This is a genomic window from Desulfosporosinus burensis (assembly GCF_054657535.1).
In genome coordinates, this window is the sequence record NZ_BAAHYN010000001.1 from 517,166 (window position 1) to 570,468 (window position 53,303).

A 53,303-nucleotide genomic window follows, 5' to 3' on the forward strand; every position below is an offset into this window, starting at 1 on the left:
TATCCGTAGGTACCTGAGGTGGGCAGCTAACAACACAAGCACGACAGCCCAGACATAAATCCAGATAATCCCTCATTTTCGGAGTTAGGTCTAGATTCCCGGCTAAGTGTTCGCGCACTAACCGTAACCTACCCCTAGCTACGGACATTTCCCGCTTTTCTACACTAAAGATCGGGCAAACCGCAGTACATGAACCACAGCGAATACAACGATATAATTCTTCGGTTAATTCATGTAAAGGTTTCATTCTACCGCCTCCGCAGGTAAGACCTTGTTGGAATTCATGATGTTTTGAGGATCCAAGGCATGCTTTATTTTGCGCATGACATCTATTCCTGTTTCACCCAGTTCCCACTCCATGTATTTGACCTTATCCAGCCCAATCCCATGTTCCCCACTCAAAGTACCACCCAAATCTAATGCAGCTTTAAACATTTCATCGATCGCTAGTTTAACACGCTTAATTTCAGCGTGATTGTTCTCATCTGTGAGAATTATAGGATGCATGTTACCATCACCGGCATGCCCTAAAATGGGAATTTTAAGTTGATACTTTGCCGCTAAATCTGTAATAGTCTTGACTATGTCCGGAATCTTACTGCGTGGTACAGTGACATCTTCCACGTAAAGAGTTGGGGCACTTTTAGCCATCGAGGAAAAAGCAGCTTTACGACCCGCCCAGATTTGATTGGACTCTGCCTCCGTGGTTGCTATTCTGATTTCACGTGCACCAAACTGTCGGCACACTTCTTCTACTTGTTTAATTTGTTCCGGAACATCTCTTTCGCTGCCATCGACTTCAATCAAGATGGCGGCTGCAGCGTTTACCGGCAAGCCGCACGGTACATAGGCTTCAATCAAACGCATTGCTTCTCGGTCCATGAACTCTAAGGTGGTGGGAATAATTTTGGCGGCAATGACCCCTGAAACTGTCCGTGCTGCATCTAACAAATCATCGAATACAGCAAGCATTGTTCGTTTACTCTCCGGCAATGGTATGAGACGTAAAATAAGTTCGGTAAAAATCCCCAAAGTGCCCTCCGAACCGACAAACAGTTTAGTCAAGTCATACCCGGTGACATTTTTTACGGTTTTGCCGCCCATTTTTAAGATTCTGCCATCCGCCAGGACCATTTTAAAACCTAACACATAGTCGCGAGTTACCCCATATTTAAATCCACGAGGACCACCGGCATTTGTCGCTACATTTCCACCCAACATCGACATACTCGAGGCCTGAGGATCAGGTGGATAGAATAAACCTAAAGCTTCTACCTGACGCTGGAAATCAGCAGTAATAACCCCAGCTTGGACTACTGCGCAAAGGTTTGCTGTATCTATTTCAATAATCCTATCAAAACGGTGCATTGCCAAGACAATACCACCTTTGACAGGTATCGAGTTCCCACAAATATTAGACCCACCGCCTCTAGGAGTTATCGGTATACCAGCTTGGTTTGCCAGGATTACAACTTGAGAAATCTCCTCAATAGTGCCGGGTATGACCACGGCTTCAGGAATCTGATGGTTAGGCGTCGGATCATAAGAATAGCAAATAATATCTTCTTTGTCTGTTAACACGTTTTCTCGACCTACACATTGCTGTAAAGAATTAACAAAACTTTTTTCTAACAACGATAATCCTCCTACCTTTTACTGTTCTATAAAACCAGTAAATAATTTTGGCTGAATTAGTAAAACTCTCCTAAAATAGTTGTTTGGTTGGACCATTTGTTCATCTAACCTCTGAACAAAATTCTTAGCGGTCCAACCCTGTTATTAGTTATTCGCGATTTTCGACAAAACTCCTTCTCCTATTTTACAAAACAGATAAAAAAATATCATTGTTATACATCACTTTAGCCCTTTTTTGTTGTCATAACGTTTAAATCATGATAAAATTTCATTAGGAGGATGGGTATATGGGAATTATTGATCATTCCGAAGCATTGGTTGGACCGGAATCAAGACTGCTCATGTCCATAAATGAAAACGGACTTGGCTTAGTGGTTGAACCAATCAAGACACAAAAAATCTATCAAGTTGTTTTTGAAAGTATCAGAGATTCTATTATTAACGGTGAATTGAAGGCCGGCCAAAAACTCCCTCCCGAGCGAGTCTTAGCAAAACGCTTTCAAGTTAGCCGTACTTCCATTCGCGAAGCCCTAATGGCCTTGGAAATAAGCGGAATCATTGAAATTAAATCTTCTGAAGGAAGCTTTATCCGGCAGATTGAAACAAAAACCCTGATTAACGATTTATCTGCAGCGATTATTAAAGCCGAAGATAGTATGGTTTATGAAATGCTGGAAGTGCGCAGGCTTATTGAATCTGAATGCGCAGCACTGGCAGCCGTTCGCGCTTCATCCTTTAATCTTACCCGAATCCGTCAACATTTGGATGACATGGCAAAATCAGAATTTGACGAAGAATCCGGTCTATCTGCCGACGTTAATTTCCATTATTCTGTAGCTCAAGCAGCAAATAGTCCTATCCTTTTTGATTTAATGAAGGTTCTAGTAAATCGCATGAAAGGTACGATCAGAGCAACACGCTGCTACAGATTCTCTCAACCTAATCGTTTTGAAGAAACACTGAATGAACATAAAGATATTTATATTGCCATTTCTTCTAACAACCCAGATAGAGCTAGAAGTCTTATGGCTAAACACCTCATTGATATCCGAGAGGAAATTGCTATTATTTCTTTAGTCAGAAATAAATTGACATTCATAACTGACGAAAAGCAAAGCCAAGCTGATCTCTGAAAATCAACTTGGCTTGATGTTTAACTAAGTTTATCTTAACTAGTCGTTTATCCCTTTCGTATCTTGAGATAAACTATGGATGGATTTATAAAAGAATCTTATTGAAAAGTTGGGAGAAAAGATGAGTAAATATCGAGCTTGGCTGTTACTTGTGGCAACCAATTTATTTTGGGCAGGGAACTATGTGTTTGGAAAGTATGTAATTGCGGACATAACACCGCTCTGGACTACCTTCTCTCGTTGGCTGTTAGCCTTATTTTTCTTGTTTCCGATCGCTTACTTTCTGGAAAAGCCGAAATGGCAGATCGTAAAACAGGCCTGGCTTTCGTTAGTTAGTATGGGATTACTGGGAGTCATCGGTTACAACATGTTTCTATATTCGGCACTAGAGTATACCTCATCAACGAATGCCGCGTTGGTTAGCGCCATAAACCCTGCAGTCATCGTCCTGTTTTCTGTCTTTTTGCTTCGAGAGAAAATCTCACGGATTCAAACGTCAGGAATTGTTCTTTCTCTGATAGGAACTTTCGTGATCATAACACAAGGGAATATTGGCCAAATATTCCAAAGGGAGTATAACAAGGGAGATATACTCATGTTAGCGGCTGTTGTGATCTGGACCCTATACTCCATCGTTGGAAGGCGACTTACGACTGTTCCCCCTATCACCGCTACAGCTGTATCAGCTTTGTTTGCGACGTTAATAATTGCCCCTTTTGCTATTGCGCAGGGGATCAATGTGAAAGAAATTGGCCCCTTAGCTGTGACGGGGATTCTATATATGGCAATATTTCCTTCAGTTTTTTCGTTTGTTTTCTGGAATATGTCCGTTAGAGCAATTGGAATCAGCCAGGCAGGAATCTTTCTAAATTTGATCCCCGTTTTTACCGCAATTATTAGCGGGATTCTGGGAGAACAAATTACAGGAACACAAGTCATGGGTGGATCACTCGTCTTCATGGGGGTTTATTTAACAACAGGAATGCTAGATCGTAAATTTGCAGTCCTATTCGCTAACCACAATTGACCATAGTTGATCTTTAGTTGATCTTGGGATCTTGGGGTCAGGCTTGAGTTATTCCCTTTCCCTTTCCCTTTCCCTTTCTCCTTCAAAAACTCTTCGCGTTCCAATCTATCCAACTATTCTCGTATCTTATAATTATTATTTTCCCTATCCATTAACAAATAACTATAGTTTTTTTCGTTTCTCTCATCAATAGTAATTAGATCAAGCGCAAATTCCTTAGCTTCTTTCAAGGTATCAAATTCATATTCTCCAATATGATCTTTAGCAATCTCATCATGAACTATTAAAATGAAAGTCATTTTTAATCTCCCTTTTTCTCTTTAAAATAAAAAATATATTAACTAACCTTACTATAAACATTGTCTGACAAATTCAATTGGGTGCTGAGTACGCATTGCTGTTTCTTCAACCGTTAAGCCTTGACTTAAAAATCGTTTTACTACACTTTCCATACTTTCCCCAACTTCTATGATGTGCATATCCGGGTCATAAAATCTAATAACCTTTTGGCCCCATGGGTGTTCTAGCAATTCATGAATATATTGTATTTCAATAGTATTCTTTAGTCTCTCTATCAAACTGTAAATGTCTTCTTCTTCAAAATACAACTCGAAATTATTTGATTTTGCAGCAATATTCTCTGAATTAATGGTAATCATATTTGCAAAATGTGATTTTAGTTGTATAGAAAAACCCCCTTCGTACATCACATTTTCACCAAAGTCATATTTTACTTTCTGATTAAGTACCTGCTCGTAAAAACGTCTTGCAACATGCATATTGTTAACAACGATCAGAGCGCAAATAAATTTCATATGTAAAATTCTCCTGTAAAGATAAATGATCTTACTCCGGCAGTAGATACCGCGTATTACCATATTCCTCAATTTCCTGTTTCCTTGCCTCATATCCCTTGCGTCCCATTAAGGCATACGTCCCAATTTTCCCTTCCTCAACTCCTGGCTGATCAAAAGCGTTTATATTCAAAAGCTCTCCCATATAAGCGGTCTCCCACTCCAGCATAAGCAACAATTGTCCGACATGAAAGGCATCCAAGCTGGGAAGTACTATCTTCTGATGTTGTCGCCCCGCAATGGTTAGAGCGTACTCCGTAGCTTTCTGTTCTGCAATCAACAACTCTGCTAAAGTACGACCCCCTAAAAATTGAATATCCTCGGGCAACTCTCCAATGTCTGATGGGATCTTTTGGTCTTCCCTGAATTTCTCAACTGTCACAAACGCGATAGTCTTATCATCAGGACCCTCGACATATAACTGAACTTGAGAATGTTGATCGGTGGCTCCCAGGGCCTTAACGGGTGTTTGTCCGAGCTGAACTACGCTTCCCTGTCGATCCAGACGTTTTCCTAAGCTTTCTGCCCATAATTGAGCATACCAATCTGCTATGTTTTTAAGGCCGTCAGCATAGGGCATCAAGACAGTGATGTTTTTGCCTTTTCGCCATGACAAAAGAGCAAGTGCTGAACGCAATTGAGCAGGATTGGAAAATACCCCCTTCGTTTCTCGAATCCTCTGATCCATTTCTAAAGCGCCTTCGAGAAGCTGGTTAACATCAATTCCACAGATAGCAGCCGCAAGTAATCCTACGGGCGTCAGTTCTGAGAAACGCCCTCCAATAGCAGAGGGAATCACAAAACGCTGAAATCCTTCTTTGAGGGCAATCGGCAAAAGATTTCCTTTTTCTTTATCTGTGGTTACGACAATATGTTTGGCATAGTGATCTCCACATTCCCGACGCAAAATGTCCCGAATGATCATGAATTGAGCCATAGTTTCTGAGGTGTTGCCTGATTTACTAATGACATTAAAAAGAGTTTTACTTGGATCGAGTATATGTAACAATTCATGAAAACGCACTGGGTCAATGTTGTCCACCACATAAAGGCGTGGACGGTGACCACGGCCTTCTGGAGGAAGTTCGTTATAATAATAATGGTTAAGGGCTTGGTGAACAGCCATCGGCCCGAGTGCAGATCCACCAATTCCCAAGACAACAAAATTTTCAAATTTCAAGGCTGCCTGGTTTGCATACTCTATGATCTCAGTAAGTTGGCTTTTCATGGAGGGTAAAAGCCTCGAAAAATCAAGTTCCCCAGCTTCTCTCCGTTTGTCAAGTGAGGTCTGGGCGGCATCTAAAACAGCTTGGAGGTCCTTCAGTTCTGAATTTGAAAACCCCTTCAAATTTTGTGAACTTTGCATCATCCCCGTATAATCGAGCACAATTCCAGGTCGTACTTGATCTACCATGATTCAACCCCATTCTCTTATTTGATTGACCATAATTGCTAAATCGAAAGCTCATTGGCCAAGTCATATAGGTCTCTGTTAAAGGGGCTCCGTGTTCCATAAGCGGCATCAATGGGACTAGAGACCACCCTCTGATTGACATATGCAGTCATCCGATTAGACTCTCCGGCCACAATAATCTCAATCGCTTTTCCGCCCATGGCTGCTGCAATCACTGCATCTAGAGCGCTTGGATTTCCACCGCGTTGTAAATGGCCTAAAACAGTAATTCTCGTCTCAAATCCAGAACGTTCCCGTAATTCTTCTCCAATTTTGTAGGCACTTCCCACTCCTTCAGACACTAAAATAATACTATGATTTTTCCCACGTTGATGACCACGCTTTAATTTTTCACTAATCTCATCCAAATCGTAGGGGATTTCAGGCACAAGAATTGATTCTGCTCCACAGGCGATACCGGCCTGCAGGGCAATATTTCCGCAATCCCGACCCATAACCTCTACTATGAAGGTGCGCTCGTGGGAGGACGCTGTATCCCTGATCTTGCTAACTGCGTCGACTACCGTGTTAATGGCGGTATCAAATCCTATCGTCAAATCCGTTCCAGCGATATCATTATCGATAGTCCCTGGAATCCCCACGACCTGAAATCCCTTAGCCGCTAACGTCTGTGCTCCACGAAACGACCCATCTCCGCCAATCACTACCAAAGCGTCAATCTGTAACTTATGTAACTGGTCGATGGCCTTTTGTTGCCCTTCAACTGTCCGCATTTCTTCGGATCGTGCCGTTTTCAAGATAGTTCCGCCGCGAAGCACAATATCCGCTACTGAACCTATGGTCATTTCTTGAATTTCTCCATGGATAAGTCCCTCATAACCACGGTTTATCCCGAAAACATTTAAACCGTGGTAAATTCCTTTCCGAACCACTGCGCGTAGGGCTGCGTTCATTCCGGGAGCATCTCCACCACTGGTCAGCACTGCTATCCGTTGTATATTACCTGCCATCGGATCACCCCTTATCATTATCTTGCAATCTATGACTTTTTACTCTGTTTATACTCATCTTATTCGTAGGAAAATAGACCGGTTTCATGCTTTAATCACTAATTAATTTTGCTTTAAAAGTGTTGATAATAGATTGATATTTTTTGTTTAATTCTTCGTCTTTAGCCAGCTTTTCATGCATTTTATTAAAGGAGGTTATCATGGTATTATGATTACGGTTAAAATAACTCCCTAAGGCAGGATAAGAAAGCTTACAGAGTGTCCGAATGGCGTAAATTGCCATTTGTCTAGCCTCATTCACCTGTTGTTTCCGATCTGGACTCTGCAACTCTTCCAAGGAAATACCCATGGTCTTACTTACAACGCGCATAATATTGATTGGATCAGCGACTGAATTTCGGTCGCTAATTTGCTTTTCCCAATAAGCCTGAAAACAAGAGAGGCTCAGCTCATCCTGACAGACTTCAGCGAATTGAATAAATTGGGTTATTGTGCTGATTGCATCCGCTAAATTATCTGTACACTCAGAGATTACACTCACCACTGAATTATCCAGATAAAGGCGCTTAGCGTGAATATAATCCATCAGGAAAAGCTCTAATTCATGGTTTAAAGGTCGATGCACGGGGATAACGACTCCACTTAAAAACCGCGAGGCCAGCCTCTCCCCCAGAAACTCTAGATTTAGTAATTCCGCTTCAACTGAGACCACCATCTTTCCTCCATTACCAATGACGTGTTCATAGGTATAGTGGAGTTCCTCGATCGACTTGGACTTCCCTGTTAAAGATTGAAGATCGTCTATTAAAAGGAGCTCTGCTGTACGGTAGCGTTGACGAAATAGGTTGAACTTATTCTCATGAGCTGCATACGCATACTGGCGTGCAAAAGATAAGGCATCCGTCATTTGGCTTTCATGCTTCAACTCAATTTTTTGATACAGATAGCGTAACAAAGCCGATTTACCGATCCCTCGTGGCCCATAAATCAGCGTAACCCCTGGAGCGTTTTCTAGCTGGTAACCTTTGATCATACGCCATGCCCGACAATTAAAGTCACTTATAAACCATTTCAAGAATGCCTCTCCTTTATTAACTAGTTACCAAACTTTACTGTCAACGTCATTATGCCATAAGACAGTCGAGGAATTTAGTCTTAACTGTCGAAGGGGTCTGACCTCTGACTACTGGCCTCCGACCTCCGACTTCTGGCTAGTCAGATACCGATAAAACTCTTCTGCAATAACCGTTAACTGTTTAGTACGACGGGTTAAAAGGTAGAAACCGCGCTCTAGGTTAAAATTATGAACGTTCATCCAGACTAGACCTTGTTTCTCACCAGACTCTAAAGCATGCTTTGACAAAAACGAGAAGCCAATGCCAGAACGAACAGCATTTTTTACAGCTTCTGTACTTCCAACTTCTAACACGATATTAAAATCATTCAAATCAAAACCACTTCTCATAAGTGCTTCCTCGAAAGCTCTCCGATGTCCGGACCCGGACTCACGTATGATCATGGGATAGTTTTTAAGTTGGCTAAGTTCAATGCTTTGAGATAAATTTAAGACATGGTCATAAGAAAATACACAAGCTAGTTCATCCTTAAGCCAAAAATCAGAGGTTAGTTTTTCAGTATCAAAAACCGCTCCCACAACGGCAAAATCCACCTCATGAGTTAGAACTTTTTCGGCCATCTCCAGACTGTCCCCTATGGATAATTTAAATTTAATCTCTGGATACAAGTTCCGAAAAGAGGCTAAGTATGCAGGAAGTAAGTATTCACCAGGGATGTGCGAAGCGCCAATATGAACTTTCCCATTCATGACTCTTTCTGATCCCCCGATTTCTCCCATTAGTTCTGACCATTCATCCAGCATTTGCAAAGTATGCCGATAAACAGTCTCACCCTCCGAGGTTAAGGCAAAACCCTTTCCTTTACGATATAGCAATTTCACCCCTAATTTCTCCTCAAATGCGCGGATTTGATTCGAGACTGCAGGTTGACTGATTCCCAATTTCCGCGCAACTACTGTAAAACTCTGTTCCTCTACTACTTGACTGAATAAACGCATTAAATCTAACATGCTACCCCCTCCAACCAAAGAAGCCTTAGTATATTTACTAAATAAGTGTAAAGAAGAAGAGGGCATAGCCCTCCTCTTCAAAGATAGATAATTTTAAATGTCAGTTAAATCGGACACCTATAGTTGAAGAGTTACTTTCTTCATTCTTTGATCTTCTAACGGTTTATCTCCACGATCTTTCGGTACACTGACAATTCGATCGACTTCCTCCATACCTTCGATGACCTTTCCAAAGGATGCATACTGCCCATCTAAGTGGGTTGAGGCCTTGACCACAATAAAAAATTGAGAACTGGCAGAATTAGGGGCTGATGTCCGAGCCATAGAGATAACTCCACGGTCATGTTTTAAATCATTTTTAAACCCATTACCAGAAAACTCGCCACGGACTGTTTGTTTACTTCCACCCATGCCTGTCCCATCAGGATCCCCGCCTTGAATCATGAAGCCTGGAATAATTCTGTGGAAAATTAGACCATCGTAAAAGCCTTGAGAAACAAGCGTAACAAAATTCTGAACAGTTTCAGGCGCTATCGAAGGATAAAGTTCAAGTTTAATAAGGTTACTGTTTTCCATTTCGATGGTTACGATTGGGTTTTGCTTAAGTTCATGATCTTGAGAAGTTTCATTTGTCACCTAAGTGGCCTCCTTTATGATTGGGTTTTTTCTTATGTATTATACCACTGTGGATAAATTTTCCCTAATTTCATTCATCCTTACTTATTCGACCTCGCCTCATATTATAGAGATAGATCAAGAAAACAATAATGGCAAGCACAATTGCGCCCCGGGCCAAGTAACCATGCATGACGAACGTAATTTTCCGCCAATGCTCACCAAGAATTCTACCAAGGGTAATGAATGTTAACGACCAAAGAAAGGCGCCTGTCCCAGCTAATGCAGCATATCGTCCATAATGAAGTTCACTCATACCAGAAAAGTAGGCTGTAAAATGACGAAATCCAGGAAAAAAATATCCTATCACAATCAAGCTATCACCATACCGCTGAAACCAATGTTCAGCTTGGGCAATCCTTTTTTCATTGAGATGAAGATAAGGGGCAATCTTATGCAAGAACGGGATTCCTAAACGCCTGCCAATCCAATAGCTAAGATTCATACCTAAGAAACTGCCAAGAGTGGCAATTACAAGGGTTTTTCCAAAAGCCATATGACCCACTGAGGTTTGAAAACCACTGAAGGTCATTAGAAATTCATCGGGGACAGGAACCCCTATCATACCAAACGTTAGCAAGATGAATAAGCCAACATAGCGATAGTGATAGATTATGTCTATAAAATTCAGATCAAGCCCGTGCATGGTCTACCTGCTTTCCCCATTATCTTTGTCGTATTTACATTTGTCATTTTAAGCTTTGCGTCGACTTATTTATATATATTCTACCTTCTAATGTGATATTCCTTTAATTATATGCAAAGCAGATGCAATTTTCTAGCATCTGCTTTGCATAAAGCGTATTAATCAACTGAGGGGTTATTTCTCAACCGTTCGTTGTCTGTCGTCGGCTTACAAGCCCATTAGCACATTCAAAAAGAACCTTTTTAGTATCGACCACCGTTTCAAGAACGACTGGCTTCCCCCAAAGAAATTGTACAAGAGCTAGGGTTTTTTCTAAATAGACGATATCAAGATCTAATCCTTCGTGACGATGTTTAAGCGATAGTCCTCCTTTACCATCATGATCCCCTCCGAGCACCACAATCCGTGGATTACCCCCATTAACCAATTGTTGCACAAGGTTGTCTCGCACTTTCTCCCATTTATTGTCTGTAACCTGCCAATGCGCTCCGATTTTGCGGAAATTGAAAAGATTTAGCTCCTCTACTAACTCGAGAGTAAGGTGATTGCGGATAAACGAAAGGTCATTTTCAGTTTCACGAAGCTCCCATAAATAATCAAGGGGTTTAACCTTAGCAAGATATTCCCATATTTTCACGCCCAGATAATATGGATTTAGCCCTAAGCGTGAAGGCTGGACGACTTGACTATGCATTATTGCAAAGTCAAGCGACTCCGCATCGCTAAGATCTAGTTCGCGCATAATTCTGGCATGCCAAAAGGTCGCCCAGCCTTCATTGATAATCTTCGTCTCAATTTGGGGATAGAAATATAATGACTCCTCACGAACGATACTGACAATATCTCTTTGCCATTCATTAAGTCCAGGTGCAAATCGAATTAAATAGAGTAAAAGATCCTCAAACTCTGGTGGAGTCACTAATTCTAAATTGTCCTTTTGTTTGTCTTCCCAAAGATCTTCATACGGTTGAGATCTCCTGTTGACAGCTTTCTTTCGACAATTGTCCTGCTGATTTCCTGATTTATTTTCGATTTTATGGCTTTTGGGACTAATATGCGATCGAAAATCCACATGTTCTTGAATAGCAAGCACTGCATCTAAGATTTTTTCAACCCGGTCTCTCCCATATCGAATTTCATAATCTCGAATTTTTTCTGCATGAGCCCCCATCCGTTCAACCATATCCTTTGGAGTCCGCGAAAAATAACGATTGTTATTAAAAAAATCAACATGGGCATAAACATGCCCAATCACAAGTTTATTTTGAATTAATCGATTTCCTTCTAACAAAAATGCATAGGCAGGATTTGTGTTAATCACAAGTTCATAAATCCTGCTCAAATTCAAATCATATTGTAACTTCATACGGTGGAAAGCTTTGCCAAAGCTCCAGTGTGTAAAACGCACCGGCATTCCATAAGCTCCGAACGAATATAATGCTTCGGCTGGAACAATTTCAAAGTTCACAGGACAGAATTTGAGTCCCATGCCACGGGCCACGTGAGCGATTTCTTGCGCTATCGTACTTAAGGATCGCTTCTCACTGTCCATGACTACCCTCCTAGCGATACCACGTTTGAGCGTTTAAGAGAACTATCGAAGTCATGTCGGCGGGGTACAAGATATTAAGAAAAAACAGTTTTTAGTGCTTCATATACCTCAGTTCGATCCCTGATCGTTACTAGACGAAGTTTGGGATCGGAAATACGTTTTAATGTTGACATTAAAGTACTGGAGTAGTGAGTTCTTAAGATCTCTCCATAGCCTACAATTTGGCTTATTTCAACCAATTGTTTCATGAGAGACAAGGCTCTTGTATTATCAGAACCGATATTATCCCCATCCGTAAAATGAACTGGGTAAATATTGAAGTGAGCTGGAGGATAGTCCTTTTCCACTAAATCCAAAGCATATTTATAAACGGATGAACAGCGAGTTCCTCCACTTTCCCCACGGGTGAAGAATTCTTCCTCGGTAACTTCCTTAGCCTCAGTATGATGAGCTAAAAACCGAATTTCCACGTTTTCGTACTTAAGACGCAGGAAACGGACCATCCAAAAGAAAAATGTTCGGGAAATATACTTTTCGAATTGCCCCATCGAACCTGAGGTATCCATCATTGCTAAAATCACTGCATTTGTCTCGAAATTCGGACGAGTCTCCCAGGTTTTAAAGCGCAAGTCTTCGGGAGAAATTCGTAATTTTGACTTCTTTTCCTTCTTTGCAAAGGCTTGCCTCTTAATACTTTCCAGTAAGGTGCGTTTCTTATCCACATTAGCCATTAACCCTTTTTTTCGAACGTCATTAAATTCCGGACGGTCATGGGCAATAAGGGGTTTTTTCTTATCATCTAAATTTGGTAGTTTTAATTCTTCAAAGAGAATACTAGCTAAATCCTCGTAAGAAACTTCAGCTTCATAGATATCTTGGCCAGGTGCTTCACCTGCCCCACTCCCTGCTCCGCCTTTACCGTCTCCTTGATCTCGACCTAAGATTTCTCCCGGAACCATCTTTTTAGTTCCCTGTCCGGTATGATTTTTTTTATTGAAATCATAGCGAAAACGAAATTCTTCCAGAGAACGCATAGGGATCTTGGTGTTCTTTTTGCCATCAGATAAGATAATACTTTCATCGACTATTAAATCGCCCAGTTGTTGCTTAATAATTTCTTCGACTTTTTCTTTGTGCCTTGTTTGGTCAAGATGTCCTTTACGATGTAAGCTCCAGTCATCACGACTCACGATAATCTCGTCAGACACACTAATCCCCCTTCCTCTTTAACGGTTAAGGAGGGCCCCAACATACTTAACAATCTCATTGGCACAGATTGGACAGTAGCCATGCTCTTTTACAAGACGATCCATGACATTGTTAATACGTCTCAATTGCTCCTGATCTGGATGGGCTACAGAGGTAGTAATTTTTACAATATCCTTTAAATCAGCAAACAATTTCTTTTCGATCGCTTCTTTCAAACGCTCATGAGACTCGTAGCTAAAGGTTTTTCCTTTTCGTGCATACATTGAAATCCGAATAAGAATTTCCTCACGGAATGTCTTTTTAGCATTATCTGAAACACCAATTTGTTCCTCGATACTGCGCATGAGTTGTTCATCAGGCGCTAATTCTTCACCCGTGATGGAGTCATATAGTTTTGTGGAATTGCAAAACGCCTCAACGTTATCGAGATAATTACTTAATAGTGATTTGGCAGATTCCTCGTAGGCATAGACAAACGCTTTCTGAACTTCTTTCTTAGCCATTTCGTCATATTCACGGCGAGCCACCGAGATAAGATTGAGAAGATTTTCTTTTTCCTCTTTCATAATAGAAGTATGCTGAGAGAGGCCGTCTTTCAAGGCCTTTAAAATATCCAACGCGTTGATACATGCATGTTCATCTCGAATCAAAGCCGTAGAAATGCGGTTAATTACGTAACGCGGATCTACTCCACTCATACCTTCTCCTTGTTCTTCTCCTTCCATTGCTAACTCCTTAATATCTTTCTGGTTAAACCCTTCCACGTCTTCCCCGTCATAGATTCTCATCTTTTTCACAAGATCCATGCCTTGTTTTTTCGATGGTTTCATGCGCGAGAGCACGCTGAATACTGAGGTCGCCCAAAGGCTATGAGGTGCCAAATGCACATTTCGAATATCGCTTTGACTGATTAACTTGTTGTATATTTTAACTTCATCACTAACGCGGAGATTATAAGGAATATGCATGACAATAATTCTAGATTGAAGAGCTTCGTTTTTCTTGTTGCCGATAAAGGCATGATATTCATTTTCATTCGTATGAGCAATGACCAGCTCGTCAGCGGAGATGAGTGCAAAGCGGCCAGCTTTGAAATTTCCTTCCTGTGAAAGACTTAGAAGATTCCAGAGAAACTTTTCATCCGATTTTAACATTTCTTGGAATTCCATTAAACCTCTGTTGGCCTTATTAAGTTCACCATCGAAACGATAGGCACGTGGATCAGACTCGGATCCATATTCTGTAATTGAGGAAAAATCAATACTTCCCGTTAAATCAGCAATATCTTGAGATTTAGGGTCCGAGGGAGTAAACGTACCGACTCCAACCCGTTGCTCTTCTGAAAAGAGGATTCTTTTAATGGGGAAAGACTCAACCTCACCGCTAAATTCCTCATCTAGTCTTAAACGACATACTGGGCAAAGATTTCCTTCGATACGAATATTATACCTTTCCTCAAATTGAGAACGTAAGGAGACTGGTAAGAGATGCAGAGGGTCCTCGTGCATGGGGCACCCTTCAATAGCATAGACCGCTCCTTCATCGGTTCTCGTGAAATCTTCAAGCCCTCTCTTCAGAAGGCTTACGATGGTTGATTTACCGCCACTCACTGGTCCCATCAACAGTAATATACGTTTACGGACATCTAATCGTTTGGCAGCACTGTGAAAATACTCTTCAATAAGGCGTTCCAAGGTTTTATCCATCCCGAATAACTCTTTGTCAAAAAATTTATATATTTTCTGATCTCCGATTTTCTCAACCCCGGCCGCTTTTATCATGGCATAGATTCGAGCATGGGCATGCAACGCTAAATTGGTATTTTCTGTAACCATCTGCAAATAATCTGCAAACGTACCACTCCAAGCCAGAGCAGCCTCTCCTTCACGATATTCACGTAACCACTTTATGACTTCCATGGTAACCCTCCCTTCTCTAACAACCAGCAAAACTATCGAGTCTAATTATGTATATGCCAATTCAAAGAAGTTAAGTCACTCTTCATTTGTGTATAATGTTTATAAAGAATCCCACGGGCATCTTAAGCGACTAAATTTACAGTTGTCTTCATATATGTATTGCTAAACTTCAAGCTAGAAAATTAAAATCGTCCATGCCTCCCCCCTTGATGGATCAGCATGGACGACCTACAAAATTTTGCGTTGAGCATCTTAGAATTCAATGCCTTGACGTGACATGACTCCTTGTTCAAAGGGATGTTTTTTCTGTACCATTTCCGTCACCAAATCGGCTCGATCGATTAAGGTCTGAGAAGCATTTCGACCCGTTAACACCAGCTCGACGTGAGAAGGCTTATTATTAATTAAATCTAGAACATCCTCTTCAGGAATTAACTCAAACCAAACCGCGTTAACAATTTCATCTAATATAACGATATCCCATTCTCCCGAAAGAATAATCTCCTGCGCTCTGGAGAAGGCCTTTTGCGCTTCCTCGATGTTCTCCTTGAGTGGTTCCCCTTTATGAACCCATCCAGGCCCTCCAAAGTGTTCGAGTTGACATTCCGGGTTCAAACGCTTTAAGCCGGCTAATTCTCCATAATTATCCTGACCTTTCATGAATTGGATAATATAGACTTGAAAACCATGCCCCACTGCGCGTATTGCTAATCCAAAAGCAGCCGTCGATTTTCCCTTGCCATGGCCAGTATATATTTGCACTAATCCTTGGGAAAGATTTGACATCGTTACACCTTCCGTATCCATTTTTCAAGCTGGGGATGTATATACACAACATTAGGTGAGGTTAGTATTTCCGGAAACCGCTCCAAAGTTTGCCGATTAAACGCAATCGAAAAAGACAACTTAATAGATGACTTTTCATCGGTTGCTCTTAGCTCTACTTTATCAGGATAAAAGTAATAAACATAGCTGCCATCTCGCCAGGAGATTTCTACTTCCCCTAGCTTTACACAGATTATTCCAAATTCCTCTACCTTCACAAAGGATACCCCTGTGAACCCTTGTTTAAATCGTTCTGCTTCCAAGGCAACCTGTCCAACTTTAAATTGGGATTCCAACAATTGTTCTACAATAAGTCGGGCTGGGATAGAAATGTCTTCAAAAACCCTGCGCTCACTGCGCAATTCAACAAGCATTCGCTCAAATTTTTGAACATGGATCGAACGCACCAGTTGAGCCTTCTTTAAAGCTTTTTCAAAGGTATGATACACATCTTCCAAGCATTCGAGGAGTATTGCATCTTCTTCCCGCATGATAGTCCCCCCATCCCTCCCTTTATTCAGAGAGACATTCTATAACTTCATTCTAACTGAACTACAATGATTAATAAAGCTAGATTTTCATTATTTGAGGAAATATCTTGCATTTACTTTTTCCTGCGCAAACGTTTAGAAACCCTTTGAACTCTTAACTCAATCCAATCTGTTGCTACTTCAGCTTCGCGCCCCTTTTCGAGAGCCTTCCAATAGCAATTGAGTGCATCACGAAAATTACTGCGTTTTTCGTAAAACTCTGCCAAGTGTACTAATGCTTCTAATGAAAATTCGCTACGAACTTGAAAGACCTCATCAGACTTGTCTTGAAATTTCAGCGGACCTTCCTTGCGCTCCTGAATTTCTTTGAGAATGGCTAAAGATTTCTGAACTTCGCTAATTCTAAGCTCATCATCAAATGATTCAAAGAGGTTTAAAGCTTGTAGATAATATAATTCAGCCTTAGTAAAATCCAGGGTAAGGAAAAGCAGACCAGCCAAATTCTGATACCGTAAGGCAAGGTCGATATCTTGTTTAGGATAAAACCGGATCGATAATTCTAGATAATATTTGGCTTCTTGATTATTCTCTAAGAACTGCTCGATTTTACTTAAGAAATAGCAACTTTCACTAAATACCTCACTTGTTTCAAACTTTAAAGAAAGTGCCACTGCCCTTTGTTGACAATCAAAAGCTAAGAGCATTTGGTTCTGCTCAAAGTAAAGTAAGGCTAAGTATTGAAGTGTTGTTGATAAAGGGACTAAATCAGCTAGCTTAGCAAATAGCTGACAGGCGTGCTTAAGGGTTTCTAGAGCTTCATTTATTTGCCCCTGTCGAAAGTACAACTCGCCTAACAAAAGATCCAATTCCGCTACCCCTTTAAGAAAACCGTACAAACGACAGAGTTCTTGTGCCTGTGAAAACGCCTGCTTGGCTCTGGTCAATTCTTCGAGGGCAGAATAAACTTGGCCAAGATCAGCATAGAGCATGCCTAACCTTAACTGTGGGGAGGAACTTGGATAAATCGAGATTGCCTGGCGATATTCTTCGGCTGCTTCCTGGAGTTTTCCCTTTTTAACTGACACACTGGCTAGCCCCGCCCAGGCTTCAGCCATCCCTTTAGCATTCTCTACTTCTTGACAAATACGTAGCGCTTCCTTAAAACCCTCTTCCGCAAAGTCTAAATTACCTAAACGCACTCTTACAGTTGCTAATAATCTTAATGTAAAGGCAACAATTTCGGGAACGCTTAATTGATATGCCTTCAAAAGACCCTGAATATAGTAAGTTTCTGCTTTTAGATACGATTCTTCACCTAGACACTGTGTTCCATCCTCCATAAGGTTCCGCCAAACAAATAATTCCCCATCATGCATATTATCCCCTCCGTGTCTGCTCCATCATATGCACGAGTCGATTTATTGGGCATATCTTAAAAAGAATTAATGCTTCTGCTTCAGAATCCTCGAATTACGTGTCAGGCCATAGAATCCAGGTAAAATCAACTAATTTAGAAATTTAAGACGGACTAGCTTGTAACCTAGACATAAAAGTCGAATTATGATAATCTAGAAATAAGAAGGGGGTGTTTGACCTTGACTACTTATCGTCCGACTCAATCTTCTAATTATTGGATATTTGCTCTTAAATTCATTATTCTAATTTTAGGTCTGTATGTTTCTGCCCTAGTTCTAAGTAAGGTATTTACGTTTGTCTTTGCGATTGCTTTCTTTCTAATTCGAATGATTGTTTTCTTCGCTGTTACTTTGATCGTCTTACACGTTTTCCTTAAATTATTGTTTAAATTAGATTTGATTGGCTCAATTTTCGGCAAACGCTTTTTCCAACGGTATTTCTACGACTTTGATAATTATATGAAGTACTCATCAAATAAATATTAAACGCCTTTTTTAGGCGTTTTTTTGTTTTACTCCTCATGAACTTGTTAACGAATGAATATCTTTTAGTCGAAGGAGGAGTGCCCAATGCGGATTATAATTTTCAAACGTCCATCCTGGCGTAATATTGCTCTCTGGGGAATCCTATTATTCGTCATGGTCTCTTACAGAGAAAATGTGACATCAGTTTTCTCTGGAAAATTAAAACCTATTTATTCTGTCAATGTTAACACTCCAGCAATCGGTCTCACCTTTGATATCAGTTGGGGCGAGAAGACTGCAGAACCCATATTGGATATCCTAAAAAAAGAGGGTGTAAAAGCTACGTTTTTCCTGTCTAGTCCTTGGGCAGATAAACATCAACCACTGGTGATGAGAATGGTAGCGGACGGCCATGAAATCGGTTCACACGGAAACCGACATATCGATCTTGACACCTTAGGAACGGCTGAACTAGAAAATGAGATCATTAAGTCACAACAAGTCCTCGAAAGAATAACTCAGCAGAAAATTCGCTTAATCCGCACTCCGAACGGTGCCTATAATAATAAGGTTATTGCTACGGCCAATCAGTTAGGATATCGGGTTATCCAGTGGAGTGTTGATTCTCTCGATTGGAAGCGACCTGGCTCGAATGCTGTGATTAATAATGTACTCAATGGTAGCCGCGCAGGGAGCGGAGCTAAAGCCGGAGATATTATCTTATTTCATGCTTCTGACTCGGCGCCTGATACGGTTCAAGCCTTACCGGTAATTATCCAACAACTGAAAAATAGAGGCCTTACCTTAATTTCAGTGGGTGAATTACTTTCAAAGGCTAGCAGCACTTGGCCACCTGAAAGTAATTTGAAAGAAGAACCCGTCGCCCCAACTCACTAGCTCATAAGACAGCCATGATTCTTTGATTTCGGCTACAACGAGCGTAAGACTCGATCGGCATTTTGTCGCTCGGAAACCTGTTCTAAGGCTTTTTGGGCATCCACCTGCACCTGACCCTCGAGTCCACTTTTTAGGGCAAGTTCAAGCAAGATCTTGCCCTCTTGCAACTGTCCTTTCTTTAGAGCGTTGATTCCATTCAGATAATTAATACTGGCATCCCCTTGGGGAAGTTCTTTTAATAAGGCAAGACTATTTGCCAAGCCTAGCGTATCATTTTCATGAATTGCCAGCACAGCCCTTTTTGTCAAGTACAATGAATTCTGTGGTCTCCAGGTTTGGGTATCGATTAATTGGCTTAGTTCTCTAGCTTTTGCTCTTTGACCTTGAGCTATTGCCAAGTCAAAGGCCACTGACAAATTGGCCGGGTTACTGGGTTCCAATTGCTGAGCAACTTCGAGCTCCACTTTGGCTGACAGATTATCTTCCAGGAGCATAGCCGCTTGAGCCAGGGTTAAATGCCTCAGACACTGTTCTTGACGAGTCATGGACTGCCAGTCGGCTTCTGACTTAGCTAAAACTACTCGAATCTGCTTGGCATCTCCTTTAGCAAGCGCTAGGACTCCCTTTCCAAGCTGCTTACGCGGGGAAGAACTCATTGTTTCTAATAGATTTTGTGCTTTGGTGAGGTTTTCTGCATGCAAATTGAACATAACTAACCACAACTGATGTTTTTCGTCTTGATAGGCTGCTAATCTTTGCTCGACATCCTTGATTCCTAGGTTAAGCTCTAACCATAGTTTCGTATCTATTATGAGTGCTAACTTATTTAATGGACCACCATATTTGTCCAACCACTGTAATTCGTCTTGAACATTACGAATGTTGTAATCACTTTTCGCCTGTTTTAAACGCTCCATACGAAATGCAAAAGGCCCGACGGCGAACATAATAAGGATAGCCACTAAGAGTAAAATGGTGATCTTCCATCGTCTCTTTGAACTCCGTTTGATCCGTTTCACAGTCCAATCCCTCATTCCAATCCTGGTCTAATGTCCTTTCCATGATGAAAAACCTTCCCCGACAACTTCTGGCACCTCAGAAATGGCTACGAAAGCCTGAGGATCTTGCTTATTAACGATTTCTTTAATCTGAGATAATTCTGTTCGGTTGATGACACAGTAAATAACTTGTTTAGCTTCCCCAGAGAATGCTCCAGTCGCTTGAAAAAGCGTGACTCCTCGCTCTAGCTTTGCCATAATTTCTTCAGCGATCTTTTGCGGATGGGTCGTGATCACCATAACCGATTTTGAATGGCTCAAGCCTTCTTGGACAAGATCTACGACACGGGTTGCAATAAACATATAAAGCATGGCATACATGGCCATCTCCGGTCGAAACATTATAGCGACTCCAATGAAAATAGCTGCATCGATTCCCAATAAGATTTGTCCTACACTGAAGGGAGTTGTCCTAGCAAACAAGACTGCCAAAATATCGGTACCACCCAGCGAACCTCTAGAACGGAAGACAATTCCCATGCCTATGCCGGACAGTACCCCGCCGTATATCGCAGCCAGCAAGGTATCATGGGTTAAGGCAGGTAAGTGCGTGGTAAGGGAAAGCATGGCTGAGAGCATACCCACACCCACAATACTGAAAATCAGGAAACTCCGTCCTACCATATGAAGACCCAGAATAAACAAAGGCAGATTTAGCAGAAAGACTGCCCAACCAACAGGCCAATTAAATAAGTAATGCAATATTATGGCAATACCTGTAAGCCCACCATCGGCAATATGATTGGGGATGATCAGTGTATTAATACTGACACTTACAATCGAAGCCCCAATGACGATCCCTATAAAGTGCTTTAACCATTGCCAAGTAAAATAGTTTCGAAAACGTCTCCAGTCCATTTAGGTCCCCCATTCAAACAACAACTACTCGTTCACCTTCATTGTCATTGTTCATCTTTGTTATCTTGTTCATCTTCGTTGAATTATACTGCAAAGTGTGCAAGGAGACAAATATACAACTCTCTTGAATACTTTAATATATCACTGATTGGACGTGGGAATCAATCCATCAGTCAGGATAATGCTTGACAAAACCCTCGTTTTTGAGTAGAGTAATAAAGTATTCTTGATAAGCGCTCGTAGCTCAGTGGATAGAGTGACGGTTTCCGAAGCCGGAGGTCGCAGGTTCAAATCCCGCCGGGCGCACCATAAAGAAAAATCAAAGTCACAACTAGGTTGTGACTTTGTTGTATTCTGAGGGTTGGAATTAACTTTTCCACCCCTTCTTTGTCCTTAGCCTAATGCTAGGTGACAAGCCCCAAAATACCCATAACCAATCAATCGCTATAATTTCAGCAAGGTCTCTAGATCACGTTTTATTTTAGTTAAGCACTCAGTTAGGTCCTTGTTCTCATAACTATTAGTAATTCCGTAATGGGTTAACATATCATCACTGAAATCCACACTATCCGCTAAAAACCTTCTACATAATTCCTGATAATTAGGTTTTAATTGTTGTTTTTCTCTATGGATTGCCCTTTCTAAGCGAATCTCATCTTCTACTTTAATATAAATAGGGACCACATTGGGAGTGCCAAAATATCCAGCGAGATGTTTATAGACCTCTAATGTACCGATTAAGATATAATTATCACGTTCTAACTGAATTTGACCATCATCAATCGTGCAGTAAACCCAAAGGCCATTCACTGTATTATAAGCCCTTTTTTCTATGATTAATCCTGCTTGATCATAGTTTTCTAGGCTTTCTTGATTGATGAATTCATATTGCACTCCATTAATCTCGTTGCTTCTTTTGGGTCTTGTTGTGTATGGAATAATGGGTTTTAAGTTTAGGTCTTTATCCTTTTTCAGTTCATTAAAAATGGTGTCCTTACCTGAACTACTTTTGCCTATTAAACAAATAATCTTTCCCATAATTTCTCCTATACACCCTATCCTGCTTAATTTACTTTATCAAATCTAGATTCCATATTATTTAGCTTATTCCTTTTTCTTATTTAAAGATTTTGCAGGTATTTCTTTTTTATGTAGACTCAGATATTTACTTTCTTGCGCCATAAAAGACGTCAACTACACTTACCACTATAGGAAGTGTAGCAGACGTCTTTATGACTGGAAATTCACCTTCTAAACTATGTGACAGGCAACGAAGTGCTCATTCCCCATATTTTTTAGTTCAGGTGCTTCCTTGGCACAAACCTCCATCGCATGGGGGCATCGAGTACGGAAATAACAACCTGAAGGTGGATCAATGGGACTCGGCACATTCCCTTTGGGTACAATGCGCTGTCTTTTAGCTTCTACGTGAGGATCTGGAATAGGAATAGCGCTTAACAGCCCTTGAGTATATGGGTGCATTGGATTTGCATAAAGATCGTTACTGCTCGTAAGCTCTACAATCCGTCCCAAGTACATGACCGCAATGCGGTGCGAGATATACTTAACCATCGATAAATCATGGGCAATAAACAAATAAGTCAGACCCAGCTTTGCTTGTAATTCCTCTAACATATTAACAATTTGAGCCTGGATGGATACATCCAAAGCGGAGATGGGTTCATCGCAAATAATCAAACTGGGATTAACAGCTAACGCTCTTGCAATACCAATCCTCTGCCGTTGCCCACCTGAGAACTCATGGGGGAACCGGTTAGCATGTTCAGGGTTTAACCCAACGATTTTAAGCAACTCAAAAATACGATCGGTCCGTTTTTGCCCAGTGGCCAATCTATGGATATCTATGGCCTCAGCAACAATATCCCCCACCGTCATCCGTGGATTTAAGGAAGCATAAGGATCTTGAAAGATCATTTGCATATTACGCCGTAGCTCCATCAGGTCGTTTCCTTGGGCTGTCGTAATATCCTTGCCTTCAAAAATAATCTGACCAGCAGTGGGTTCGTAAAGTCGAATAATCGTTCTCCCGGCCGTTGACTTACCGCAACCACTTTCCCCTACAATACCCAGAGTTTCTCCTCGTTTCACCTTAAAGCTGATTCCGTTAACAGCCTGTACCACTTGTTGTTTCTTGGAAAACAAACCGCTACCTAAGGGGAAATGTTTAACTAAATTATTGACCTCTAAAATATAATCTTCACGTACTTCCATGCTTATACTCTCCCTTCCAGCTCAGCTACCTTGGGAGCTTGAGGATGTTGCAGCCAACAAGCCACCTGGTGACCTTCGCCAAGTTGGGTAAATTCCGGTTTTTGCTCAATACAGATTTGCATGCAATGAGTGCAACGCGGCGCAAACCCACATCCTTTAGGAGGATCAAGCAGATCTATGGGCGTACCAGGAATAGGAATCAGTTTCGCGCTCTTATCCGCATCTAAGCGCGGAACTGATTTTAAAAGACCCCAGGTATAGGGATGTTTTGGACGATAGTATATATCGTCCGTATTACCACTTTCGATAATTTTCCCGCCATACATGACGATCACTCTGTTGCAAAGCCCTGCAACAACCCCTAAATCATGAGTAATCATAATGATCGAGGTATTAATTCTAGTTTTGAGATCTTGCATTAACTCCAAAATTTGAGCTTGTATTGTTACGTCTAGGGCGGTCGTGGGTTCATCTGCAATCAGCAATTTTGGGTTACAAGCCAAGGCGATCGCAATCATGACCCGTTGGCGCATACCGCCGGAAAACTGATGAGGATACTGTTTTAAGCGGCTTTCCGGATTCGGAATTCCCACTAGGTTTAAAAGTTCAACTCCTCGATCTGCAGCTGCCTTGCCTGTTAATCCTTCATGCCGCTTAAGCACCTCGGTTAGTTGTAAACCGACTGTGAGCACAGGATTGAGGGAGGTCATAGGATCTTGGAAAATCATACTGATATCCTTACCACGGACGGACTCCATTTGTTTTTCAGTTTTTTTCAAAAGGTCCTCTCCGATAAAGTTAACACTGCCTCTAACGATTTTACCGGGAGGATTAGGAATCAAACGCATGATAGACTGGACTGTTACGCTCTTGCCGCAACCGGATTCTCCTACAATACCGATAGCTTCTCCTTGATCTAAGTGGAAGCTTACACCATCAACCGCCTTAACCTCACCTGCATAGGTAAAGAAGGAGGTGCATAAGTCGTTAACTTCAAGCAAATGTCCCATATCTCATTCTCCTCTACTTCCGCATTTTGGGGTCAAAGGCGTCCCGCAGACCGTCTCCGACAAAGTTAAAAGCCAACATGGTTATCGCAATTGCTGCAGCGGGGAAAAATAAGGCATAGGGATAGGAGGGAATATTTAACCGACCTTCTGCAGCTAGGGACCCCCAACTGGCAAAAGGAGGTTGAATACCAATCCCGATAAAGCTTAAAAAGGCTTCCATGAAAATAGCCGACGGAATAGCCAAAGCGGATGTGATAATAATTGGACCCAAAGTATTAGGAATTAAATGTTTAAGCATGATACGCGAGGTACTAGCACCCAAGGTGCGGGCAGCCAAAACATACTCCTGCTCCCTCAAAACCAAAATCTGGCCACGTACAATCCTAGCCATTCCCATCCAGTTCACAATTCCGAGGACAATCATAATGTTTAGCAAACCACCTTTGCCCAAAACGACCATCAGCAAAATTACATACAACAATTCCGGTACGCTATAAATTATATCAATAATCCTCATCATCAGATTGTCGATTCTGCCGCCAAAGTATCCGGAAATTCCTCCGTAAAACACGCCAATGCTTAGGTTAATTATGACAGATACAAAGCCAATGGCTAGCGAAACTCTTCCCCCGTACATTAACCTGGCAAATGTATCACGGCCCAGAGAGTCAGTACCAAAGGGATGAATCCAAGAGGGCTTAAGGTACTGATTCATTAAATCATTGTCCATGTAATTGAACTTAATGAGAAATGGGCCAATAAATGCAAAGAGGATAAGGCCCGCCAGAGTTATTAGACCAGCCATGGCCAACTTGTTTTTCTTAAAACGTCGCCAAGCATCTTGCAGCATAGTAGTACTGGGGCGATTAATATGCTCAGCTGAAATTTGAGATATCGCGGGTTCAAATAAGTTTTGTGCTAATTTCATATTACTACGCCCCTTTCTGACCAGTTAGTTTGATCCTGGGGTCAATAAATGTATATACTATATCCACCAACAGGTTAAATACCACTAAGAGACTACAGAACAATACCGTCATGCCCATAATGGTAGAATAGTCACGGTTAGTAATTGAGGTAACAAAGAATTGCCCGATTCCGGGAATTCCGAAAACAAATTCAACAACAAAGTTTCCAGTAAGAATATAGGCAAAGAAAGGTCCTAAAAAGGTAATAACCGGTAATAAAGCATTGCGCATAGCATGTCTACCAATAATCAAGTACCCTGGTAAGCCCTTCGACTTGGCAGTACGAATGTAGTCCTGACTTAAGACGTCCAACATGCTTGTCCGCATCAAACGCGTAATTTGGGCAATAGGATAAGCCCCCAACGCTATTGAGGGTAAAACTAAATTCTTGAAAGCTCCATTATTCCAGCCAACAGGTGGAAACAAGCCGAGCTTGTACCCCAAATAATATTGTAAAAAAGTCGCCATGACGAAACTGGGAACAGAAACACCGATTGTAGCGATAAAGGTTGCTAAAGCGTCTGGAGTTTTATTGTGCCAGAGAGCTGCAATGCTGCCAAGTATCAAGCCCCCACCGAGAGCAAAAATTGCAGCCAAAAACCCTATAGTAGCTGTTTTAGGCAAACCATCCTTAATTAGATCGTTAACTGTCCTGCCTTCATAGCGAAACGTTGGACCTAGATTGAACTGAGCAACATTTTTCAAGTAGTCAAAATACTGTTTTGAGAGCGGATCATTCATGTGATAACGTTCTTCTAGATTCTTCAAGACTGCTGGTGGAACCTGTTTTTCGCGAGAAAAGGGTCCACCGGGAATTGAATGCATCAATACGAACGTAAACGAAACAACTAAAAAAAGCACAAGCAACGCCGAAGCAATCCGCTGTAGTAGATATTTTGCCATATTCATCCCCCTAAAGATTTATGAAGTCCTTTCGACCTTGCAATAAATAATCTCAACCAAATTATATTATATACTGTATTCTAAGATTTATTAAATCATATTATATTGTTATTTTTGGGATAATGTCCCACTGATCAGATTTACACAAATGAAATGGAGGTGGGCCGCATTTCAGCCCACCTCCAGCTTTGCATTATTTAGTTATTTTGGAACTATTCTACAGTTGCAAACTTGAAGTCAATTGGTCCAAGGGATGAACGGATTACGCCTTTAACATTATCTTTGAGAACCCATGGAAGAGTATAATAGTAGATAGGCATTATAGGCATATCATCCATCAAGGCTTTTTCAGCAGCATGCATTGCGGGAATTCGAACCTTTTGGTCGCCAGATTTGTTGGCAATATCTTTGATTTGTTTGTCATATTCAGCATTGGACCAACCAGTTTGGTTGTTGCCGCCACCAGTAACAAACATATCCATAAAGGTCATTGCATCAGCATAGTCACCAATCCAAGCTGCGCGGGAAATATTGTAGTTAAGCTTCTTTTGGTTCTCTAGATAAACAGCCCATTCTTCATTACGCAGCTTAATATCGATACCCAGGTTGGTTTTCCACATATTTTGGATTGCTTCAGCAAGCAGTTTATTGTCGGATTTAGTGTTGTAAAGAATCGAAACATCTGCAGGCCAGTTCTTGCCATCAGGGTAACCAGCTTCAGCTAAGAGCGCCTTAGCTGCAGCAACATCTTCTTTTATATAGTCTCCGCCAACAGCGCGGAAGTCTTTGCCGGCTTCTACATCAACCATACCAGGAGGGGTAAATGCGTAAGCTGGCAATTGTCCACCTTTGACCACTTTGTCAATCAACATCTGACGGTTAATCGCCATAGTCAAAGCCTTACGAACCTTGACATCGTCAAAGGGCTTCTTGGTCACGTTGAAACGATAGTAAGAGGTCCCAATATAGGGAGCAATTTTCAAGACCTTAGAAGCCTTGAGTCGATCGATGTCCTCAATAGGAATATATTCAGTTCCATCTAACTGTCCGCTTTCAAAAGCTGTAAGTGCGGCTTTGATATCTTCTAGCAGCTTGAAGGTGATTTCAGAGATCTTAACGTTCTTGGCATCCCAATAGTTTTCGTTTTTAACTACAACGACTTGATCATTGTGTTTCCACTCTTTCATTTTAAAAGGACCATTAGATACATAAGTCTCCGCTTTCAGAGACCATTCCTTGTTTGCTTCAACAACCTTTTTATTAACAGGGTACAGAGTATGGAAAGCAGTCAAGGCAATGAAGTAAGGAGTAGGAGCAACCAAGGTTACTTCCAACGTTTTAGGATCTACAACTTTGATACCTACAGCATCAGCGGTACCCTTTTTGGAGTTATAGTCTTCAGCACCCTTAATGTAGTAAAGCTGATAGGAATACTCAGACGCCAATTCAGGGGAAAGGGCACGTAGCCATGAATATTTGAAATCTTCAGCGGTAATTGCATCGCCGTTACTCCATTTAGCATCGCGAAGTTTGAACGTTATTACCGTTCCATCAGCATTTTGTGTCCATGTTTCAGCGATACCAGGCATTACCTTTTCACCTTCGCCTATACGAGTCAGTCCTTCAAATAGTGCTGTTTGTATATTGGTCTCCGGAACCCCCGTCGAAATGGCTGGATCTAAAGATTTGGGTTCTGCTCCAACGTTATAACTAGTTTTCATCACTTTTGCTGGGGCAGCTGGTTGATTGCTTGAGCAACCTGTCAGAAAAACACTGACGGCTAGCAGCATAGCAACGGCCACGGTTAAGACTTTCTTCTTCTTAATTTTAAACACTCTCCTTTTATCTAACTATTTGTAGTAAATATGGATATACAATGGGTACCTTTTTTCTGCTTCTTTCACTTTCCAATAAGCAACAGAATCATTACTCATTTTATCCAAACATTATAGTATTCTGTATACACATTCGATTTTCCTGCTAAATTTAAGCAATTGGCCCAAATATTTTTGCAATGTATATTAGATTTCATAGACCATATTTAAAAACATGAACTATTTTTCCTAATAATCCTATATCTACTATGTCTTACGTTAATTGGACAATTCCCTACTTTGAGTTATGAGAAACATTATATTTTGCGCAAAAAGCACCAAGATTATTACCTTAAAGTAATATTTTGGTGCTTTTGCGAAAATAATTCTTGTTATAATTATGCAAATAGAACAATTTAGCTCACTTTACTCATAACTCTTAATTTATCAGCGAGCAGTGCTATAAATTCAGAATTCGTGGGTTTTTGGCGTTCAATATTCATAGAATATCCGAAAATTCTCTTTAGTGTATCAGTATGTCCGCGCTCCCAGGCTAACTCTATGGCGTGACGAATCCCACGTTCAACCCTACTAGGAGCAGTATCAAACTTTTTCGCAATACTTGGATAAAGTTCCTTGGTTACCGCACCTAACAAGGAGACATCTTCCACTACCATTAAAATCGCATCTCTTATATATTGATACCCTTTAACATGGGCAGGAATTCCAATTTGATGCATCATCGTGGTTACTTCGACACATAAATTAAGCCCGTTTCCTACAGTTGTCACAATGGGGTTATTAGTAGAAAACTGAGTTGGAGCAGATGTCGGTAGATCCTGGGATAAAGAACGGATACGTTTGCTGAGAATATCCAGATCGAATGGTTTTAGAATAAAATAGTCAACACCCAGCATCATGGCTTGATGGGTCAGTGATTCCTGTCCAAACGCTGTTAACATGATAATTTTTGGTCGAGACATGGTCGTCCGGGCATTGATTCGTTCTAATACGCCCAATCCATCTAAATTTGGCATGACTAAATCGAGAATAATTAAATCAGGTTCCTGAGATTGAATTAGTTCCCAAGCTTCTAAACCGTTATTTGCAACTCCGACAACCATTAAATCCTCCTGACCTTGGAGGAAGTTTTGTAACATTTGGCATAAATTCCGATTATCATCCGCAATAATAATTTTAATCTTCTTACTCATTCAACGTAATACCACCTTAACTGTATTCCGGTACATCTTTCTGCTTTAAAAATGTCTGTCTTCTTCCGGTGCACTTATTATACGATATGGTGGATGTCGAAATCGCAAATAATAAGGTAATTCTGAAAAGTGATAATAATATTAACAAAGTCTTACCAGATATGGCTTTATGGATATTTATGGATATTTTAGTTTAACGCAAATTCTACATCATTTTTCGGTCTTGAAACATACGCTGAGTTTAAAAACGAATATACATGAACATAATCGACTTTAAGCAGAATATAACACCAATTGAATTCTATGTCTTATCTGTCCTATATTAAGTATTAAGCGTTAACTATCTTCAAAAATTATGATTTTATGTTAGAATCAGGTGAATAGTAAGCTTTTGACTTGGGAATACTATTACAGATTCGTGAAAGGAGGATACATAATGATCGCTGCAGTAGACAAAGATGCGTGTATTGGGTGTGGAGCTTGCCCGGAATTCTGTCCGGAAGTCTTTAAAATGGAGGATGACGGATTAGCAGTCGCTTATACAAACCCTGTTCCTAGTGATAATGAAGCAGCTGCCAAAGATGCAGCTGACGGCTGCCCTACAGACGCCATACACGTTGAATAGTTAAATAGTAACTAAGACAGTAAAAAGCGGATGATCACCATCCGCTTTTTACTGTCTTAATGTCTTGCTTTCTCTGCAAATTCATGTAAGCCGTCTATACCGATTCGATCAATGAGCCGTCCTATCCGCTCCTGGGGTCGTGCATTTTCCTTATAGTAGGAAACGACCGCATCAACAACAGGCAAAATTTGCTCCCTCTGTAGATTTTCCAAAAGGATATTTCCTTGCCTTGGTTTGACTCCGCCATTCCCCCCTACATACAGATGGTAACCTTTACTGGTACCCATTAATCCTAAATCAACTGAAGCAGCATCAGTACATTTATTCGGACAACCAGCAACTCCAATCTTAAATTTAGAAGGCAATTCCATGCCATGATAGAGCTTATCGATTTCCATTCCTAAGGCTAAGGTTTCTTGTAGACCTCTCTTACAGAATGTGTCTCCTGGGCAAACTTTCACACTCCGTACACATAACCCCACTGCATGCCCAGGATCCATGCCGAGCTCTTCCCATACCTTCGGGACATCTTCTGGTTTCAAGCCAACAATGGCGATTCTTTGAGCAGAAGTCACTTTGAGCGCTTGGGCATGATACTTTTCCGAAACATCTGCAATTTTACGTAAGATTTCTGGGGTTACGACCCCTGCCGGGATATGTGGAGCAATAGAATATGTCTTTTTATCCATTTGTAAAATTGACCCGGGCGGTTGAGCCTTGGCAGCTGCTTCAAGAGACATTTCCCCTTGTTCTACAGAATTAACCTTTTCTAACAAAAGGTTGGGATCAAGGTTATGCATTTGGGCAGCATTAGCTAAGGTTTCATTGACGGAAAAGGGACACCCGAGACAGTGCAGACCTAATTCCTGCATCGCTTCAGCGGTTTTAGGATTGGTTGCCATAATATCTTTTAATTTCATTTCTAGTGTAAAACGCATCGATTCATCCCCTAACCATGTATGAGCATTGGTAAACAACGCGTGCATACATGTTTTTCTTCTCCTTGGTGGACATAAGTAAGCACTGGAGTTAATTCGCTAGTTGTTCCACAATGGGCACACTCCAACTCAAGATTCTCTTTTTTTACATCTGCCATTGATATGACCCCCTTCTTTATGTTCATTAGTGTAACACGGTAACTTGCGTTTTTATGTGACTTCAGACAGTATCTCAGTGTGTGTTTCCGCACGCCTTGCACTAGAAAATTTGTATTCAGCCTCAGTGTTAGCAATTAGTCTAGAAACTATTCAAGACATACGGATGACTAGAGGGGAACTTCAAAGTATTAAATAAAAAAACACAGTATCCCAGTTAGGAATAACCGTGTTCAAAACATTGTCATTAAAAATTCAGTTTAGTTGCTAAACAGATACAGAATTACCCCAATAAATAAGAGTATTACACCCACATATAATCGCACCGGCACTCCAGTTGGTTGAATACCCACTGCCTGTTTATCAGGCTTAGCTCGAGGCTGACCATCCATCATGATCCCCCCTCACAAACGAGAGGTCGTTAATCTGCTTAATTTCTTGAATACGCCAGCCCTTTTCTGTTTGCTTCAAACTCATAGAAAACATTGCTTGTTGAACTTTTTCAACCGACGACGTCCAAGAAACGCGCACAATAATCGCTTGCGAACCATCTAACTCTGAATTCATAAACTCAACTTTTTGTAACGATAACATCGGATCCCCATTTACCCTAGACTCCCAAGCTTTAAACTCACTTTCGTCAGAAGACCCCTGCACGACCATTATCAAGTCACGAGCAAGATTAGTTTGACGCAGATCCATCAGTTTCCAAAATTGTTGAATAGTCGTTCGAGGAGAACTTCCAAATTGAGGATCTGCTAGGGTTGATATCACCGTTTGAGGAGTTTTTAGGGTGATTATCGTGACCATACAAAAGAATGATAACCCAAGTAACCATAAATACCGACTTTGACGCATAATTTCCCTCCTTGCTTGTCTCTATAATACATTCTAGGAGGGAAAAGCCACTTTCAGACCACTTTAGCGAAAAACTTTTCTCAAAACATTAAGTACAAATTCCGGTAACCGTACGTAATAAATTCTCATAAGCTTATGCCTCCTTATATTGTTGAAATAGTCTTATTGGTAATCTATGCAGAAAATTTACTTATGCCCTATGAGATGACTTGGTAATTTTTAACTACTTCTTCCAGCTGAGCAACAAGTTTACGTTCTTCATCCGTATTCGCAGTAAAATAGAGCCTACCAATAATGCCCGTAATTAGCTTAAGCACATCTTCTAAGACTAATTTTTCCTTCATGGCCAACTGTGCACTCGTCTCAATCAAGGCAATTCCGAATTGATGACCTACCCCCTCTTTAATCATACGCGTACAGCTTTTACCTAATAAGCGCATCACTAAAGAAGCTTCCTGAACATCTAGTTGACGAACCGCATCAATCGTTGTCGTTAATCCTTGAACCAGACGTAAGCCCACACTATTCCAACTAACTTGTTGGTTATCCATCATATGCCCCCCCTAAACATTCAGTCCCGTGCCATACTATATGCCTCATCAATGCAAGGGGTGAAAAAAAGAGCAGAGAAGGCAAAATACCTTCTCTACCCTTTTCTCGTTGGTTCGTAGTTCGTATCAACCCCAAAGACAAGACGGCGTACATGAAATGTGCCGTCTCCCCAAACCTCGGGGTCAATGTAAATCAAAAATGCAAGTCAGGAACCGTCCCCAACTTGCACTCGTTCTTCGCAGTTCGTTTCGACCCCAAAGACAAGACGGCGCACATGAAATGTGCCGTCTCCCCAAACCTCGAGGTCAATGTAAATCAAAAATGCAAGTCAGGAACCGTCCCCAACTTGCACTCGTTCTTCGCAGTTCGTTTCGACCCCAAAGACAAGACGGCGCACATGAAATGTGCCGTCTCCCCAAACCTCGAGGTCAATGTAAATCAAAAATGCAAGTCAGGAACCGTCCCCAACTTGCACTCGTTCTTCGCAGTTCGTTTCGACCCCAAAGACAAGACGGCGCACATGAAATGTGCCGTCTCCCCAAACCTCGAGGTCAATGCAGTCCAAAATGTAAGTCGAGAACCGACCCCAACTCGTACTCAAAATGCAAGCCAAGAAACGTCCCCAACTTGCACTCGTTCTTAGACCCTTAAGACAGGGACGCAGTATGACACGAGCGCGACGTCTTTACGTAAGCAGAAAAGCAAACTTCCGTTTAAGCGACCGACCCCAAATACGGGACAGTGCACAGGGATGTGCACTGCCGCCAACCGAGCCAAGGATGGCGAGTCTGGCACGATAGTCTCCAGTGGAGATTATCGCCGTAGGCGGGTTCTTTAAAAGAATACTATCGCCGAAGGATGTATCCCGCTCCCCAAAGTAGGAGCTTAAACGGTTAGTTTGCTCTGCGTCGTAAGTACCGAGCGCTGTGTCATACAAGTCCCCCACTATTTCCCCAACTTCGCTACCTTAAACGTAGACACCATTAAAAAGGCTAAAACACCCATCGTTACCGGATAAATAAACCAAGGAATCATTGTTCTAAGTAACATGAGCAAAGCCATAAAACCGCCCGCAAATGTTATGGGTACCCCAACAAAGTGGGTAGTAATATTCAGCATATTAAAACGCGCCAAGCGAACCGCTCCACATAGCGCAAACACTGCAGCGATACCTAGACCTATAGTTCTCACCAAATCAGATTGAGGGAGTAAGATTGCCTGGTACGTAAGAATTGCAGGCGCTACTCCAAAAGAAACTAAATCACTGAGAGAATCAAGTTCTTTACCAAAATCCGAGCTAACAGAAAGTCGGCGTGCTACCTTTCCATCTAAACTATCCATTAGAACAGAAAGCAGGATCATTGCTGAAGCTAACGTGTAATCCCCTTCAATAACCCAGATCAAAGCAAGAAATCCAAAAAGCAAATTAGCTAAGGTGAAGATGTTCGGGATCATACGAGCAGTAATCGGGTTTCCCTTCATTCGACACTCACTCTCCCTATTATACTTATTCCTCCACGCACCTTTTCCCCAGCACTAACCATGATTTCAACATTTGTTGGTACAAAAATTTCGGTACATGAACCAAATTTGATAAGGCCGAACCTTTCCCCTTTGCTCACTGCATCTCCTTTTTTGACCCAACAGACAATTCGACGAGCAATAAACCCAGTTACTTGTGTAACAAGAATTTGCAGGTGTTTATTCTCGATTCCTACAAAGTTTTTCTCGTTCAATTCTGAAGCATGGCTTTTAAAAGCTGGAATCATCTGTCCCGGTCGATAGCTAAGAAATTTAACCGTTCCAGACATTGGGCAACGATTAACGTGAACGTTAAAGACACTTAAAAAGATGCGAACCCGAATGCTTTCTCCGTTGAGAAACTGATCTTCAAAGACCCTTTCCACATCCATAACAACCCCGTCAGCTGGAGAAACTAAGGTTAACTCGTCCATAGGAATCTCTCTTTCAGGATTCCGAAAAAAGTATCCAGTAAACAAAAATAAGATAGCAGGTATAATGACAAGCCACTGCCAAATCCAATAAGCTAAAATTGATAGAACAGCTAATATCATGAGATATAACCAACCATCACGAGAAATGGGATATTGTTTCACCGAAAAATTGACCTCCTCCTCTTGATTTTCTTTAGTTTACCATCTTTGCGTCGATTATAAAAGCTCTTCATCCAATCCAAGCTCATTCCACTCTTCAATTTTACGTAGAACGAGGGAATTATCACCTCGTATATGGGTGCGAACCGGTAATGAACTTAAAAATTGCCTGCCATAATTCTTTTCAATGACTCGATCATCGAGTAAAATGACAACCCCACGATCAATTTTAGACCGAATAAGACGGCCAAATCCTTGCTTAAATCGTATGACAGCTTCAGGCAACAATAATTCTCGAAAGGGATCACGACCTTGAGATTCTAAGAATTCCGAACGGGCCTCAATTAAAGGCAAGGTCGGTGGCCAGAACGGAAGTTTTACCAGAATAACACAAGATAATGCTTCACCTGGAATATCAATACCCTCCCAGAAACTACTGGCTCCTAACAAAACGCTTTTAGGATTTCGCTTAAATGCCTCTAAAAGAGTGCTCCGTTCTCCATGAATTCCTTGGGCTAGTGTCTCAATACCCAGTTGTTTTAATTCTAAATGAATTGAACTATAGGTTTGGCGCAGTAATTTATGAGCGGTGAAAAGCACTAAAGTCCGACCATTCATGCGCTCAGCAACTTCAACGATAAATTTGGCCAGTTCCAACACTTTCTGGTCTTCCGTATTTTGTCGTTCTATACCCTTTCGAACGACGAAAAATCGCATCTGGCGTTCATAGTCGAAGGGAGAATCAACTCGAGCCGTGATTGTTGTCGAGGGGAGTCCGATATCTTTGAGAAAATGCTCAAACGAATCAGAAATACTCAACGTAGCCGAAGTTAGAATCACTGCATCAAGCCGAGAAAAAAACTTCTCTTCTAAGATATCACTTACTTCGATGGGAGAGGTCTTTAAGTATAGTCTTGAATTTTGTTCAAGCCAAGTCACTTGTTTAGGGTTATTGACGTTTATGACTAAGGTCATAGTTACCAATAGTTCTTTGAGCTCCCTTTGATGTCCAGAAAGGATGTATTTCAACTCTTCAATCTCATCTGCTTCTTCTCCGCTCAAGACGCTTACTAAACTATCCAGAGCGGTGGCCAAGGCCTTAATCCTCCCTACGAAATTCTCTATTTGGATGGTTAATCCTTGCCACCAAGTTTTGGTGGTATGACTTGAAACTAAGCGAAACGTGCGCTCAGTTCCTAAAATCAGCGCTAATAACTCAAAAAATTCGTTCGTTTGTACCAAGATAGATTGGGATAATTCAGGAATAACCTCCATCCGTGTTGAGAATATCTCCCAAGGCACCGCAGGCACGAGTTGGTTCAGCGACCCCATTCGTTGTTTCATAGTCCAGTAAAAGCTAGGACCTGCCTGTCTATAAATAGTCTCAATCACTCGAGTAACCTGCTCTAAACTCATTTCCGAGCCAAGATGTTGAAGCGCCGTTTGATAAATCTGATGTGCTTCATCAATAACTAAGCGATGATACTCTGGTAAGACATTGTAGTCTGTTTTAAGATCTGAAAATAACAAAGAATGATTTACAATCAAAACATCTGCTTCTTCTGCCTTCTTACGGGCCCTCAACCAAAAGCAAATCCCTGATTTTGAACACCTTCCTGGAATACAGGTTTCGACATCCGCATTTAAACTCGGCCACAGTTGCATAAGACCGGGAACTTTAGAAAGTTCTTGGATATCTCCTGCTAGGGTTTCTCTTAACCAAACAAGGACACTTAGCAGCGCAAGTTTTTGATCTTCCCCTTGAATTTCTCTCGGGTTTGTTAAGCATCCCTGCCACTTTTTCAGACAACAATAGTTCCCTTTACCTTTCAATACAGAGGCTTGAAACACAAAAGGCAATACAGCTTCCAAAACAGGAATATCCTTTTTTAAAAGTTGTTCCTGAAGGGGAATTGTATGGGTGGCAACTACCACTTTTTGACCTAATTTTTTGGCCGACCACAGACACGGAATTAAATACGCGAACGACTTCCCTGTCCCTGTTCCAGCCTCCACGACGACGTGATGTGAGGAAGTGAACCCTTCAGCGATTAGTTTTGCCATCTTCACTTGACCTGTACGACTTTCATAACCAGGTAAATTCTGTTCAAGAATTCCTCCGGGCGAAAAGCTTTTTACTACCCAATCAATTGAATCCGGGAAATTTGCAGTTTGAGTAGACCCACTTACAAATAACCCTTCAGCAAACGGGGCTAACACAAGATCAGTTCGGATAGGGCGATCAGGAAAGCGACGAGTAATCTCTTTGAATAATTCTTCAATAAACCCGCTCCCTGACCAGCCCCCTAAAAAGCTCTTGGTTTGATCATAAAAACTTAGATCAAATCCCAACCCTTTCTTCCAACAGGCTTCCAATACTTTCCACGTGAGCCAAGCGTTGTTTTCAGTGGGGTGAAGCTCTGCATCTTCCTTCAACGGTAATCCAAGTTTTTGAGCTAAATAAGATAATTGATAGTGATGCATAGTCGGGAAAAAAATCCGAGCTAGTTCCAAGGTATCCCATCTCGGCTGCTGAAATCGTACCTCTAATTCCTTTTCTAAAATAGAGAGGGTAGACACATCATGAGCCACAATAACAGCATCAGCAAACAAATGAGCAAGCTGTTCTCGGCATTCAAGTAGAGAAGATACTCTATTAGGCTCTGCCTCATTTATCCCAGAAGATATAATAGTTTTACTAGCCATTCCTTGCTTTGATTTAATCAGATAATGACATGATTCTTGAATTAGTCCATTTTGGATCCGAAGTGCCGAAAATTCGATAATTTCACTCTGAAGACCCTCGAAGCCAGTCGTCCCTATATCAAAAACCACGATTTCTTTGTCCACAACCCTGACCCCTCTCTTGCAGCCATTGTACACCATCTTTACAAAAGGAATCAATGTAAAGCAGGAATTTAGGATTCTTTAGCGAATAAGTCACTTTGTATGCTTCGAGTTAAACTATCATTTTTAGGAAGAAGGATACCCTATTGTTTGAAAAAAAGATTTTAACCGTTGGATTCTCTCTTGTAGTGATATTCTCGAGTCTATTCCTCAATGGGTGCTCACCCAAACCTTTTTTGACTCAAGACGGTTCGTATGCTATTTTATCTATTTCCCCTTCGGGAATGACGCAATCAGAACTCATTAATTTACCTTGGAATACAAATATGGCAATTATGCAGAAGGTTCTTTTAGAATGTTCCTTTGTCTTGAGTGATCTGCGCACTCCCAGTGCCCAAGAATTAGAGGCTGATTCCCCTTCTCAATCAACGAGTATACAAGCCACCTTTCCCCAACCAAAGCGCATGAAACTTAATGTCGATCAACGAGTTATTACCCTTGATGTACAATCCCTTCAGATTGAGGTTGAAGGTCCAAATGTTGGGCAAGTGACCATTAATCAGACAACCATATTACAAGGGATCAATAATCCTAATCTCCAGTCTGCATTTAATGAATTAACGGATATGTTGCACGAAAAAAAGAATTAAATTGAAGTTGCTTAGAGCAACTTTTCTTTTTGTACTAATCGTCTATGCAAAACTTTGTTCAGGATGCTTATAAATGCTCAAAGACAGAGACACTATAGAATGAAACATTGAACTTGAAAAATCAGAGCAACCGCCAGGTATAAAGGGGTAAGAACAATGATATTTTTACTGGATAATTATGATTCTTTTACTTATAACCTCTACCAATACTTCGGTGAACTTGGAGAGGACATCATCGTCAAACGCCAAGACGAATGCACCTTAACTGATATTGAAGCGATGCATCCCGACCTAATTGTAATATCTCCCGGACCCTGTACACCGGATGAAGCACCCCTATCCTTAGCGATCATCGAATACTTCAAGGGTAAAATACCGATTCTGGGAGTCTGCCTTGGGCATCAAGCGATTGGACAATTTTTGGGTGGTAAAGTGATCCGTGCCAAACGACCCATTCACGGAAAAACAGAAACGATACATCATGATCAACAAGGTGTTTTCAAAGATCTAGTCAATCCTTTAGAAGTAACCCGTTATCACTCTCTGATTATTGACCGTCATACACTCCCTGACGACCTGAAAATAACAGCTGAAACGGATGATGGCGAAATTATGGGCATCCGTCATAAAACCCTGCCTATTGAAGGAATTCAGTTTCACCCTGAAGCCATTCTGACTCAATACGGACATCAGTTACTACAAAACGCCCTCAGTAATGCGAAAACTTGGCAGCTTAACAATGCTCCCTCTCCTTGGGTCGTCAAACCACTTCCCACGTCCATCCCACCCTATCAATTATTCCAAGCTTTTAAAGATGAGCCTTCGCCATTTTTTTTAGATAGTGGCGAAGATTATAATGAACTCGGCAGTTATTCTTATATGGGATCGTCCCCCTTCTTTGAAGCGACTGCCTTCCCTGACCAGCTTGAGCTTTATTGGCCAAATCTTTCACTTCGTAAAACAATCCTTTTAGAAAAAAGCCAAACTTTAGATTTTCTGAATGATTTCCATTCAAAATATCGCGTTTTAAATTCCCCGTTCCCCTTCTCTGGAGGGGCTGTGGGTTTTTTAAGCTATGACCTAAAGAACCAGATTGAATCCCTTCCTGATAGAGCCGAAAATGACTTAAATATACCTCTTTGGCGTTTCGCCTGGTACGATGGAATTGTTGTTTATAGTCATGTTGAAGAGAAATATTGGGTCACCTCTTGTGGTATTGATGAAGACGGTGCGTGCCAGGCCGAGTTAGCACACTCTCGCATCAAACGGCTTCAACAAATCCTCCAACCAAGTGTTCTAGAACAACTTTCCGAACGGGAAGAACGTGCCGATCAGACGATCGCGGCCCATTCTACAATCGATCCGAGCGTTTCCCATGAACAGTATCTAAAGGATTTAGAACGTGTCATAGATTACATTTATGCTGGGGACATTTACCAGGCCAATCTTACCCAACGTTTTTCTATCCCCTGGGAAGGGGATGTCTGGAAGCTTTATTCCCAACTCCATCGACAAAACCCCGCTCCCTTCGCAGCTTTTTTACCCTATTCTGATTTTCAAATCCTATGTAGTTCACCCGAGCGATTTATTCGCGTACAGTCGAACGGACAGATCGAAACCCGTCCCATTAAGGGAACCCGGCCTCGCGGAGATTCGCCCACTGAGGATGAAATACAAGCGGTTGAATTATTCAATAGTCCTAAAGATCGTGCCGAACTAACTATGATTATTGATTTAGAACGCAACGACCTCGGGCGTATCTGCCAATTTGGAACCGTAAAAGTCCCGAATTTAATCCAACTTGAAAAATACCCCACGGTTTGGCATCTTGCCTCGACGATCAGAGGACAGCTTATCAAAGGGCTAAAACCCAGCGATCTTATACGTGCCATTTTTCCAGGCGGCTCAATCACGGGTGCCCCCAAGATTAGGGCCCTGGAGATTATCGAAGAGATGGAGCCCTACAAGCGTGGACCTTATACCGGAAGCATTGGTTATATGGGCTTTGATGGCGCTTGGGACTTAAATATTGTTATCCGCACGATCCTCATCAAAGAGGGTAAAGCCTATGTGCATGTTGGCGGTGGGATTGTGGCAGATTCAGTTCCCGAAGATGAGTATCATGAGACCCTTCATAAAGCAAAAGCCCTGTTCCGGGTATTGAAAGGACGCTTAGATGATTCCCAGTGAAATGTTATTATTACAAGACCGACTCACTTTATTTGGGTATGGGCTTTTTGAAACTCTACTCGTCACTGAACATGGACCACTCTTCACGGACCTTCACTGGCAGAGGATGAACAAGGGAGCCGTCATGCTCGGTCTAACACTCCCTCAGAAAGCAATATGGTCAGCTCAAATACGAGACTATATCGATCAATCTCCGAGCATAACTCCTTACGCCTTGCGCGTTACTCTGAGTGGCGGAGCACCCCAAGCTAATCTGCCTTCCCGGCTCCTGTTCCATCCACGAGTAATTCCTTATAGTTCGGCTCAATATGCCATGGGGATACGTCTTCACCTTTTGCCTACCCCACGTAATGAGCAGTCGCCACTGACTAGTATAAAATCTACGAATTATTTGGAGAATATTTTAGCAAAAGAGGTAGCCTTTGGCCAAGGTGCTGAAGAAGGCTTGTGGCTGAATACCAAAGGTTTTGTTTCTGAAGGTACAATGAGCAACCTCTTTTTCATCAAGAATGGGACACTGTTTACCCCCTCCCTGACCAGCGGATGTTTGCCAGGTACACGTCGTCAGCTCATTCTGGATTTAGCAGATTCTCTTAAGATTAGTACTGAGGAGGGCTTGTATTCCTTCTCAGATCTTTTACAAGCCAATGAAATTTTTATGACGAACGCCCTGATGGGCTTAATGCCAGTTCGTCAAATTGATGATATTGCCTTTTCTATCGAATCCTCTGAATCGCCCTCCTCAAAGATGAGGCAACTTGAATTAGCTTATCAGGATTTAATCCATAATCCATCCTGCCTGTAAGTTGCATTAGTGAGATTACCGCAGGGATAATACTTCTTGATTGCGAAATGAAAGCACGAACTCCCACTTAAAAGTGGGAGTCGAAAAATTGATTAATTAAAGTTTACTAAGCCTTGACATATCTAGTATTTTTCTTCGAGAACTTCATACATCTGAGGAGTGGCTTGCTTAAATGCCTTATTTTCACCCACTGTATTTGCCCAATTTTCATAGGCCGAGTGATTTTCCCATTTCGAAAATAGCATGATATCTGACGTGTTTTCTTGTTGATTAACCGAAGCGAATTTGAAACCATCAATCGCTTCTACAGACTGAATTCCAGTTCGAATTTCGCCTAAAATTCTGTCAGCATCTGGACCGTTGAACGTATGAATCACTGTAAGCATGATTTTTCCTCCCCTTAAATCCATGTTAGCAGGACTAGTTTATCCTGAACACATTAACTACATACCTTGATCGTATGAACTTTCACTCTATGCACGGCATACTTTATATAAAGGTTTAATAGTTTTTAAAAATACGAATTCCATGAGTTGAGTGACGTGGTTAAAAAGCCCATCGTTTTATTGATGATTTCATGCTATACTAAAATAACGCGTCAGAAATCTCTGGAATTGTACCTGAGGGGGATTATTGATGAAAATAAATTACATACGCACGGATTTTCCAAACGGCCGTACGAACATATTAATGCGTGATTCGGAATCGACAAACCCAGAGCTAGTGCATTTTTTACTGGTATTAAGCAACAAAGGAACCTTGTGGGTTGATGTTTTTTGGCCTTATGATGAAGAATCTGAAGGATATACTCGCAGAATTTCCGAACAACAATTTTGGCAGACCTTTCGAGAGTGGAGATTACAAGGTATCCTTCTCGGAGACAACGGAAAAGTGGCTGAAATGTTAGCCAGAAAGCACCTCTCCAGAAAACATCGTGAGAAGGCATAAGCACAACATAAAAAGCGGCAGTGCCGCTTTTTATTTGTGTTATGAACTTAACGTTTGTTCTTCAATTCATGTAAGCGAATTCATCGATCAGGATAATAATGTAAATGTTCAAATTGTCCATCTCTTAAATTTTGCAATTGTTTAAGATGATCACGTTCATCCGAAAAGATGGGCGCCAAAACCTCTTTTTCGGCGCTACTTAAAGATTGTTCCGAATACTGGACCGCTCGCGCTAAGCCCTTATCCTCCCCTGAATAAAGATGGTCAAGCATTTGGTTGGGCGATATTTCGCCTAAATTCGATAAACGCGTTTTCCAATCTGCAATCATTCCTACCATCCCTGAGCCTTCTTTGATATGCCCCCCATTAGTTTGAATGTAATAAGATAGCCGAGTTGCATGCTTTTTGTGATCTGAGAGAATAGCCGTGAGATGATTACGCAGTGGACTATCCTGGAGCGCGTCAATACATGCCTGATATTGTTCAATCGCCATATGCTCGCCCTGAAGAATTTTGTTCAAGACTTCAAATGATGTCTTCATAGAGACCTCCTGCCCTTCCTATTTTCCGACTAGGAATAGTTTGCGGAGCATTCTACGAATTATGTATGACTGCTTGAGGAACTTGTGCGTGATTTCGCTTTTTCCAAACGATAAATAAATGCCAATAACTCTGCTACTGCACGATAGAGCTGGGGCGGGATTTCTTTGGTCAGCTCTACTTGCATTAGAGCTTCAACGAGCATTTCATTCTTTTGGATGGGAATACCCTCTGCCTCAGCAGCTTCGATTATTTTTCGAGCGACTTCTCCTACCCCTTTTGCTACAATCCTAGGTGCTCCAGTTTGGTCATACACCAGGGCTGCGGCTTTCTCTTTCTTCTCGCTCTTCTCTTTCTTCTCGCTCTTCTCTTTCTTCTCGCTCTTCTCTTTCTTTTCGCTCATCTTTGAATATCCACTCCACTTCGCCGAGAACCCCTTAGAAAGTTCTGGAATTCAAGATTTTTATCTAAATCTGCTGTGCCAACCTTCCCAATATTAAACCCTAGTTTGGAAAATATTTCTTTTGTTTCTGGCATGACTTCCTCTAGCAGCTGAGGTAAGAACTGTAAATCACGGGTGAGGACATGGAAGGAGAGCACATCCTGATTAAAATATGCGTCAATCCCGATGTCCCCGAGGGATTGAGTTTCAATCTGGATGGCAACTCGGCAATGTTTCTCATCCATTTTAGATCCTTTACGTGCACTTTCAATGGCTATCTGTACTGGTAGAATGTCTTCTCTATAAAACAAAGGAAGATGAAGCAACATAAAAGCATTGTCCATAGCTCCCGATTTTAACCACAGCTGTTGACCGGTTATTTTTTGGAGCAACATCAGAGCTAACTCCCTATCAGGACCATCAGGATTTTGTTCCTCCGGGCTCTGAAGTGCTTGAAGCAGAGCATATTTTAAGGTTTCTTTGAGGCTGTTTTTCTCAGCTTCCTTCGTTTGAGAATCTGATTTTAGCATTAATTGAATACGTTGTTCATAGTTGAGACCAAGTTTACGCAGGCCCTCTACTAGCTCTTCCGCACCATTCTCTTCGGATAACTCCTCCCACTTCGGCATGGATTTTATAAAGTTAAGTATAAAGTCTTCGCTGATTGACCCTTTAAGACTTGCCATCACTGTGCCGAGCAGACCAGTATTTGCAGTTAGAAATGTTTTAAGGAGAGTTAAAATATCAATATTATTCGGTAACCCTCTCTCCGCAAACTGTTGCAACTGTTGTGGAATCCCGGGAATATCCACTTGTTTCCCTGACAAAGGTTCTCGGACCAACAACAGGTTGCCATCTTTGATATCCCCTACCTTGACCCAGAACTTATCGCCTAATTCAGTCGATGTTTGCAAAATTGCGAAGATATCTTGACCTTTTACGCGAATGGTCCCTTGCCCTTCTCCAATTTTCTGAACAACTTCTACTAGGAGCCGTTCGCCAGGTTGCCATTGTTTAAGGCTGATCTTGTTCATCGTACCTGGCGCTAATATGCCACCTACCTCCATAAAAACACCTCCTTACTGAACAAAACTTTCATTGCAATCTCATTACTTTAAAAACAGCTTAGGACATTTTGTCTTAAGCTGTTATTTTCGCGGAGTTTTATTGACCTTTGGTTTGGAGGTTTGGTTGCTTGAGTTTTCGAGAGATTGTTTGAGATGTTTTAAAGCCTTTAGCGTTGAGTTGTCCAAGCGATCAGCTAGATTCAGTTCCTCCACATCTTTTAATCTAGAGTTTAAAACGCTACTGTGTTGACGCTTTTTCGTAGGTCGTCTCCTGAGAGGAGCTGATGGGCTGTCCTTCAATCGAATATCTGATTTTGAAGCAACCTTAGCCACCTTCTTTTTAGAAGCCTCAGATAGGACATTTGAACTAATTTCTTCAGAGGATGGCTCAGGAGAATCCGAGGGGAATTCCTGCTCTACCCATTCCTGAATACGTTCTGGGTTTTTGGTGACTACAAAGGCTTCTTGAATGGAGCCATTACTTTTAAGCAAAAGCTTACATCCCGTTTGTGTCTTATATTTATAGACAATTCCTCGCTCTGAAGAACGGTTTACATCTATTACACCGGGAATGATGTCAGTGACCTCCGAAAGACGGCTTAAATTTTCAAGCCATGATAGGGCATTTTGGATAATGCCATGTTCTCGTTTCACTTTATTCCTGCGATGTTTCATGATTTCCTCCGGACTTAAAAATAAAGATGTTTAGCTTCAACCTGCCCTTGCTGAATATTTAATAGTCCAAAGGAATAGTGAGGCTCACGCCGTTTATCCGTTGGTGAACCAGGGTTGAACATGAGAATGCCATTTTTCCATTCCATAAAAGGAACATGAGAGTGTCCGAAGACAATTAGATCAACTGGAGAATCTTCAAAGGCATTTAAGGCACGTTCTGGGGTACTTTTTCCTCGACCCGCATGCCCGTGAATAATCCCGATTTTTATGGACTCGCATTCCACAATCTCACGCTCTGGTAAAACAACGTCCCAGCCATCACAATTCCCACATACAGCTCGAACTGGAGCAAGACAAGCCAGCTCATCAATTAAACCTCTATTTGTCAAATCACCGGCATGAATTATCATATCAATGTGAGTCAAGTGTTCCCAGACGTAGCGGGGAAGAGTTCTACCGGTACGTAAGTGAGTATCTGATAAAACCGCGATTTCCATTTCTATTCACCTCTTGGCTAACAAACTATCTCTTCTACCGACTTGATGATGGCGGTTGAAGCGTTTTTATAACGTTATAATAGGTATCCCGTTCAACAGCCTCTAGACCTAATTCATGAATCATGCTGATTAGCTGGAGTTCTGTTTGCATTTGCGGGCTGGAAGCACCAGCTGTATGGTAGATTTTTTCTTCTCGAACTACTCCATCGAGATCATTGGCTCCGAACGAGAGGGCCATTTGAGCGACTTGAGGGCTAGACGATATCCAATACGCCTTAATATAACGAAAATTATCTAAAATTAAGCGGGCGACAGCAATTACCTTTAAGGTGCGAATAGCACTTGCTTGAGGCAGATCTTCAAATTTCGTATTCTTAGGATGAAACGCCGTCGGAATTAGGGCATAGAAGCCCTGAGTTTCATCTTGCAGAGCACGTAAAGCTAAGAGGTGATCAATCAATTCCTCATCCGTCTCAATGATACCATAAAGTATGTTAGCGTTGGTTGGAATGTTTAATTGATGCGCGAGACGATGAATTTCTAACCAACGTTCACCGCTCAGTTTTCCCGGACAAATAATGTCACGAACTCTTGGGCTGAAATTTTCCGCTCCCCCTCCCGTCATAAAGCTCAGACCAGCCTGTTTAAACGTTTTTAAAATTTCTAAAACGGGCACATTCGCTATCTGCGCAAAATAATCATACTCTGCCGCAGTAAATGCTTTGATACTTACTTGAGGAGCACGATCTTTAATTTTGCGGATCATGTCTAGGTAATATGAAAAGGGAAGATCCGGATGTATTCCACCGACAATATGTAGCTCGGTTACTCCTTGATCCGCGAAATACCCTGCTTTATGAACCACTTCTTCAATCGACATCGTATAAGATCCTTTTTCTCCAGGATCTTTAGCAAAGGCGCAAAGACCACACCGTACTTTGCATACATTGCTATAGTTAATATGGGCATTATTATTATAAAACACCTGATCACCGGTCATAGCGCGTCGACGTTCATTCGCTAGGTAACCTAGACCAAGTAAATTGGTAGATCTTATAAGCTTAAGACCGTCATTGCGGTTTAAACGTAAATTTTTAACAATTTTCTCATGTACATCATCTAATCCTTTTAATATGGGATCTAATTCCATTTGGACCCTTCTTTCCTGAAATTGTTACCTTTTCTATTATAACATAATTATCAAAATACGAGAAAAGATAAAGAATGATAAAGAAAAAAGACTGCTAGCAATCTTGTTGCTTACAGTCCCTTAAGTCTCAGTGACAATATTTCATGGCTTGACGTTGGCGTTTGATCGCTTTTCTGACTTCATTGGCCACACGCCAAGTTTCAGGTTGGTGGGGAGTTATTAACTCCACTTTTCCAGATCGTTTGTCAATTAATATATCAACCATCGGTTTTCTACCTTGAGATTTTTCTTCTCCAGGGTGTAAGATATCAATCCCAATTTTATTTTCATCATATTGAGGGGGAACAAGATAGTTTAAGACTTCTTCAGTAGCATCCATCAATTCGCCCACTTGTTCCTGTTCATATCCTTCCCTTAAGAGAATATCTCTTACCTGTGTAAGTGGATGATCAAGCGTAAGTAGCATCTGGGCGCGTTGCACTAAATTGTAATCGATGTCCATGACGCCACCTCTTTCATTTTTATAGTTTTGTTATAATATCATTTTCCCCTCAACCTAACTAATGAATACTGATACTTCTTAGCGGAACTGGATATCATTTCCCACATTATATTAAATATTTTCGGGAGGCATAAAATGGCAAAATTTCTTTCTCTTCCTTTTTTAGTCGCCACAATCTCAGGCGTCGCTATGGCCATCCAAGGCACAATCAATTCAGCGTTAAGTCAGAAAACGTCCTTAATCTCTGCAACGCTCGTTGTTCACATCATTGGTACACTGGTCGCATTAATCACAGTTTTGGCCTGGCGCGCTCCACTTCTTAAGCACCCTTGGACTTCTATTCCATGGTTCCTTTATCTCGGTGGTGTACTTAGTGTCATCATTGTTGGACTTGTTGCTGTAAGCATCCCGAAAATAGGAGTATGTAATGCCACAACGGCAATTATTATTGGTCAAGTCAGTATGGCTGTCCTAATTGATCATTTTGGTTTGTTAGGCATGAGTCGAATGCCTTGGAGTCCATGGCAGCTCGTGGGGATCGGCTTTTTGGCCGCTGGGGCCAAACTCCTCTTCCGTTAGGGGATGTCTATTTGTCAAGGATTAACCCGTCCCACAATCAGGGCCATATTAGTGATAATCGAATAGATTTCCTCGCTGACAATATATTTGCGGATTTGACCATTAGCCGATAAAATAATCGTACTCTTGCCCGTAGCTTTTTGATCACTTTCAATGAGTCGAAGCAGAAAGGCATACGAATCGCTGCTGACAGAGAGTTGTTTAAACTCTCCGTCAGCGACAAAGATGACCCAATATCCTGAAGATACTTCGTTATTCCCATTCTGGTAAAGTGCATTGGAAACACTTGAAAAATCTTGTCCAAAGAAAGCCTGATTATCTGGTAAATTCGTATTCGTATTGACTGAATTATTAAGTGTATATTGATCATTAAAGGCAGTTGTTTGAGTAACAGGATCAGAAAGATGTAAGTAGATATCCTTAAAAAAATTGGGAAATAAGACATATCCAACAACCCCAATGATCAGAATCCAAAGGGCTAAAGCTTGTAAATCTTGCCAAAGTTCATTGCGTGGTGGTCTTCCCCAAGTATTTGCCATGCCTTCGCCCTCCATTTAGAATTCTATTGCTAGTCAATTAACACAAAGCCTCTATGCCATGTATACGTTCGTTTTAATGAAGATATGTATCTAAAACTTGCATCTCATGATTCCACACTTTAGAATAATAATTGAGGTGGGGAATATGGATCTACTTCGACAAAAACTGACCTTGCTGCCGGAAAAACCAGGCGTCTATCTGATGAAAGATAATCAAGGACAGATAATTTATGTCGGTAAGGCTAAAACACTAAAAAATCGGGTAAAATCTTATTTTACCGGCTCGCATGATGGTAAGACTGAACGACTTGTTAGCAAAATCGTTGATTTCGAATATATCATGACCGAGTCTGAAGTGGAAGCACTTGTTTTAGAATGCAATTTGATTAAAAAACACAATCCCAAGTACAATATTCTCTTGCGGGATGATAAAACTTACCCTTATATAATGATTACAGAAGAAAAGCACCCCAGGATCCTTGTCACACGACAAATGAAAAAGGGCACTGGAAAGTATTTTGGGCCTTATCCGAATTCTTCCGCTGCCAAAGAGGCGGCACGCTTACTCAATCGTCTATTCCCCTTTCGAAAATGTCGCCAAATCCTTGCTCGACCTTGTTTATACTATCATTTAGAACAATGTCTAGCCCCTTGTGTCGAAGCAGTTCTGCCTACTATATACTTAGAAATGCGCAAAGAGGTTTCCTCCTTTCTCAAGGGAGACCAAAGTGGGATACTCAAACTTTTACATGAAAAAATGCAAAGCTCTTCGAACGCACTCCATTTTGAACGCGCCAAAGAGTACCGTGATTTAATCGAAGACTTAAAACAACTCGGGGAAAAACAAAACATCACGCTCAATGATTTTATTGACCGAGATGTTTTAGGCTACGCATATACTACGGATCAGATGTGTATTCAAGTTTTTTATTTGCGTCAAGGAAAGCTACTAGCGCGAGATAGCTATACCTTCCCTTATTATGAAGATCCAGCAGAAGCATTCGTCTCTTTTGTCGCACAGTTCTACATCGAGCGCGCTATTTGGCCGCAAGAGATCTTACTTCCCTCCCAAGAGTCAACGATCTTAACCAATTTATTTCCCATTACGATTCCTCAAAAAGGCAAGAAACGTGACCTTATCCAAATGGCGATGACAAATGCCCAGACCACCCTTCACGATCAGATCAGTCTGGAAATAAAACAACAAAGTGAAATTCAATTAGCCTTAACGACACTAGGTGAGATTTTAGGCATTCCAGTTCCGAGCAGAATTGAGGCCTTTGATATTTCGAACACCTCTGGCACACAAACCGTTGCCGGTATGGTTCAGTTTATGGAGGGTAAACCGCAGCGCAGAGGGTACCGAAAATATAAAATCCTGCCCATGGAAACATCGGATGATACAGCTGCCATGAGGCAAGTTATTATGAGACGATACAATAGGTTAGTATCAGAAAAAAGCCCCTTACCTGACTTAATCTTAGTCGATGGCGGAAAAGGACAAATTATGGCAGCCTTAAAGGTTCTACAAGGCTTAAACTTAATCATTCCCGTTGCAGGAATGGTTAAAAATGACCGACATCAAACCCACGGACTTCTTGACAGCACTGGTAATGCGGTGCCTTTATCCAAAAACCATCCAGCTTTCCATTTACTCACTCGAATCCAAGACGAAGTCCATCGTTTTGCCATTACGTTTCATCGCCAACAACGCGCTAAGAATATGACTCTTTCTGCACTTGACAACATTCCTGGCATCGGACCAAAACGCAAACAAAGCCTGTTACGGCACTTTCCATCCCTTGATGATATTCAACAAGCAGGTATCAATGAGCTTAAAGGGGCAGGATTACCACTGAATGCTGCCACATTAATCTATGACTATTTTCGAAAGGAAGAATCCTAAAATGATTCTAAATTATCGAGTTGAACTATGTCGGAAATGTTACTACAAGAGAACTCACCAATGCTCTACCACGGATTCTTTTATTCAAAACCCTCTTTTTCCAAATGTTAAACCAGGTGGAGAATGTGCGAACTATCAGCCCATTCCCTGGTTACCTCGATTATAATCCAAGAGAATTCGTCGACTATAGCTCAACGAACAAAAAACAACAAGAACGTTAAGTTCCTGTTGTTTTTTGATTAAATAATAGCTGCTAGTTCACACGACGTGCACCTAGATAACGACCTGCATAATAACTATCACTAAGGCTTGTAGTAGTCACACCACTATTAGACGCATGGACAAAACTTCCACCGCCAATGTAAATTCCCACATGGGAAGGACCCTTAGCGTACGTGGTGAAAAACACCAAATCACCCAATTGAAGATTCTCGCGTTTCACAGATGACCCTGCATTAAATTGATCATAGGAGCTTCTTGGCAATGAACTTCCTGAACCCTTAAAAACATACTGCGTATATCCCGAACAATCAAACCCTTTAGTGCTTGAACCTCCAAAGACATAGGGAACGCCTTGTAGGCTTAGTGCATTATCCACAAGATTAGAACTCCCAGATCGAGAAACCTGTTGTTTTGGGGCAGCTGCAACTTGAACCGGTTCGGGCTTGTCAATAGAAGATTTCGGAGCTTGATCAGCAAGCACTTGTACTTGTACTTGCACTACTTGCTCTGCTTTTTTAGGCTCCGTTAATTTTTGGGCAACTGTGACTGAAGCACTAGGAGAGGGAACTGAGTTAACTGATTCGGAAGCAACAACTTCCTCAGCAACAACTTTCACGGGACTAGCAATCCATTGCATTTGCTTGCGTACGACTTGAGTATAGGTCCCTTTCATTATGGGCGTCGAAGCAGAAGTTACAAGCACGGGCTTCGAGGGATCTATAGTTGTCGTTTTAATTTCTGTTGTAGCCAATGCAGGAATACTACTTGCTAAAAGCAAGCCAGCCAAAGTAACGCTTCCCAACCACTTCCAAGTAGATGAGGAAACCAACAAATTATATCCACCCTTCTTAGCTTACGAGGTTAGTTGACGGATTCGGGCAGTAGGTGTTAGCCCTACACGTGAAAAGCCACGTGATTCACCCCCATGATAATCCCCCGCTCCAATGTCATACAACTGGATTAAGCTTTTACTATAAAGTATACTATTCGAGACAAACCTAAAGATTCCTGCACGAATCTAAAGGAAATATCTACCGTTCTAATGGAAATTGGCTAATCTCTATTCTCGAAGAAGTATATTCGATTATAGAGTAGCGTGATGGCGAAAAGCTGATCTAACGACTACAGTGTAACCCAAATACAGCAAGCCATGCAATCCTTTATTTACCTCGCCAAAACAGACAGGGGCTCTCGGTTGAGAAACCCTGTCTGTTGTAGGAGACTTAGTCTTAATTGGTAAGGCTAATGATCGGTGCAGGAATACGACCTCCACGGTTGACAAACATGCTTGATGAAAAGGGATGTATAGCCATTACAGGTGCCCCACCGAGCAATCCTCCAAATTCTACTCTATCCCCTGCCTTTTTGCCTATTGCAGGAATCAAACGTACTGCAGTCGTTTTTTTATTAATCATCCCAATTGCCGCCTCATCCGCTATGATGGCCGCAATGGTTTCTGCAGTTACATCCCCCGGTAGAGCAATCATATCTAGACCGACTGAACATACACAGGTCATTGCTTCTAACTTATCCAGGGTTAATGCCCCTACTTCAACTGCTTCGACCATTCCCGCGTCCTCCGAGACAGGTATAAACGCACCACTTAACCCACCCACGTGTGACGAAGCCATTGCTCCACCTTTTTTAACCGCATCATTAAGCAATGCCAAGGCTGCCGTTGTTCCATGAGTTCCGCAGCGTTCAAGGCCCATGTTTTCAAGAATTTCTGCAACACTGTCTCCAATTGCAGGGGTCGGTGCCAGAGAAAGATCGACAATCCCAAAGGGAACATTTAAGATTTTTGAAGCAGCGCGTCCTATCAACTCTCCCATGCGAGTGATTTTAAAGGCTGTTTGTTTAATTAAATTGGATAACTCACCGAAATCCGCTTCGGGGAACTCTTTAACTACCTTAGCCACAACACCAGGGCCACTTACACCTACATTAATAACACTTTCTGGTTCTCCTACACCATGGAAAGCCCCTGCCATGAAGGGATTATCCTCAGGAGCATTACAAAACACCACTAATTTTGCGGCAGCAAGACCATCTTTGTCCGCCGTAAGTTGAGCACATTTCAGAATCACATTACCCATTTTCAACACGGCATCCATGTTAATCCCAGCTTTAGTGGTTCCAATATTGACTGATGAGCAAACAAATTCTGTTTCACTTAGTGCTTGAGGTATGGCATCTATCAGCGCCAAGTCTCCTGCAGTGAAGCCTTTTTGAACCAGCGCAGAAAAGCCTCCAATAAAATTAATCCCCGACTCGCGTGCGGCTCGATCTAATGCTTTAGCGATCCTTACCATCTCTTCGGTATTTAAGTGGGCAGCCGCGATCGCTATCGGTGTGACAGATACACGTTTATTAATAATAGGAATTCCATACCGTGCAGAAATTTGCTCACCTACCGCCACCAATTTTCCAGCATATTTTGTAATCTTATCATATACCTTAGTTTCCATCCGGCTAATTTCTTCTGAACCACAATCAAGCAGACTAATTCCCATCGTAATAGTTCGAATGTCCAGATTCTCTTCATGGATCATTTTAATCGTTTGTTGGATTTCCTCTCGTGCAAACGTGATTGTCATGATTTCCCTCCACTATCCCATATCTAAAGTTACTAAGAATCTCTTTAGTTAGATTCGATGCATGAACGTAAAAATGTCTTCGTGTTGAACCTTCACTTGTAACCCTTTATCGATTCCCTCTTGATCTAGGGTACGTGCTAGGGCGACAAGTTCCAAGGTGGCTGGTTCTAGATCTACAACCATGATCATCGTGAAATATCCATTCACGATTGTTTGGCTAATATCTAAAATATTGACCCGATATTCCGCAAGGCGTCCAGTGACCCAGGCGATAATTCCTATTTGATCACGACCCAATACCGTGATGATTGCACGGTTAGACTCTTCATATGGAGAAGTCATGGTTGTTCCTCCCTTTATTACGCATCTTTTCTTATTTTGGACATTAGACTAACATAAATACGTAGTATACTCAAGTTCTTTTTACTCGGCCTCCACCCTGGGCCTTAACCTAGCCTTTATGCGCTGGCCATGACAAGGATGGTTGAGGTTAGAACACCGCCACGGATGGCAAGGTGTCGTGATGGCGAGAGGGGACCGCTGGCCATCACCCCAACAGGGATATTCACTTAAATTTGTACTTTGAGTACACTA

At 41.5% G+C, this 53,303-nt stretch carries 57 protein-coding genes, 1 tRNA gene and 1 riboswitch (1 of these 59 cut by a window edge); of the genes, 12 read left to right on the forward strand and 46 right to left on the reverse strand.

The features are described 5' to 3' along the window. Positions 1-247, reverse strand: the beginning of a protein-coding gene (locus ACYQ3Q_RS02740) for a (Fe-S)-binding protein (RefSeq protein WP_459927124.1). It extends 1,004 nt beyond the left edge of the window; only the first 247 of its 1,251 coding nucleotides appear in the window; its start codon is at positions 245-247; its stop codon lies off the left edge, out of view. Further along, the gene (locus ACYQ3Q_RS02745; protein ID WP_459927125.1) at positions 244-1,635 is read right to left on the reverse strand and encodes an FAD-binding oxidoreductase; all 1,392 of its coding nucleotides are present in this window, start codon (positions 1,633-1,635) and stop codon (positions 244-246) included. The genes ACYQ3Q_RS02740 and ACYQ3Q_RS02745 overlap by 4 nt, the downstream gene beginning before the upstream one ends. A gap of 287 nt (positions 1,636-1,922) precedes the next feature. On the opposite strand from ACYQ3Q_RS02745, the gene ACYQ3Q_RS02750 reads away from it, so the two are divergent. Next, the gene (locus ACYQ3Q_RS02750; RefSeq protein WP_459927126.1) at positions 1,923-2,768 is read left to right on the forward strand and encodes a FadR/GntR family transcriptional regulator; all 846 of its coding nucleotides are present in this window, start codon (positions 1,923-1,925) and stop codon (positions 2,766-2,768) included. Between the two features lie 121 nt (positions 2,769-2,889). Then, positions 2,890-3,795, forward strand: a complete 906-nt coding sequence (locus tag ACYQ3Q_RS02755; RefSeq protein ID WP_459927127.1) for a DMT family transporter — start codon at positions 2,890-2,892, stop codon at positions 3,793-3,795. A 113-nt stretch (positions 3,796-3,908) separates the two neighbouring features. Here ACYQ3Q_RS02755 and ACYQ3Q_RS02760 read toward each other — a convergent pair whose 3' ends face one another. The 14 genes from ACYQ3Q_RS02760 to ACYQ3Q_RS02825 form a co-directional block, all read right to left on the reverse strand. Continuing rightward, positions 3,909-4,094, reverse strand: coding sequence for a hypothetical protein (locus tag ACYQ3Q_RS02760; protein ID WP_459927128.1), 186 nt, complete (start codon positions 4,092-4,094; stop codon positions 3,909-3,911). Between the two features lie 51 nt (positions 4,095-4,145). Further along, positions 4,146-4,610 (reverse strand): VOC family protein, encoded by a 465-nt coding sequence (locus ACYQ3Q_RS02765; protein ID WP_459927129.1) that lies wholly within the window; start codon positions 4,608-4,610, stop codon positions 4,146-4,148. Positions 4,611-4,641: 31 nt separating this feature from the next. Continuing rightward, positions 4,642-6,063, reverse strand: coding sequence for a glucose-6-phosphate isomerase (locus ACYQ3Q_RS02770; RefSeq protein ID WP_459927130.1), 1,422 nt, complete (start codon positions 6,061-6,063; stop codon positions 4,642-4,644). 38 nt (positions 6,064-6,101) lie between these two features. Further along, positions 6,102-7,073 carry a 6-phosphofructokinase gene (gene pfkA / locus ACYQ3Q_RS02775; RefSeq protein WP_459927131.1) on the reverse strand — a complete coding sequence of 324 codons (972 nt, stop codon included), beginning with the start codon at positions 7,071-7,073 and terminating at the stop codon, positions 6,102-6,104. Between the two features lie 91 nt (positions 7,074-7,164). Continuing rightward, positions 7,165-8,148 carry a DnaA/Hda family protein gene (locus tag ACYQ3Q_RS02780; protein WP_459927132.1) on the reverse strand — a complete coding sequence of 328 codons (984 nt, stop codon included), beginning with the start codon at positions 8,146-8,148 and terminating at the stop codon, positions 7,165-7,167. Between the two features lie 108 nt (positions 8,149-8,256). Then, positions 8,257-9,159: a selenium metabolism-associated LysR family transcriptional regulator gene (locus tag ACYQ3Q_RS02785; protein WP_459927133.1), complete on the reverse strand. Its 903-nt coding sequence runs from the start codon at positions 9,157-9,159 to the stop codon at positions 8,257-8,259. A gap of 117 nt (positions 9,160-9,276) precedes the next feature. Next, a complete protein-coding gene (locus ACYQ3Q_RS02790) occupies positions 9,277-9,795 on the reverse strand; it encodes a peptidylprolyl isomerase (protein ID WP_459927134.1) in 519 nt (172 codons plus the stop codon). A gap of 70 nt (positions 9,796-9,865) precedes the next feature. Then, positions 9,866-10,480 carry a DedA family protein gene (locus tag ACYQ3Q_RS02795; RefSeq protein WP_459927135.1) on the reverse strand — a complete coding sequence of 205 codons (615 nt, stop codon included), beginning with the start codon at positions 10,478-10,480 and terminating at the stop codon, positions 9,866-9,868. 181 nt (positions 10,481-10,661) lie between these two features. Further along, positions 10,662-12,032 (reverse strand): SpoVR family protein, encoded by a 1,371-nt coding sequence (locus ACYQ3Q_RS02800; protein ID WP_459927136.1) that lies wholly within the window; start codon positions 12,030-12,032, stop codon positions 10,662-10,664. 74 nt (positions 12,033-12,106) lie between these two features. After that, on the reverse strand, positions 12,107-13,240 hold the full coding sequence (gene yhbH / locus ACYQ3Q_RS02805; RefSeq protein ID WP_459927137.1) for a sporulation protein YhbH: 1,134 nt from the start codon (positions 13,238-13,240) through the stop codon (positions 12,107-12,109). 18 nt (positions 13,241-13,258) lie between these two features. Then, on the reverse strand, positions 13,259-15,160 hold the full coding sequence (locus ACYQ3Q_RS02810) for a PrkA family serine protein kinase (RefSeq protein WP_459927138.1): 1,902 nt from the start codon (positions 15,158-15,160) through the stop codon (positions 13,259-13,261). A 252-nt stretch (positions 15,161-15,412) separates the two neighbouring features. Further along, complete coding sequence (gene cobO / locus ACYQ3Q_RS02815; protein ID WP_459927139.1) at positions 15,413-15,946, reverse strand: cob(I)yrinic acid a,c-diamide adenosyltransferase; 534 nt, start codon at positions 15,944-15,946, stop codon at positions 15,413-15,415. Positions 15,947-15,948: 2 nt separating this feature from the next. Then, on the reverse strand, positions 15,949-16,476 hold the full coding sequence (locus ACYQ3Q_RS02820) for a hypothetical protein (RefSeq protein WP_459927140.1): 528 nt from the start codon (positions 16,474-16,476) through the stop codon (positions 15,949-15,951). 113 nt (positions 16,477-16,589) lie between these two features. Further along, complete coding sequence (locus ACYQ3Q_RS02825) at positions 16,590-17,852, reverse strand: tetratricopeptide repeat protein (RefSeq protein WP_459927141.1); 1,263 nt, start codon at positions 17,850-17,852, stop codon at positions 16,590-16,592. A 219-nt stretch (positions 17,853-18,071) separates the two neighbouring features. Between ACYQ3Q_RS02825 and ACYQ3Q_RS02830 the strand changes: the two genes are divergently transcribed. Further along, positions 18,072-18,377, forward strand: coding sequence for a hypothetical protein (locus ACYQ3Q_RS02830; RefSeq protein ID WP_459927142.1), 306 nt, complete (start codon positions 18,072-18,074; stop codon positions 18,375-18,377). Between the two features lie 84 nt (positions 18,378-18,461). Next, a complete protein-coding gene (locus ACYQ3Q_RS02835; protein ID WP_459927143.1) occupies positions 18,462-19,253 on the forward strand; it encodes a polysaccharide deacetylase family protein in 792 nt (263 codons plus the stop codon). A 32-nt stretch (positions 19,254-19,285) separates the two neighbouring features. Here the strand turns inward: ACYQ3Q_RS02835 and ACYQ3Q_RS02840 are convergent, their stop codons facing one another. Continuing rightward, entirely contained in the window at positions 19,286-20,272 is a 987-nt protein-coding gene (locus ACYQ3Q_RS02840) for a hypothetical protein (protein ID WP_459927144.1), read from the reverse strand. 27 nt (positions 20,273-20,299) lie between these two features. Next, positions 20,300-21,169 (reverse strand): YitT family protein, encoded by an 870-nt coding sequence (locus ACYQ3Q_RS02845; RefSeq protein WP_459927145.1) that lies wholly within the window; start codon positions 21,167-21,169, stop codon positions 20,300-20,302. A gap of 233 nt (positions 21,170-21,402) precedes the next feature. Between ACYQ3Q_RS02845 and ACYQ3Q_RS02850 the strand changes: the two genes are divergently transcribed. After that, positions 21,403-21,478 (forward strand) — tRNA-Arg (locus tag ACYQ3Q_RS02850). A 135-nt stretch (positions 21,479-21,613) separates the two neighbouring features. Here ACYQ3Q_RS02850 and ACYQ3Q_RS02855 read toward each other — a convergent pair. The 7 genes from ACYQ3Q_RS02855 to spo0A form a co-directional block, all read right to left on the reverse strand. Further along, positions 21,614-22,207, reverse strand: coding sequence for a nucleoside/nucleotide kinase family protein (locus ACYQ3Q_RS02855; protein WP_459927146.1), 594 nt, complete (start codon positions 22,205-22,207; stop codon positions 21,614-21,616). A gap of 213 nt (positions 22,208-22,420) precedes the next feature. After that, positions 22,421-23,401, reverse strand: coding sequence for an ABC transporter ATP-binding protein (locus ACYQ3Q_RS02860; protein ID WP_459927147.1), 981 nt, complete (start codon positions 23,399-23,401; stop codon positions 22,421-22,423). A gap of 2 nt (positions 23,402-23,403) precedes the next feature. Then, a complete protein-coding gene (locus ACYQ3Q_RS02865) occupies positions 23,404-24,411 on the reverse strand; it encodes an ABC transporter ATP-binding protein (protein ID WP_459927148.1) in 1,008 nt (335 codons plus the stop codon). Positions 24,412-24,424: 13 nt separating this feature from the next. Further along, a complete protein-coding gene (locus ACYQ3Q_RS02870; RefSeq protein ID WP_459927149.1) occupies positions 24,425-25,339 on the reverse strand; it encodes an ABC transporter permease in 915 nt (304 codons plus the stop codon). A gap of 4 nt (positions 25,340-25,343) precedes the next feature. Continuing rightward, on the reverse strand, positions 25,344-26,282 hold the full coding sequence (locus tag ACYQ3Q_RS02875; protein WP_459927150.1) for an ABC transporter permease: 939 nt from the start codon (positions 26,280-26,282) through the stop codon (positions 25,344-25,346). 212 nt (positions 26,283-26,494) lie between these two features. Further along, positions 26,495-28,117 carry a peptide ABC transporter substrate-binding protein gene (locus ACYQ3Q_RS02880; RefSeq protein WP_459927151.1) on the reverse strand — a complete coding sequence of 541 codons (1,623 nt, stop codon included), beginning with the start codon at positions 28,115-28,117 and terminating at the stop codon, positions 26,495-26,497. A gap of 395 nt (positions 28,118-28,512) precedes the next feature. Then, positions 28,513-29,310, reverse strand: coding sequence for a sporulation transcription factor Spo0A (spo0A, locus tag ACYQ3Q_RS02885; RefSeq protein WP_459927152.1), 798 nt, complete (start codon positions 29,308-29,310; stop codon positions 28,513-28,515). Positions 29,311-29,746: 436 nt separating this feature from the next. On the opposite strand from spo0A, the gene ACYQ3Q_RS02890 reads away from it, so the two are divergent. Next, positions 29,747-29,935 (forward strand): ferredoxin, encoded by a 189-nt coding sequence (locus ACYQ3Q_RS02890; RefSeq protein ID WP_459927153.1) that lies wholly within the window; start codon positions 29,747-29,749, stop codon positions 29,933-29,935. 56 nt (positions 29,936-29,991) lie between these two features. Here ACYQ3Q_RS02890 and ACYQ3Q_RS02895 read toward each other — a convergent pair whose 3' ends face one another. The 9 genes from ACYQ3Q_RS02895 to ACYQ3Q_RS02935 form a co-directional block, all read right to left on the reverse strand. After that, positions 29,992-30,873 (reverse strand): DUF1858 domain-containing protein, encoded by an 882-nt coding sequence (locus ACYQ3Q_RS02895; RefSeq protein ID WP_459927154.1) that lies wholly within the window; start codon positions 30,871-30,873, stop codon positions 29,992-29,994. An 11-nt stretch (positions 30,874-30,884) separates the two neighbouring features. Beyond that, the gene (locus tag ACYQ3Q_RS02900) at positions 30,885-31,031 is read right to left on the reverse strand and encodes a hypothetical protein (RefSeq protein WP_291300422.1); all 147 of its coding nucleotides are present in this window, start codon (positions 31,029-31,031) and stop codon (positions 30,885-30,887) included. A gap of 258 nt (positions 31,032-31,289) precedes the next feature. After that, a complete protein-coding gene (locus tag ACYQ3Q_RS02905) occupies positions 31,290-31,421 on the reverse strand; it encodes a hypothetical protein (RefSeq protein ID WP_459927155.1) in 132 nt (43 codons plus the stop codon). Next, positions 31,399-31,887: a hypothetical protein gene (locus ACYQ3Q_RS02910; RefSeq protein ID WP_459927156.1), complete on the reverse strand. Its 489-nt coding sequence runs from the start codon at positions 31,885-31,887 to the stop codon at positions 31,399-31,401. Before ACYQ3Q_RS02910 ends, ACYQ3Q_RS02905 begins: the two co-directional genes overlap by 23 nt. 197 nt (positions 31,888-32,084) lie before the next feature. Next, on the reverse strand, positions 32,085-32,438 hold the full coding sequence (locus ACYQ3Q_RS02915) for a recombinase (RefSeq protein WP_459927157.1): 354 nt from the start codon (positions 32,436-32,438) through the stop codon (positions 32,085-32,087). Between the two features lie 686 nt (positions 32,439-33,124). Beyond that, positions 33,125-33,376, reverse strand: a complete 252-nt coding sequence (locus ACYQ3Q_RS02920) for a hypothetical protein (protein ID WP_459927158.1) — start codon at positions 33,374-33,376, stop codon at positions 33,125-33,127. An 8-nt stretch (positions 33,377-33,384) separates the two neighbouring features. Then, positions 33,385-33,921 (reverse strand): CDP-diacylglycerol--serine O-phosphatidyltransferase, encoded by a 537-nt coding sequence (gene pssA / locus ACYQ3Q_RS02925; RefSeq protein WP_459927159.1) that lies wholly within the window; start codon positions 33,919-33,921, stop codon positions 33,385-33,387. Continuing rightward, positions 33,918-34,556 (reverse strand): phosphatidylserine decarboxylase family protein, encoded by a 639-nt coding sequence (locus tag ACYQ3Q_RS02930; protein ID WP_459927160.1) that lies wholly within the window; start codon positions 34,554-34,556, stop codon positions 33,918-33,920. Before ACYQ3Q_RS02930 ends, pssA begins: the two co-directional genes overlap by 4 nt. Before the next feature lie 54 nt (positions 34,557-34,610). Beyond that, the gene (locus tag ACYQ3Q_RS02935) at positions 34,611-37,403 is read right to left on the reverse strand and encodes a helicase C-terminal domain-containing protein (protein ID WP_459927161.1); all 2,793 of its coding nucleotides are present in this window, start codon (positions 37,401-37,403) and stop codon (positions 34,611-34,613) included. A 281-nt stretch (positions 37,404-37,684) separates the two neighbouring features. Here ACYQ3Q_RS02935 and ACYQ3Q_RS02940 point away from each other — a divergent pair, with 281 nt between their 5' ends. The 3 genes from ACYQ3Q_RS02940 to ACYQ3Q_RS02950 all read left to right on the forward strand — a co-directional run bounded on the left by ACYQ3Q_RS02940 (position 37,685) and on the right by ACYQ3Q_RS02950 (position 41,045). Next, on the forward strand, positions 37,685-38,050 hold the full coding sequence (locus ACYQ3Q_RS02940; RefSeq protein ID WP_459927162.1) for a hypothetical protein: 366 nt from the start codon (positions 37,685-37,687) through the stop codon (positions 38,048-38,050). 156 nt (positions 38,051-38,206) lie between these two features. Continuing rightward, positions 38,207-40,240 (forward strand): aminodeoxychorismate synthase component I, encoded by a 2,034-nt coding sequence (gene pabB, locus ACYQ3Q_RS02945; protein WP_459927163.1) that lies wholly within the window; start codon positions 38,207-38,209, stop codon positions 40,238-40,240. Then, positions 40,227-41,045, forward strand: coding sequence for an aminotransferase class IV (locus ACYQ3Q_RS02950; protein WP_459927164.1), 819 nt, complete (start codon positions 40,227-40,229; stop codon positions 41,043-41,045). The genes pabB and ACYQ3Q_RS02950 overlap by 14 nt, the downstream gene beginning before the upstream one ends. Positions 41,046-41,167: 122 nt before the next feature. Here the strand turns inward: ACYQ3Q_RS02950 and ACYQ3Q_RS02955 are convergent, their stop codons facing one another. Beyond that, positions 41,168-41,431, reverse strand: coding sequence for an antibiotic biosynthesis monooxygenase (locus ACYQ3Q_RS02955; RefSeq protein ID WP_459927165.1), 264 nt, complete (start codon positions 41,429-41,431; stop codon positions 41,168-41,170). Positions 41,432-41,681: 250 nt separating this feature from the next. Here ACYQ3Q_RS02955 and ACYQ3Q_RS02960 point away from each other — a divergent pair, with 250 nt between their 5' ends. Then, complete coding sequence (locus ACYQ3Q_RS02960) at positions 41,682-41,993, forward strand: hypothetical protein (protein WP_291299815.1); 312 nt, start codon at positions 41,682-41,684, stop codon at positions 41,991-41,993. 80 nt (positions 41,994-42,073) lie between these two features. On the opposite strand, the gene ACYQ3Q_RS02965 is transcribed toward ACYQ3Q_RS02960, so the two are convergent. The 7 genes from ACYQ3Q_RS02965 to ACYQ3Q_RS02995 all read right to left on the reverse strand — a co-directional run bounded on the left by ACYQ3Q_RS02965 (position 42,074) and on the right by ACYQ3Q_RS02995 (position 46,866). Next, on the reverse strand, positions 42,074-42,535 hold the full coding sequence (locus tag ACYQ3Q_RS02965; RefSeq protein ID WP_459927166.1) for a DUF2383 domain-containing protein: 462 nt from the start codon (positions 42,533-42,535) through the stop codon (positions 42,074-42,076). Positions 42,536-42,594: 59 nt separating this feature from the next. Further along, a complete protein-coding gene (locus ACYQ3Q_RS02970; RefSeq protein ID WP_459927167.1) occupies positions 42,595-42,936 on the reverse strand; it encodes an EscU/YscU/HrcU family type III secretion system export apparatus switch protein in 342 nt (113 codons plus the stop codon). Then, on the reverse strand, positions 42,933-44,042 hold the full coding sequence (locus tag ACYQ3Q_RS02975) for a hypothetical protein (protein ID WP_459927168.1): 1,110 nt from the start codon (positions 44,040-44,042) through the stop codon (positions 42,933-42,935). The genes ACYQ3Q_RS02970 and ACYQ3Q_RS02975 overlap by 4 nt, the downstream gene beginning before the upstream one ends. An 81-nt stretch (positions 44,043-44,123) precedes the next feature. Next, complete coding sequence (locus tag ACYQ3Q_RS02980) at positions 44,124-44,717, reverse strand: DUF2103 domain-containing protein (protein ID WP_459927169.1); 594 nt, start codon at positions 44,715-44,717, stop codon at positions 44,124-44,126. A 14-nt stretch (positions 44,718-44,731) separates the two neighbouring features. Next, a complete protein-coding gene (locus tag ACYQ3Q_RS02985; protein ID WP_459927170.1) occupies positions 44,732-45,214 on the reverse strand; it encodes a metallophosphoesterase family protein in 483 nt (160 codons plus the stop codon). A gap of 34 nt (positions 45,215-45,248) precedes the next feature. Beyond that, the gene (locus ACYQ3Q_RS02990; RefSeq protein WP_459927171.1) at positions 45,249-46,364 is read right to left on the reverse strand and encodes a CofH family radical SAM protein; all 1,116 of its coding nucleotides are present in this window, start codon (positions 46,362-46,364) and stop codon (positions 45,249-45,251) included. 127 nt (positions 46,365-46,491) lie between these two features. Beyond that, on the reverse strand, positions 46,492-46,866 hold the full coding sequence (locus ACYQ3Q_RS02995) for a hypothetical protein (protein ID WP_459927172.1): 375 nt from the start codon (positions 46,864-46,866) through the stop codon (positions 46,492-46,494). Between the two features lie 135 nt (positions 46,867-47,001). Here ACYQ3Q_RS02995 and ACYQ3Q_RS03000 point away from each other — a divergent pair, with 135 nt between their 5' ends. Further along, the gene (locus ACYQ3Q_RS03000) at positions 47,002-47,445 is read left to right on the forward strand and encodes a DMT family transporter (protein WP_459927173.1); all 444 of its coding nucleotides are present in this window, start codon (positions 47,002-47,004) and stop codon (positions 47,443-47,445) included. Between the two features lie 14 nt (positions 47,446-47,459). Here ACYQ3Q_RS03000 and ACYQ3Q_RS03005 read toward each other — a convergent pair whose 3' ends face one another. Then, positions 47,460-47,984 (reverse strand): hypothetical protein, encoded by a 525-nt coding sequence (locus ACYQ3Q_RS03005; protein ID WP_459927174.1) that lies wholly within the window; start codon positions 47,982-47,984, stop codon positions 47,460-47,462. A gap of 97 nt (positions 47,985-48,081) precedes the next feature. On the opposite strand from ACYQ3Q_RS03005, the gene uvrC reads away from it, so the two are divergent. After that, positions 48,082-49,890: an excinuclease ABC subunit UvrC gene (gene uvrC / locus ACYQ3Q_RS03010; protein ID WP_459927175.1), complete on the forward strand. Its 1,809-nt coding sequence runs from the start codon at positions 48,082-48,084 to the stop codon at positions 49,888-49,890. Between the two features lie 253 nt (positions 49,891-50,143). Here the strand turns inward: uvrC and ACYQ3Q_RS03015 are convergent, their stop codons facing one another. From ACYQ3Q_RS03015 to ACYQ3Q_RS03025, 3 genes are all read right to left on the reverse strand, one after another. After that, positions 50,144-50,944, reverse strand: coding sequence for a C40 family peptidase (locus tag ACYQ3Q_RS03015; protein WP_459927176.1), 801 nt, complete (start codon positions 50,942-50,944; stop codon positions 50,144-50,146). 3 nt (positions 50,945-50,947) lie between these two features. After that, positions 50,948-51,089: riboswitch (cyclic di-AMP (ydaO/yuaA leader) on the reverse strand. A gap of 252 nt (positions 51,090-51,341) precedes the next feature. Further along, positions 51,342-52,709, reverse strand: coding sequence for a PFL family protein (locus tag ACYQ3Q_RS03020; protein WP_034141447.1), 1,368 nt, complete (start codon positions 52,707-52,709; stop codon positions 51,342-51,344). 48 nt (positions 52,710-52,757) lie between these two features. Further along, the gene (locus ACYQ3Q_RS03025) at positions 52,758-53,051 is read right to left on the reverse strand and encodes an ACT domain-containing protein (RefSeq protein ID WP_459927177.1); all 294 of its coding nucleotides are present in this window, start codon (positions 53,049-53,051) and stop codon (positions 52,758-52,760) included. Positions 53,052-53,303 lie beyond the last annotated feature (252 nt).

Coding starts and splice junctions, on each gene's coding strand:
- ACYQ3Q_RS02955 (WP_459927165.1), bottom strand. CDS start 41,431: ATGCTTACAGTGATTCATACGTTCAACGGTCCAGATGCTGACAGAATT.
- ACYQ3Q_RS02895 (WP_459927154.1), bottom strand. CDS start 30,873: ATGCGTTTTACACTAGAAATGAAATTAAAAGATATTATGGCAACCAAT.
- ACYQ3Q_RS02855 (WP_459927146.1), bottom strand. CDS start 22,207: ATGGGAAAGATTATTTGTTTAATAGGCAAAAGTAGTTCAGGTAAGGAC.
- ACYQ3Q_RS02835 (WP_459927143.1), top strand. CDS start 18,462: ATGCGGATTATAATTTTCAAACGTCCATCCTGGCGTAATATTGCTCTC.
- ACYQ3Q_RS02755 (WP_459927127.1), top strand. CDS start 2,890: ATGAGTAAATATCGAGCTTGGCTGTTACTTGTGGCAACCAATTTATTT.
- ACYQ3Q_RS02950 (WP_459927164.1), top strand. CDS start 40,227: ATGATTCCCAGTGAAATGTTATTATTACAAGACCGACTCACTTTATTT.
- ACYQ3Q_RS02765 (WP_459927129.1), bottom strand. CDS start 4,610: ATGAAATTTATTTGCGCTCTGATCGTTGTTAACAATATGCATGTTGCA.
- pfkA (WP_459927131.1), bottom strand. CDS start 7,073: ATGGCAGGTAATATACAACGGATAGCAGTGCTGACCAGTGGTGGAGAT.
- ACYQ3Q_RS02965 (WP_459927166.1), bottom strand. CDS start 42,535: ATGAAGACATCATTTGAAGTCTTGAACAAAATTCTTCAGGGCGAGCAT.
- cobO (WP_459927139.1), bottom strand. CDS start 15,946: ATGTCAAATCTTTCCCAAGGATTAGTGCAAATATATACTGGCCATGGC.
- ACYQ3Q_RS02785 (WP_459927133.1), bottom strand. CDS start 9,159: ATGTTAGATTTAATGCGTTTATTCAGTCAAGTAGTAGAGGAACAGAGT.
- ACYQ3Q_RS03020 (WP_034141447.1), bottom strand. CDS start 52,709: ATGACAATCACGTTTGCACGAGAGGAAATCCAACAAACGATTAAAATG.
- ACYQ3Q_RS02940 (WP_459927162.1), top strand. CDS start 37,685: ATGACGCAATCAGAACTCATTAATTTACCTTGGAATACAAATATGGCA.
- ACYQ3Q_RS02770 (WP_459927130.1), bottom strand. CDS start 6,063: ATGGTAGATCAAGTACGACCTGGAATTGTGCTCGATTATACGGGGATG.
- ACYQ3Q_RS02820 (WP_459927140.1), bottom strand. CDS start 16,476: ATGCGGGAAGAAGATGCAATACTCCTCGAATGCTTGGAAGATGTGTAT.
- ACYQ3Q_RS02860 (WP_459927147.1), bottom strand. CDS start 23,401: ATGGAAGTACGTGAAGATTATATTTTAGAGGTCAATAATTTAGTTAAA.
- ACYQ3Q_RS02990 (WP_459927171.1), bottom strand. CDS start 46,364: ATGGAATTAGATCCCATATTAAAAGGATTAGATGATGTACATGAGAAA.
- ACYQ3Q_RS02845 (WP_459927145.1), bottom strand. CDS start 21,169: ATGGACTGGAGACGTTTTCGAAACTATTTTACTTGGCAATGGTTAAAG.
- ACYQ3Q_RS02825 (WP_459927141.1), bottom strand. CDS start 17,852: ATGCATGATGGGGAATTATTTGTTTGGCGGAACCTTATGGAGGATGGA.
- ACYQ3Q_RS02910 (WP_459927156.1), bottom strand. CDS start 31,887: ATGCGTCAAAGTCGGTATTTATGGTTACTTGGGTTATCATTCTTTTGT.
- ACYQ3Q_RS02875 (WP_459927150.1), bottom strand. CDS start 26,282: ATGGCAAAATATCTACTACAGCGGATTGCTTCGGCGTTGCTTGTGCTT.
- ACYQ3Q_RS03025 (WP_459927177.1), bottom strand. CDS start 53,051: ATGACTTCTCCATATGAAGAGTCTAACCGTGCAATCATCACGGTATTG.
- ACYQ3Q_RS02995 (WP_459927172.1), bottom strand. CDS start 46,866: ATGGACATCGATTACAATTTAGTGCAACGCGCCCAGATGCTACTTACG.
- ACYQ3Q_RS02750 (WP_459927126.1), top strand. CDS start 1,923: ATGGGAATTATTGATCATTCCGAAGCATTGGTTGGACCGGAATCAAGA.
- ACYQ3Q_RS02970 (WP_459927167.1), bottom strand. CDS start 42,936: ATGAGCGAAAAGAAAGAGAAGAGCGAGAAGAAAGAGAAGAGCGAGAAG.
- ACYQ3Q_RS02890 (WP_459927153.1), top strand. CDS start 29,747: ATGATCGCTGCAGTAGACAAAGATGCGTGTATTGGGTGTGGAGCTTGC.
- ACYQ3Q_RS02810 (WP_459927138.1), bottom strand. CDS start 15,160: ATGGAAGTCATAAAGTGGTTACGTGAATATCGTGAAGGAGAGGCTGCT.
- spo0A (WP_459927152.1), bottom strand. CDS start 29,310: ATGAGTAAGAAGATTAAAATTATTATTGCGGATGATAATCGGAATTTA.
- pssA (WP_459927159.1), bottom strand. CDS start 33,921: ATGAAGGGAAACCCGATTACTGCTCGTATGATCCCGAACATCTTCACC.
- ACYQ3Q_RS02800 (WP_459927136.1), bottom strand. CDS start 12,032: ATGGACAGTGAGAAGCGATCCTTAAGTACGATAGCGCAAGAAATCGCT.
- pabB (WP_459927163.1), top strand. CDS start 38,207: ATGATATTTTTACTGGATAATTATGATTCTTTTACTTATAACCTCTAC.
- ACYQ3Q_RS02760 (WP_459927128.1), bottom strand. CDS start 4,094: ATGACTTTCATTTTAATAGTTCATGATGAGATTGCTAAAGATCATATT.
- ACYQ3Q_RS02795 (WP_459927135.1), bottom strand. CDS start 10,480: ATGCACGGGCTTGATCTGAATTTTATAGACATAATCTATCACTATCGC.
- ACYQ3Q_RS02975 (WP_459927168.1), bottom strand. CDS start 44,042: ATGGAGGTAGGTGGCATATTAGCGCCAGGTACGATGAACAAGATCAGC.
- ACYQ3Q_RS02960 (WP_291299815.1), top strand. CDS start 41,682: ATGAAAATAAATTACATACGCACGGATTTTCCAAACGGCCGTACGAAC.
- ACYQ3Q_RS02865 (WP_459927148.1), bottom strand. CDS start 24,411: ATGGGACATTTGCTTGAAGTTAACGACTTATGCACCTCCTTCTTTACC.
- ACYQ3Q_RS02915 (WP_459927157.1), bottom strand. CDS start 32,438: ATGGATAACCAACAAGTTAGTTGGAATAGTGTGGGCTTACGTCTGGTT.
- ACYQ3Q_RS02985 (WP_459927170.1), bottom strand. CDS start 45,214: ATGGAAATCGCGGTTTTATCAGATACTCACTTACGTACCGGTAGAACT.
- ACYQ3Q_RS03005 (WP_459927174.1), bottom strand. CDS start 47,984: ATGGCAAATACTTGGGGAAGACCACCACGCAATGAACTTTGGCAAGAT.
- ACYQ3Q_RS03000 (WP_459927173.1), top strand. CDS start 47,002: ATGGCAAAATTTCTTTCTCTTCCTTTTTTAGTCGCCACAATCTCAGGC.
- ACYQ3Q_RS02980 (WP_459927169.1), bottom strand. CDS start 44,717: ATGAAACATCGCAGGAATAAAGTGAAACGAGAACATGGCATTATCCAA.
- ACYQ3Q_RS02900 (WP_291300422.1), bottom strand. CDS start 31,031: ATGGCAGATGTAAAAAAAGAGAATCTTGAGTTGGAGTGTGCCCATTGT.
- ACYQ3Q_RS02870 (WP_459927149.1), bottom strand. CDS start 25,339: ATGAAATTAGCACAAAACTTATTTGAACCCGCGATATCTCAAATTTCA.
- ACYQ3Q_RS02905 (WP_459927155.1), bottom strand. CDS start 31,421: ATGGATGGTCAGCCTCGAGCTAAGCCTGATAAACAGGCAGTGGGTATT.